This is a genomic window from Thermus arciformis, assembly GCF_900102145.1.
Taxonomy (GTDB): Bacteria; Deinococcota; Deinococci; order Deinococcales; family Thermaceae; genus Thermus; species Thermus arciformis.
Genome location: NZ_FNBC01000016.1, coordinates 1 through 51,592 on the forward strand (window position 1 = coordinate 1; position 51,592 = coordinate 51,592).

The 51,592-nt window shown below is 68.1% G+C and carries 53 protein-coding genes and 4 pseudogenes; 35 read left to right on the top strand and 22 right to left on the bottom strand.

Translation table 11 applies throughout. The features are described 5' to 3' along the window. A partial coding sequence (locus BLP62_RS06875) for an aldehyde dehydrogenase family protein (protein ID WP_244880376.1) occupies positions 1-374 on the bottom strand: 374 nt, incomplete at its 3' end. Positions 375-522: 148 nt separating this feature from the next. Here BLP62_RS06875 and BLP62_RS06880 point away from each other — a divergent pair. Further along, positions 523-1,809, top strand: coding sequence for an NAD(P)/FAD-dependent oxidoreductase (locus tag BLP62_RS06880; RefSeq protein ID WP_093007163.1), 1,287 nt, complete (start codon positions 523-525; stop codon positions 1,807-1,809). 44 nt (positions 1,810-1,853) lie between these two features. Here the strand turns inward: BLP62_RS06880 and BLP62_RS06885 are convergent, their stop codons facing one another. Genes BLP62_RS06885 through BLP62_RS06905 form a run of 5 tightly spaced genes read right to left on the bottom strand, consistent with a single transcriptional unit; the run spans position 1,854 to position 4,331 of the window. Then, positions 1,854-2,951, bottom strand: coding sequence for a YwiC-like family protein (locus BLP62_RS06885; RefSeq protein WP_093007165.1), 1,098 nt, complete (start codon positions 2,949-2,951; stop codon positions 1,854-1,856). 43 nt (positions 2,952-2,994) lie between these two features. Further along, positions 2,995-3,372 carry a hypothetical protein gene (locus BLP62_RS06890; protein WP_060384889.1) on the bottom strand — a complete coding sequence of 126 codons (378 nt, stop codon included), beginning with the start codon at positions 3,370-3,372 and terminating at the stop codon, positions 2,995-2,997. Next, entirely contained in the window at positions 3,369-3,665 is a 297-nt protein-coding gene (locus BLP62_RS06895; protein WP_093007167.1) for a cupin domain-containing protein, read from the bottom strand. The genes BLP62_RS06890 and BLP62_RS06895 overlap by 4 nt, the downstream gene beginning before the upstream one ends. Then, on the bottom strand, positions 3,662-3,859 hold the full coding sequence (locus tag BLP62_RS06900; RefSeq protein WP_093007169.1) for a DUF542 domain-containing protein: 198 nt from the start codon (positions 3,857-3,859) through the stop codon (positions 3,662-3,664). Before BLP62_RS06900 ends, BLP62_RS06895 begins: the two co-directional genes overlap by 4 nt. Positions 3,860-3,905: 46 nt before the next feature. Further along, positions 3,906-4,331, bottom strand: a complete 426-nt coding sequence (locus tag BLP62_RS06905) for an RrF2 family transcriptional regulator (RefSeq protein ID WP_093007171.1) — start codon at positions 4,329-4,331, stop codon at positions 3,906-3,908. A gap of 207 nt (positions 4,332-4,538) precedes the next feature. On the opposite strand from BLP62_RS06905, the gene BLP62_RS06910 reads away from it, so the two are divergent. From BLP62_RS06910 to BLP62_RS06935, 6 genes are all read left to right on the top strand, one after another. Continuing rightward, positions 4,539-5,204, top strand: a complete 666-nt coding sequence (locus BLP62_RS06910) for a c-type cytochrome (protein ID WP_014511214.1) — start codon at positions 4,539-4,541, stop codon at positions 5,202-5,204. Positions 5,205-5,214: 10 nt separating this feature from the next. Continuing rightward, positions 5,215-6,642 carry a cbb3-type cytochrome c oxidase subunit I gene (locus tag BLP62_RS06915; protein WP_093007173.1) on the top strand — a complete coding sequence of 476 codons (1,428 nt, stop codon included), beginning with the start codon at positions 5,215-5,217 and terminating at the stop codon, positions 6,640-6,642. Beyond that, complete coding sequence (locus BLP62_RS06920) at positions 6,639-6,935, top strand: hypothetical protein (RefSeq protein WP_093007175.1); 297 nt, start codon at positions 6,639-6,641, stop codon at positions 6,933-6,935. The genes BLP62_RS06915 and BLP62_RS06920 overlap by 4 nt, the downstream gene beginning before the upstream one ends. 148 nt (positions 6,936-7,083) lie before the next feature. Further along, positions 7,084-8,667, top strand: coding sequence for a nitrite reductase (locus BLP62_RS06925; RefSeq protein ID WP_241374176.1), 1,584 nt, complete (start codon positions 7,084-7,086; stop codon positions 8,665-8,667). Between the two features lie 81 nt (positions 8,668-8,748). Beyond that, positions 8,749-9,876: a TIGR04053 family radical SAM/SPASM domain-containing protein gene (locus BLP62_RS06930; RefSeq protein ID WP_093007179.1), complete on the top strand. Its 1,128-nt coding sequence runs from the start codon at positions 8,749-8,751 to the stop codon at positions 9,874-9,876. A 5-nt stretch (positions 9,877-9,881) separates the two neighbouring features. Beyond that, positions 9,882-10,316, top strand: coding sequence for a c-type cytochrome (locus tag BLP62_RS06935; RefSeq protein WP_176758162.1), 435 nt, complete (start codon positions 9,882-9,884; stop codon positions 10,314-10,316). A gap of 98 nt (positions 10,317-10,414) precedes the next feature. On the opposite strand, the gene BLP62_RS06940 is transcribed toward BLP62_RS06935, so the two are convergent. The 3 genes from BLP62_RS06940 to BLP62_RS06950 all read right to left on the bottom strand — a co-directional run bounded on the left by BLP62_RS06940 (position 10,415) and on the right by BLP62_RS06950 (position 12,102). Then, complete coding sequence (locus BLP62_RS06940; RefSeq protein ID WP_093007181.1) at positions 10,415-10,957, bottom strand: MarR family winged helix-turn-helix transcriptional regulator; 543 nt, start codon at positions 10,955-10,957, stop codon at positions 10,415-10,417. Positions 10,958-10,966: 9 nt separating this feature from the next. Further along, positions 10,967-11,440, bottom strand: coding sequence for a cytochrome P460 family protein (locus tag BLP62_RS06945; protein WP_093007183.1), 474 nt, complete (start codon positions 11,438-11,440; stop codon positions 10,967-10,969). Between the two features lie 74 nt (positions 11,441-11,514). Next, positions 11,515-12,102: a protoglobin domain-containing protein gene (locus BLP62_RS06950; RefSeq protein WP_093007185.1), complete on the bottom strand. Its 588-nt coding sequence runs from the start codon at positions 12,100-12,102 to the stop codon at positions 11,515-11,517. Positions 12,103-12,299: 197 nt separating this feature from the next. On the opposite strand from BLP62_RS06950, the gene msrA reads away from it, so the two are divergent. Then, the gene (gene msrA, locus BLP62_RS06955) at positions 12,300-12,830 is read left to right on the top strand and encodes a peptide-methionine (S)-S-oxide reductase MsrA (RefSeq protein WP_093007187.1); all 531 of its coding nucleotides are present in this window, start codon (positions 12,300-12,302) and stop codon (positions 12,828-12,830) included. Here the strand turns inward: msrA and BLP62_RS06960 are convergent. Further along, positions 12,808-13,086 (bottom strand): DUF488 domain-containing protein, encoded by a 279-nt coding sequence (locus BLP62_RS06960; protein ID WP_093007189.1) that lies wholly within the window; start codon positions 13,084-13,086, stop codon positions 12,808-12,810. The genes msrA and BLP62_RS06960 overlap by 23 nt on opposite strands. A 10-nt stretch (positions 13,087-13,096) precedes the next feature. After that, on the bottom strand, positions 13,097-13,492 hold the full coding sequence (locus BLP62_RS06965; RefSeq protein ID WP_093007191.1) for a hypothetical protein: 396 nt from the start codon (positions 13,490-13,492) through the stop codon (positions 13,097-13,099). Positions 13,493-13,579: 87 nt separating this feature from the next. Between BLP62_RS06965 and BLP62_RS06970 the strand changes: the two genes are divergently transcribed. The 5 genes and pseudogenes from BLP62_RS06970 to BLP62_RS06990 form a co-directional block, all read left to right on the top strand. Further along, positions 13,580-13,822, top strand: coding sequence for a hypothetical protein (locus BLP62_RS06970; RefSeq protein ID WP_014511201.1), 243 nt, complete (start codon positions 13,580-13,582; stop codon positions 13,820-13,822). Further along, positions 13,803-14,219, top strand: a complete 417-nt coding sequence (locus tag BLP62_RS06975) for a TA system VapC family ribonuclease toxin (protein ID WP_093007193.1) — start codon at positions 13,803-13,805, stop codon at positions 14,217-14,219. The genes BLP62_RS06970 and BLP62_RS06975 overlap by 20 nt, the downstream gene beginning before the upstream one ends. Positions 14,220-14,357: 138 nt before the next feature. Next, positions 14,358-14,769 (top strand): annotated as a pseudogene (locus BLP62_RS14500) (hypothetical protein); the annotation flags it as partial. Then, a pseudogene (locus BLP62_RS06985) lies at positions 14,770-15,096 on the top strand (transposase); the annotation flags it as partial. A 126-nt stretch (positions 15,097-15,222) separates the two neighbouring features. Beyond that, positions 15,223-15,698: pseudogene (locus BLP62_RS06990) on the top strand (IS701 family transposase); the annotation flags it as partial. A gap of 11 nt (positions 15,699-15,709) precedes the next feature. On the opposite strand, the gene BLP62_RS06995 reads toward BLP62_RS06990, so the two are convergent. Together BLP62_RS06995 and BLP62_RS07000 are read right to left on the bottom strand one after the other, a co-directional pair. Continuing rightward, positions 15,710-16,156 carry a type II toxin-antitoxin system VapC family toxin gene (locus BLP62_RS06995; protein WP_093007195.1) on the bottom strand — a complete coding sequence of 149 codons (447 nt, stop codon included), beginning with the start codon at positions 16,154-16,156 and terminating at the stop codon, positions 15,710-15,712. After that, entirely contained in the window at positions 16,153-16,443 is a 291-nt protein-coding gene (locus BLP62_RS07000) for a ribbon-helix-helix protein, CopG family (protein WP_093007197.1), read from the bottom strand. The genes BLP62_RS06995 and BLP62_RS07000 overlap by 4 nt, the downstream gene beginning before the upstream one ends. Positions 16,444-16,565: 122 nt before the next feature. On the opposite strand from BLP62_RS07000, the gene BLP62_RS07005 reads away from it, so the two are divergent. Then, complete coding sequence (locus BLP62_RS07005) at positions 16,566-16,829, top strand: ferredoxin family protein (RefSeq protein ID WP_093007199.1); 264 nt, start codon at positions 16,566-16,568, stop codon at positions 16,827-16,829. Between the two features lie 92 nt (positions 16,830-16,921). On the opposite strand, the gene BLP62_RS07010 is transcribed toward BLP62_RS07005, so the two are convergent. Both BLP62_RS07010 and BLP62_RS07015 read right to left on the bottom strand, forming a co-directional pair. Next, positions 16,922-17,578, bottom strand: coding sequence for a Crp/Fnr family transcriptional regulator (locus BLP62_RS07010; protein ID WP_093007201.1), 657 nt, complete (start codon positions 17,576-17,578; stop codon positions 16,922-16,924). 3 nt (positions 17,579-17,581) lie between these two features. Next, complete coding sequence (locus BLP62_RS07015) at positions 17,582-19,381, bottom strand: GAF domain-containing protein (RefSeq protein WP_093007203.1); 1,800 nt, start codon at positions 19,379-19,381, stop codon at positions 17,582-17,584. Positions 19,382-19,476: 95 nt separating this feature from the next. Between BLP62_RS07015 and BLP62_RS07020 the strand changes: the two genes are divergently transcribed. From BLP62_RS07020 to BLP62_RS07080, 13 genes are all read left to right on the top strand, one after another. Further along, positions 19,477-20,268 (top strand): c-type cytochrome, encoded by a 792-nt coding sequence (locus tag BLP62_RS07020; protein WP_093007205.1) that lies wholly within the window; start codon positions 19,477-19,479, stop codon positions 20,266-20,268. A 2-nt stretch (positions 20,269-20,270) separates the two neighbouring features. Continuing rightward, complete coding sequence (locus BLP62_RS07025; RefSeq protein WP_093007207.1) at positions 20,271-23,861, top strand: nitrate reductase subunit alpha; 3,591 nt, start codon at positions 20,271-20,273, stop codon at positions 23,859-23,861. A gap of 11 nt (positions 23,862-23,872) precedes the next feature. Beyond that, a complete protein-coding gene (gene narH / locus BLP62_RS07030) occupies positions 23,873-25,408 on the top strand; it encodes a nitrate reductase subunit beta (RefSeq protein WP_093007209.1) in 1,536 nt (511 codons plus the stop codon). A gap of 9 nt (positions 25,409-25,417) precedes the next feature. Further along, positions 25,418-25,933 (top strand): nitrate reductase molybdenum cofactor assembly chaperone, encoded by a 516-nt coding sequence (locus tag BLP62_RS07035; RefSeq protein WP_093007211.1) that lies wholly within the window; start codon positions 25,418-25,420, stop codon positions 25,931-25,933. Positions 25,934-25,936: 3 nt separating this feature from the next. After that, positions 25,937-26,614 (top strand): respiratory nitrate reductase subunit gamma, encoded by a 678-nt coding sequence (gene narI / locus BLP62_RS07040; RefSeq protein WP_093007213.1) that lies wholly within the window; start codon positions 25,937-25,939, stop codon positions 26,612-26,614. A 3-nt stretch (positions 26,615-26,617) separates the two neighbouring features. Then, complete coding sequence (locus BLP62_RS07045; protein ID WP_093007215.1) at positions 26,618-27,949, top strand: MFS transporter; 1,332 nt, start codon at positions 26,618-26,620, stop codon at positions 27,947-27,949. Further along, positions 27,943-29,274: an MFS transporter gene (locus BLP62_RS07050; protein ID WP_093007217.1), complete on the top strand. Its 1,332-nt coding sequence runs from the start codon at positions 27,943-27,945 to the stop codon at positions 29,272-29,274. The genes BLP62_RS07045 and BLP62_RS07050 overlap by 7 nt, the downstream gene beginning before the upstream one ends. Before the next feature lie 138 nt (positions 29,275-29,412). Then, the gene (locus tag BLP62_RS07055; protein WP_093007219.1) at positions 29,413-29,631 is read left to right on the top strand and encodes a DUF2249 domain-containing protein; all 219 of its coding nucleotides are present in this window, start codon (positions 29,413-29,415) and stop codon (positions 29,629-29,631) included. Beyond that, positions 29,604-30,416, top strand: coding sequence for a DUF2249 domain-containing protein (locus tag BLP62_RS07060; protein WP_093007221.1), 813 nt, complete (start codon positions 29,604-29,606; stop codon positions 30,414-30,416). Before BLP62_RS07055 ends, BLP62_RS07060 begins: the two co-directional genes overlap by 28 nt. Beyond that, complete coding sequence (locus BLP62_RS07065; RefSeq protein ID WP_093007223.1) at positions 30,416-30,850, top strand: hypothetical protein; 435 nt, start codon at positions 30,416-30,418, stop codon at positions 30,848-30,850. The genes BLP62_RS07060 and BLP62_RS07065 overlap by 1 nt, the downstream gene beginning before the upstream one ends. Before the next feature lie 2 nt (positions 30,851-30,852). Beyond that, positions 30,853-31,692 carry a protoglobin domain-containing protein gene (locus BLP62_RS07070; RefSeq protein WP_093007225.1) on the top strand — a complete coding sequence of 280 codons (840 nt, stop codon included), beginning with the start codon at positions 30,853-30,855 and terminating at the stop codon, positions 31,690-31,692. Between the two features lie 50 nt (positions 31,693-31,742). Next, a complete protein-coding gene (locus BLP62_RS07075) occupies positions 31,743-32,894 on the top strand; it encodes a hypothetical protein (RefSeq protein ID WP_093007227.1) in 1,152 nt (383 codons plus the stop codon). Then, positions 32,891-33,202 (top strand): metal-sulfur cluster assembly factor, encoded by a 312-nt coding sequence (locus tag BLP62_RS07080; protein ID WP_093007229.1) that lies wholly within the window; start codon positions 32,891-32,893, stop codon positions 33,200-33,202. The genes BLP62_RS07075 and BLP62_RS07080 overlap by 4 nt, the downstream gene beginning before the upstream one ends. 197 nt (positions 33,203-33,399) lie before the next feature. Here the strand turns inward: BLP62_RS07080 and BLP62_RS07085 are convergent, their stop codons facing one another. Together BLP62_RS07085 and BLP62_RS07090 are read right to left on the bottom strand one after the other, a co-directional pair. After that, positions 33,400-33,804, bottom strand: a complete 405-nt coding sequence (locus tag BLP62_RS07085; protein ID WP_093007231.1) for a type II toxin-antitoxin system VapC family toxin — start codon at positions 33,802-33,804, stop codon at positions 33,400-33,402. Continuing rightward, positions 33,801-34,031, bottom strand: a complete 231-nt coding sequence (locus BLP62_RS07090; RefSeq protein ID WP_093007233.1) for a type II toxin-antitoxin system Phd/YefM family antitoxin — start codon at positions 34,029-34,031, stop codon at positions 33,801-33,803. The genes BLP62_RS07085 and BLP62_RS07090 overlap by 4 nt, the downstream gene beginning before the upstream one ends. A 129-nt stretch (positions 34,032-34,160) precedes the next feature. Here BLP62_RS07090 and BLP62_RS07095 point away from each other — a divergent pair, with 129 nt between their 5' ends. The 8 genes from BLP62_RS07095 to BLP62_RS07130 all read left to right on the top strand — a co-directional run bounded on the left by BLP62_RS07095 (position 34,161) and on the right by BLP62_RS07130 (position 44,690). Continuing rightward, on the top strand, positions 34,161-35,153 hold the full coding sequence (locus BLP62_RS07095; protein WP_093007235.1) for a LacI family DNA-binding transcriptional regulator: 993 nt from the start codon (positions 34,161-34,163) through the stop codon (positions 35,151-35,153). Positions 35,154-35,228: 75 nt separating this feature from the next. Continuing rightward, entirely contained in the window at positions 35,229-36,533 is a 1,305-nt protein-coding gene (locus BLP62_RS07100) for a sugar ABC transporter substrate-binding protein (protein ID WP_093007237.1), read from the top strand. 35 nt (positions 36,534-36,568) lie between these two features. Continuing rightward, positions 36,569-37,489, top strand: a complete 921-nt coding sequence (locus BLP62_RS07105) for a carbohydrate ABC transporter permease (RefSeq protein ID WP_093007260.1) — start codon at positions 36,569-36,571, stop codon at positions 37,487-37,489. A 3-nt stretch (positions 37,490-37,492) separates the two neighbouring features. Further along, positions 37,493-38,350 carry a carbohydrate ABC transporter permease gene (locus BLP62_RS07110; protein ID WP_093007240.1) on the top strand — a complete coding sequence of 286 codons (858 nt, stop codon included), beginning with the start codon at positions 37,493-37,495 and terminating at the stop codon, positions 38,348-38,350. A 21-nt stretch (positions 38,351-38,371) separates the two neighbouring features. Further along, on the top strand, positions 38,372-39,679 hold the full coding sequence (locus BLP62_RS07115; RefSeq protein WP_093007242.1) for a GH1 family beta-glucosidase: 1,308 nt from the start codon (positions 38,372-38,374) through the stop codon (positions 39,677-39,679). 167 nt (positions 39,680-39,846) lie between these two features. After that, complete coding sequence (locus tag BLP62_RS07120; RefSeq protein WP_093007244.1) at positions 39,847-41,511, top strand: ABC transporter permease; 1,665 nt, start codon at positions 39,847-39,849, stop codon at positions 41,509-41,511. A gap of 8 nt (positions 41,512-41,519) precedes the next feature. After that, a complete protein-coding gene (locus tag BLP62_RS07125; protein ID WP_093007246.1) occupies positions 41,520-42,758 on the top strand; it encodes an ABC transporter ATP-binding protein in 1,239 nt (412 codons plus the stop codon). Positions 42,759-42,833: 75 nt separating this feature from the next. Continuing rightward, positions 42,834-44,690 carry an APC family permease gene (locus BLP62_RS07130; protein ID WP_093007248.1) on the top strand — a complete coding sequence of 619 codons (1,857 nt, stop codon included), beginning with the start codon at positions 42,834-42,836 and terminating at the stop codon, positions 44,688-44,690. Here BLP62_RS07130 and BLP62_RS07135 read toward each other — a convergent pair. The 5 genes and pseudogenes from BLP62_RS07135 to BLP62_RS07155 all read right to left on the bottom strand — a co-directional run. Next, positions 44,687-45,592 carry an AI-2E family transporter gene (locus BLP62_RS07135; RefSeq protein WP_176758163.1) on the bottom strand — a complete coding sequence of 302 codons (906 nt, stop codon included), beginning with the start codon at positions 45,590-45,592 and terminating at the stop codon, positions 44,687-44,689. The two genes, BLP62_RS07130 and BLP62_RS07135, sit on opposite strands and share 4 nt — an antisense overlap. A 347-nt stretch (positions 45,593-45,939) precedes the next feature. Further along, positions 45,940-47,982 carry a glycoside hydrolase family 2 TIM barrel-domain containing protein gene (locus tag BLP62_RS07140; RefSeq protein ID WP_241374178.1) on the bottom strand — a complete coding sequence of 681 codons (2,043 nt, stop codon included), beginning with the start codon at positions 47,980-47,982 and terminating at the stop codon, positions 45,940-45,942. A gap of 2 nt (positions 47,983-47,984) precedes the next feature. Then, a complete protein-coding gene (locus BLP62_RS07145) occupies positions 47,985-49,238 on the bottom strand; it encodes an MFS transporter (protein WP_093007254.1) in 1,254 nt (417 codons plus the stop codon). Then, a complete protein-coding gene (locus tag BLP62_RS07150) occupies positions 49,235-50,026 on the bottom strand; it encodes a carbohydrate deacetylase (RefSeq protein WP_093007256.1) in 792 nt (263 codons plus the stop codon). The genes BLP62_RS07145 and BLP62_RS07150 overlap by 4 nt, the downstream gene beginning before the upstream one ends. A gap of 79 nt (positions 50,027-50,105) precedes the next feature. Next, positions 50,106-50,999, bottom strand: a pseudogene (locus BLP62_RS07155) (IS256 family transposase); the annotation flags it as partial. Positions 51,000-51,592 lie beyond the last annotated feature (593 nt).

Below are 51,592 nucleotides of genomic sequence, written 5' to 3' on the forward strand. Positions count from 1 at the left end.
AGGCTCTCCGGCTTCACGTCCAGAAGCACCGTGGGGGCGAAGAAGAGCCCCTTGGCCTCCCCTCCCGCCACGAGCCTCGCTCCCTTGGCGAGGGCGTCCTCCACGTGGGTCTGCACCTTCCGGAGGGCGGCCTCGTTCACCAGGGGGCCGATGTCCGTCTCCTCGGAGAGGGGGTCCCCCACCTTCAGGGCCTGGACCCTTCGGGCGTAGGCCTCGGCGAAGGCCTCGGCCACCTCCGCCTGGATGAAGATCCGGTTCGCGGCCACGCAGGACTCCCCGGCGTTGCGGAACTTGGCCCGAAGCGTTTCCTCCACCGCCCTATCCAGGTCGGCGTCGGCGAAGATCAGGACGGGCGCCCCGCCGCCAAGCTCCAAGACAGACCCTTACACAGAATTCCTTACACGACCTCCCGCTTGAGGCCTTGGCCGCTGGGGTGGGGGATTTTGACCCCCAGGAGGCCCGGTTGCCCGGCCTATCCCCATTGGGGTAGGATGGGCATAGACCCGGAAGGAGGTTAGAGGCGTGGAGCGGCGCGTGGAGGCTTTGGTGGTGGGCGGGGGCCTTGCCGGCCTTTCCGCCGCCTACTTCTTGGGCCGGAGGGGGCTTAGGCCCTGGGTGCTGGAGCGGGAGGCCCCCCTTTCCTGCACCAGCGACAAGTCCACGGAGGCCTACCGCCTCTTCTGGCCGGGGGACGAGGACCTGGCCGCCCTGGTCCGGGAGAGCCTGGACCTCCTTCCGCCCTTCGCCGGGGTGGCCCGCCCTAACCGGCGGGGCTACCTGTACGTGGGCCGCCTCGAGGCCCTGGAGGCCATGGCCCTCGAGGCCCCCCACGCCGGGCCCCTCCGGGTCCACCGGGAGGCGGCCACCTACCCCAAGGAAGCGGCGAGCGGCCTGGACCTCCTCCTCCCCGGCGCCCTGGTGGAGGTCTTCCCCTACCTGGGCCACCTCCGGGGCCTGGGCGGCCTCCACGTGCGCCCCGCGGGGTGGCTTTCCGCCCAGGGGCTCGGCATGGCCCTCTTGGAAGGGCTCAGGGCCCTCGGGGGGCGGCTCGTGTCCGGGGAGTTCCTGGGGGTGGAGCGGGAAGGGGGGCGGGCCCGGTCCGCCCGGGTGCGGCGGGAGGGGCGGGAAGAGGCGTGGTCCTTCGGCCTTTTGGTCCTGGCCCTGGGGCCGGGCCTTCCCCGGGCGCTCCGGGCCTTGGGCCACCCCCTTCCCCTGACGGCGGAGCCCCACTTCAAGGCCTGGTTTCCCGACCCCGAGGGGCGCTTCCCCCGGGAGGCGCCTCTCCTTATCTGGAACGAGCCTCAGGAAATCTTCGCTCCCGAGGAGCGGGCCCTTCTGGAAGGGGAGGTGGAGCTCGCTCCCCTCCTTGGCCCCCTTCCCCCGGGGGCCCACGGCCGGCCTGAGGGGGAGGGCTTCCTCGCCCTCTACAACCCCCTGCCCCGGGAGGAGGCCGCCCCTTCGGGGTGTCTGCCCTCCCCGCCCCTCTTTGCCGGGGAGGTGGCCCTGCGGGGGCTTTTCCCCCTCCTTCCCCGGCTTAGGGCCCTGCTTGGGGTCCGGCCCCGGGTGGACGGGGGGTACTACGTCCGCACCCCCGAGAACCGCCCCCTCCTCGGGCCCCTGGAGGAGGGGGTGTGGGTCCTCGGGGCCTTGTCGGGGTACGGGGTGATGGCCGCCCTCGGGGCGGGGAATGCCCTGGCGGCCTGGGCCCTGGGGGAAGGGGTTCCCGCCTGGGCCCGGGCCTTCGCCCCCGGGCGCTTCCTGGACCCTGCTTACCGCCCGAAGGCGGAGGCGGCCCGGTTCCAGCTCTAGGGGGCGGATTCCCGCCCTAGGCCCGGGCGAGGCGCCTGGCCCCCCTAGTGCCAAAGGAGGAGAAGGCCGAGGAGGAGAAAGCCGATCCCGGGCCAGGGGTAAGGCCGCTTGATCAGGGCGTGGAGAAGGACCACGCCGAGGAGGGCGAGGAGGGGGTGGGGGAGGAGCTTCCCCCCGAAGGCCAGGTAGAGGAGGCCGAGGAGGGCGTTCAAGTCGTAGAGGCCGAGGAGGGCCCGGACAAAGCGGGGCACCTCTTGCTTCACGAGAAGATAGGCGCCCACGAGGAAGGCGAGGGCCACGAGGGCGAACCCTAAGAGCCGGTGCAAGGAGGGCACCCCGAGGAGGGCCGTGGGGAGGCCCTGGAGGGTATAGCCCAGGGCGGCGGACAGGACCACAAGGAGGCCGAAGCCCATCTGGGTCCAGCCCACCACCCGGGCGGGCACCGGGGGGCGGAAAAGGGTGAGGCTCCCGTAGAGGGCGAGGAGGAGGAGGGCGAGGAAGACGGGGTAGGGGAGGAGGCGGCCTTGGGCGAGGAGGAAGGCCAGGAGGGCACTCCCCCAGAGGGCGAGGAGAGCGGGGTAGCGCTTGGGCTTAAGGCCCCGCGCCCGAAGGACCTGGCTACGGGCATAGTAGAGGGCGGCCACGTCCCTTAGGGCCAGGGCGAGGAAGCTCCCAAGGGCCATCTCCCCGGGAAGCCCCCCGGCGAGGACCCCGGCGGGGGCGAAGGCGGCCATGAAGAGGGCGGCCCCGATCTCGGGGAAGAGGTCCCGGGCGCGGTTTTGGGCGTCGGCCCAGGCCACATAGGCCCCCAAGGGCAGGACGAGGAGGAGGGGCAGGAGGAAGGGCCCCCGGGCGGTGAGGAGGGTGAGGAGGAACCCCAAGAGGGCCAGGACCAGGTAGACCCCCGCCACCTTCAGGGCGAGCTCCGTCCGGGGATAGCGCTTGCCCCGGGCGAGGTCCTGGTAAAGGAGCTTCAGGGGGTGCCGGGCGAGGAAGCCGAAGAGGCCGAGGAGGAAAAGCCCCAGGGTGGGGAGGCCGGGGGAGAGGAGGAGGCCTAAGAGGAGGGGCTCGAGGGTGAACCCCCAGCCCCCGTGCTCCGTGGGGAGGGCCACCGACTTGAGGGGAACGCTTGCCGCGCGCATACCTTGCTCCAGGGTAGGGGAGAGGGCCCGGGACGGAGGTCCCTTAGGCCCAGAGCACCTCCAACATCAGGAGGGCGAAGAGGGCTCCCGCCAGGAAGGAGACCCCGGCGAAGAAGCCCCAGACGCTGGGCCCTAGGTTGAGGCCCCAAGCGAGGGCCATGCCCAAAAGCCCAAGATTGGCCAAGGCCACCTGGAGGAGGGCCACCCCGGCCCTGCGGAAGACCACCCCTCGGAAGCGGGGCAGGGCGTGGTAGGCCACTCCGTAGATCATAAGGCTAACGAAGCCCAGAAGTTGCATGTGGGCGTGGGCGGGCCGCCAGGTATAGGGAAGGAGGCCCAGGCCTAGGAGCAGGCCCACCAGGCTACCGGTCAGGAACCAGAGGAGGGCCGTGGTGAGGGCCAGCCGACTTGCTGGGATCATGGCCTAGGGGTGATGATGCCAAGCACCAAAAAGGTTCCTTCCCCAGCCTTGGCCCCGTGGGCTTCCCCGGGCTCTGCGGCCAGGAGGGTACCGGGGGTGGCGGGGATGCTCCTTTCCCCGGCCCATAGGGTGCCCTCCCCCTCGAGGCAAAGGAGGTGCACCCTTGGCTCCCCCTTGCCCCGCACCTCCTGCCCTGCTTGCAAGCTGAAGAGGACCAGGCGCACCTCCGGGTGGTCGGCGAGGAGCTCCACCCCCCGCACCGCCCCGTAGCGGGCCTTTTCCAAGAGGTTCATACCCTTCCCTCCAGAAAGGCCTCCAGGGCGCGAAGCACCGCCTCGGGCTCCTGCCCTGCGGCCTTGGCCGCCTCCTCCAGGGGCTCGGCCCCGCCGCAGCAGGTGTCCAGGCCGAGCCCATTGAGGAGCCTCACCGCCTCGGGGAAGCGCTTGAGGATCTCGTTCACCGAGGTCTTCAGGGTGATCCCTTCCATGCCCCTAAGCCTCGCCGTCAGAGGGGTTTCCCGGCCATGACCTGGGTCATGCCCCCTCTGGGGCCTGGGGCAGGAGGTCCTTCAGGGTGAGGGAGGCGAAGGCTTTGCGGATCTCCTGGTTCAGCCGCACCAGGTTCGGCTTCAGGTGGCAAAACCCCCGCCTCTCCTCCGTGGGGCAGCGCTTCAGCGTGGCGCAGGGGTCCAGGACCACGGGGCCGGAGAGGGTTTCCATCACCTTGAGGAGGGTGATCTCCTCTGGGGGAAGTTTCAGCCACACCCCTCCTGCCCGGCCCATGCGGCTCTCCACGAGGCCTGCCTTAGCCAGTTTGGAGAGCACCTTGGCCATGAAGGCGGGAGGGGCTTTGAGCTTCTGGGCGATCTCCTGGGCCGAGAGGCCGGATTCCTCCGCCAGGAGGAGAAGGGCGTGGAGGGCGTAAGACTCTTCCCGTTTGAGGAGGCTGCGCAGGGCCATGACCCCATGGTAACCGGGCAAAAGGCCTCCTCCCTGGCCTTCCCGTGGGGCGGACCCGCTTCCAAAGCGTAGGCGAGGAGGAGCACCGCGGCCTGGCTCAAATGTTCCCAAGGAAGCACTTGGGGACATTTGCCCTTGACTTGAGTCATGGAAACCAAGCCCCCGAGGTCCGAGTTTATGAGCTGGAGGTGAAAGGAGGGTAAGGTTATGGAGATCGGCTGGATAGAGACCACCATCGGGGCCCTCTTCGCCACCGTGGTCCTCACCCTGTGGCTCTCCCGAGGGTCGGGCTGGCTGGAGCCCCGCTTCTGGCGGAACGCCGCGGTGGTGAGCTCCCTCATCATGTCGGGCATCCTCGTCTACCTGACGGTGGACTCCGTGAACCAGATCCGCGAGGGCTCAGCGCGGGTGCCTGCCTACACGGTCATCAACCACGAGATCGGCCTCAAGCGGGACTACGAGAAGCGCCGGGACGTTCCCGTGATCGGCGAGGAGGTGGGCTTCTTCGGCAAGGTCTGGAGCGAGGCGGAGGCCTACGCCCTGGTCAACAAGGGCAAGATGACCTTGCAGAGCCGCAACTGCATGGACTGCCACACCCTCCTCGGCAACGGGGCTTACTTCGCTCCGGACCTCACCCGGGCCTGGCTTGACCCCAAGTGGGAGGCCATGGTCATGCCCATGACCGGGAAGGCCACCCGGGAGGAGGCCATGGCCGAGTGGCTGCAGCACCCGGACCGCTACCCCACCTTCGCTCGGCGCATGCCCAACCTCCGCCTCACGGAGGAGGAGGCCAAGGCCCTGGTGGCCTTCCTGAAGTGGATGTCGGCCATAGACACGAACGGCTTCCCCGACCGCTTTGCGGCGGCGGAGTAGGAGGTGAAGCATGACCCAGGCTTTACCGCAGGGAAAGCTTTACGAGTCCCAGAAGCTCGCCCTCTGGTACTTCTGGGTGGCCCTCGCCCTCTTCGGGGCGCAGGTCCTCTTCGGCCTTCTGGCCGCCTGGCAGTACCTGGACCCTGGCTTCCTCTACGGCAAGCTCAACTTCATGACCAACCGGATGCTCCACGTGAACGCCATGATCGTCTGGCTCCTTTTGGGCTTCATGGGTGGGGTCTACTGGTTCCTGCCCATGGAGCTCGGGCGCGAGGTGGTGGGCATCCGGCTCGCCAAGGCCGCCTTCTTCACCCTGGTGGGCGCCGTGGCGGTGGTGGTCCTGGTCTACCTCCTGGTCCAGTACGGACCTGGCAACGCCTTCACCCTTTGGTTCATCACCGAGGGAAGGGAGTACATCGAGGCTCCCCGCTGGGCGGACATCGGCATCGTGGCGGTGATGGCCATCTTCCTCTACAACGTGGTGGCCACCGCCCTGAAGGCGCAGCGGATCACCGGGGTGGTGGCCGTGCTCATGTTTGACCTCGTGGCCCTGGCGGGGCTCTACACGGCGGGGATGCACTACACCCCCAACATCTCCATGGACCAGTACTTCTGGTGGTGGGTGGTGCACCTCTGGGTGGAGGCCACTTGGGAGGTGCTGGTGGGCTCCATCATGGCCATGGCCCTCATGCACCTTTTGGGGACGCCGAGGCGCATCGTGGAGACCTGGCTTTACCTCGAGGTCGCCTTGGTCTTCGGCACCGGGATCCTGGGCCTCGGCCACCACTACTTCTGGATCGGCACCCCCGAGTACTGGCTCGGCCTCGGCGGCTTCTTCAGCGCCCTCGAGCCCATCCCCCTCGTGGCCATGGTGGTCCACGCCGTCTACGACGCCGGGGTCCACCGCATGCAGACCGTGAACCAGCCCGCCCTCTTCTGGGCCATCGCCCAGGCCTTCGGCAACTTCATCGGGGCGGGGGTGTGGGGCTTCATGCAGACCCTGCCCCAGATCAACCTCTACTCCCACGGCACCCAGCTCGCCCCGGCCCACGGGCACCTGGCCTTCTTCGGGGCCTACGTGACCGCCATCCTCACCGTCATCTATATGGCCTTGCACCAGGTGCGCAGGCCGGACCTGCCCCGGTTTGACTCCAAGCTCTGGAAGTGGGCCTTCGTCCTGATGGTGGTGGGGATCTTCGGCATGTCCGCGGCCATGACCGTGGCGGGCTTCACCCAGACCATGGTGGAGCGGGCCATCGGGGGGAGCACCTGGCAGGCCTACATTGATGCCCAGCAGCACCCCTGGTTCCAGAACGGCATGGTCTGGCGGTTTGTGTTTGGCGTCTTCTTCTTCGTAAGCTACCTGGTCCTCCTCTGGGACCTCGCCACCATCGGCAAAGGCGAGGCCAGGGCCGTGAAGGAGGTGGGGGCCCCATGACTAGCGAGGCGGTGCGCGACCTCATGCTCTACGGCATGCTCATGGTCTCCGCCGCCGGGTTCTACGCCATGTTCTACGCCCTGGGGCGCATGTGGGGAAGGCCCTCCGTGGTGGCCTTCTCCTATGTCTTCGCCCTGCTCCAGGCGGTGGGGGCCTTGGGCATGATCCTGCCTCCCTACCTGGACCCCTTCTGGAGGTACCTCATCGGCTTCAGCTCCCTGGTGTACCTCTTCGTCCCCCAGGGCATGTGGTGGGTGGTGACCACCTTCCACGAGCGGGAGCACGCCCACTAGGCTTGGCCTAGGCCCCCGGGGTCCCAAAGGACCTCGGGGGCTTCTTTACCTGTAGGGACTTTTGCCTTAGGACATCTGTCCTACTTGGACACCTATATCTTAGTTCGTGGAGGTGAAGTCCATGAAACGAGGGTTAGGTCTATTAGGCATGTTGGTGTTGGGGGCCCTGGCCTTGGCCCAGGCTCCCGCTCCCCTGAGCCCGGCGGAGAAGGAGCGGGCTTCGCAGATCTACTTTGACCGTTGCGCCGGGTGCCACGGGGTCTTGCGCAAGGGGGCCACGGGCCCGGCCCTGGACCCCAAGAAGATGGCGGAGCGGGGGGTTGAGTACCTGAAGGCGGTCATCTTTGGCGGGCTTCCCGGGGGCATGCCCGACTGGGGGCGGCAGGGCATCCTGAGCGAGAAGGACACCGAGCTTATGGCCCGCTTCCTCCTGGAAGAGCCGCCCACGCCTCCCATCCCCTCCTACGAGGAGATCCGCAAGACCTGGAAGGTCTACGTGCCCCCGGAGAAGCGGCCCAAGAAGCCCGAGCATAGCCGCAACTGGCAAAACTTCTTCGGACAGGTGCTCCGGGACACGGGCCAGGTGGCCATCATCGACGGGGACAAGAAGGAGCTGGTGACCATCGTGCCCACGGGCTTCGCCACCCACATCCTGCGTTCCAGCGCCACCGGGCGCTACTTCATGGCCATCGGCCGGGACGGGAAGGCGAGCCTCATAGACCTTTGGATGAACCCGCCCCAGGTGGTGGCGGAGTCCAAGCCTTGCGTGGACGCCCGCTCCATTGAGTCCAGCAAGTTCAAGGGGTTTGAGGACAAGTACGCGGTGGTGGGGTGCTACTGGCCGCCCACCATGGTCATCCTGGACGGCCAAACCCTCGAGCCCCTGAAGATGGTCTCCACCATGTCCTACACCAAGGGGGCGGGGGAGTTCGTGCAGGAGGCCCGGGTGGCCGCCATCGTGGCCAGCCAGTTCAACCCCGAGTGGATCGTAAACCTGAAGGAGTCGGGCCAGACCTGGCTCGTGGACTACTCCCAGCTCTCCAAGCAGGGCCGGCCCCTTCCCATCACCATGATCGACACCGAGCGCTTCCTCCACGACGGGGGCTGGGCTTTGAAGCGCTACTTCATCGTGGCGGCCAACGCGGTGAACAAGCTCATCGTCATCGACACCAAGACCCGGGAGTTCGTGGCCGAGGTGGAGGCCGGGGTGCGTCCTCACCCGGGCCGGGGGTCCAACTGGACCCACCCCACCTACGGGCCGGTCTGGGCCACGGGGAACATCGGTAGTCCCGAGGTGACGGTGGTGGGCGTGGACCCCGAGAAGCACCCCCAGTACGCCTGGAAAGTGGTGAAAAGGATCCAGCTTCCCTACGCGGGTACCCTCTTCATCAAGACCCACCCCAACAGCCCCTGGGTGATCGTGGACTTCCCCATGAGCCCAAGCCCCCAGGCTGCCGCCAGCCTCTGCGCCATTGACAAGCGGAAGCTTGAGGTCACCAAGTGCTGGGAGGTACCGGGGGCCCAGGAGCTCAAGGCCCGCATGGTCCACCCCGAGTTCAACAAGGGAGGCACGGAGATCTGGGTCTCCGCCTGGGGGAGTAAGGACACGCCCACCTTCATCGTGGTCTACGACGCCCTGACCCTCAAGGAAAAGGCCCGGATCACCGGGGACTGGGTGCGTACCCCCACGGGCAAGTTCAACGTCTACAACACCGCCTACGACATCTACTGAAGCCCTTGGGGCCGGGGTTCGTCCCCGGCCCCTTGACCCCGGTCATAGAAACGCGCCCTCACCCGCTTGGAGGATAACTCCATGGAACGCCCCGACTTCGCCCAATACCCCTACCTGGTGGCCTGGGAGGTGACGAACGCCTGCCTCCTCGCCTGCCGCCACTGCCGGGCCTCGGCCATGCCCCACCCCCTGCCGGGGGAGCTTTCCACCCAGGAGGGCTTAAGGCTCATAGAGGAGGTCGCCACCTATCGCCCGAAGCCCCTCCTCCTCCTCACCGGGGGGGACCCCTTGGCCCGGAAAGACCTTTTTCTCCTCGTTGAACGCGCCCGGGCCCTGGGCCTCAAGGTGGGCCTCACCCCGGCGGCCACGCCTCTCCTCACCCGGGAGATGGTCTTCCGCCTGAAGGAGGCCGGGGTCACCCGGCTCGCCCTCTCCCTGGACGGGGCGAGCGCCCAAACCCACGACGCCTTCCGGGGGGAAGAGGGCACCTTCCAGAGGACCCTCGAGGCCCTCTCCTGGGCCAAGGAGGCCGGGCTTCCCACCCAGGTGAACACCACCGTCACCCGGGAGAACTGGCCGGAGATCCGGGCCCTCCCCGACCTCCTGGCGGAAAAGGGGGTGGTCCTCTGGAGCCTCTTCTTCCTGGTGCCGGTGGGCCGGGGGGCGCTTCTTAGGCAGCTTTCCGCCAGGGGGTTTGAGGAGGTCCTCCACTGGCTTTACCAGGTCTCCAAGGCGTATCCCTTCCACGTCAAGACCACGGAGGCCCACCACTTCCGCCGGGTGGTGCTGCAAAGGCGCAAGGAGGAGGGTGGGGGAGACCGGGCCCTGGCGGCAGGGGAGAGCCTCCACCGGGAGTACTTCCAAGACGGCATGGAGCACTCCCGCCTGGGGGTCACGGACGGGAACGGCTTCGTCTTCGTCTCCGCCACCGGGGACGTGGCCCCTTCGGGGTTTTTGCCGATCTACGCCGGGAACGTCCGGGAGAAGCCCCTTCTGGAGATCTACCGGAATAGCTCCCTCTTCCAGGAGCTCAGGAACAAGGACCTCCTCAAGGGGAAATGCGGGGTGTGCGAGTACCGCTACGCCTGCGGGGGCAGCCGGGCCCGGGCCTGGGCGGAGACCGGGGACTACTTGCAAAGCGAGCCCCGGTGCGCCTACGTGCCCCCGGCTTGGCTGGAGAAGGTGGGAAAGAAGGCGATCGGGAGGTGAAGGGTATGGTGAGGAAAAGGCTGATGGTGGGTGCACTTTTGGCCTTGGGCTTTTGGGGTCTGGCCTTGGCCCAGGACGGGGCCAAGCTTTACGCCCAGTACTGCTCAAGCTGCCACCAGTCCACGGGGCTGGGGATCCCGAACGCCTTCCCCGCCCTCAAGGGCCTGGACCAGCTGGCCCAGACGGACGAGGGGCGCGTCTACCTGATCCACGCGGTGCTCTTCGGCCTGCAGGGACCCTTGAAGGTGGGGAGCGCCACGTACAACGGCCTCATGCCGGGGTTCGGCGGGCAGCTCTCCGACGAGCAGGTGGCCGCCCTTCTCAACCACGCCCTTTCCTCCTTCGGCAACAAGAACCCGAAGCCGATCACGCCCGAGGAGGTCAAGAAGGTCCGGGCTAAGCCCGTGAAGCCCCAGGACGTGGCCAAGGGCCGCCCCTAAGTGTCCGCACCTTGATTTCGCCACATGGGACGCCGGGGGTAGGGCTTTGCGAAGGCTCTTTTGGGGCCCCCGCTCTGGCGCAAGCCAGAGCGGGGTACTTAGGCCGGGGCGTGGTCCGGGCAGGCGAGGCGGAGGTCTAGGGGGGCCAGGGGGATCTGGAGGAGGGCGCAGAAAAATCCCTCTTCCTGCCGCAGGTGGCGGCAGGTGAGGCAGAGGCCGGTCTCCGCCATCACCCCCTGGCGCACTAGGGCGGCGAGGAGGTGCATGAGGCCGAGGAGGAGGCCTTCGGGGTCTTCCACCTCCCGCAGGGCCTGGCTCAGGGGGGCGGCGTAGCCCTTCAGGGCCTGGGCCAGGGCCTGGCCCTCCTCCGTGGGCTTAAGGCGCCAGCGCCGCCCGTCCTTCTCGTCCTTTTCCCTTCGGAGAAGCCCTTTGCGCTCCAAAGCGGCCAGGGCTTCGCTCACCGTGGCCGGCGTGAGGGCGAAGAGGGCGGCCAGGTCCACCACCCCTTGGGGCCTTTCCGCCAGGTGGAGGAGAAGGTGCGCCTGGGTAGGGGTGAGGCCCAGGCGGTGGGCTTCCCGGGTGAGGAGGGCCCTTTCCGCCTGGGCCAGGCGTTCCAGGAGGGCGAGGAGCTTCTCCTCCACCCCTCTAGCTTAGGGCTGGAAGGCGCTGAAGACGTAGTCGGTGTTCGCCGCCCCCTGGTGGCAGGCGTGGCAGGCCTTGGGGTCTATGGCGAGGGGCTTCTTGTCGGGGCCGAAGGCGTAGTAGCCCCACCCGCCCGTCTCCCGGTAGCGCTCCGGGTCCTTGACCATGACCCCGATGAGCTTCCTTGGGCCCTCTATGAGGGCGTTCCCCTCCACCTTGGCCTCGAGGAGGTCAAAGACGATGACCGTACGCCTAGGGAAGGGGGCCTTCTTGCCCTCCAGGTAGGTCTTGAGGCCCACGGGGTTCACGTAGACGTGGTGGAGCCCCCCGAAGCTCTCGTAGAGGGGATGGCCGGGCTTGAGCTCCATGCTTTTCACGTGGGTCCAGAGCCGGTAGCCCTCGGGGTAGGGGAAGCCCGTTTCCCCGTACTGCCCCAAGGCTATGAGGGCCAACACGGCCAACCAAGGTCCGTACCGCTTCATCCTCCACCTCCTTGGCGTTTCTTTCATGGCGCCTTTTTGGGCCCTCCGCTGAGGCTTCCGCCTCGGCGGGGTATTTAAAAGTCGCCTTCCTTGGCGTAGGGGTAGCTCCAGAGGGCCACCTGCAGGACCACGGCCTTGAACCAGGCCTGGTGCATTCGCTCCACCGCCTCCGGGGGGTGACCTTTCTTGGCCAGGAAAGGCCGGATTGTGGCCGTGATAGGGTAGATAAAGGCGATAAGGTAGCGCAAGGGGATGTGGGGTACGGAGGCTACCCCGTCGGTCTGGTTCTTCTTGGTCCGGTGGTGGCGCAGGCCGATCTCGTGCTGATAGGCCAGCCAGGCCTCGTCGTGGGGCCGGAAGCAGGTGTCCAAAACCCACTGGCCAAAGCGCTTCCTCACCCGCTCCAGGTACTCCGGGATGGGGTTGCCCTGGCCGTCGGTGAAGTAGTGGAGGAGATGAGGGTGGCTGCCCACAAAGCTGTACCAGAGGTCCAAAACCTCCTCCACCTGGTCTTTGAGGACCTCGCCCGCCTCTTTTAGGGCCTTTTCGTCCTCCTCTGACCAGAGAAGGGCGGCCTTGAGCTGGTGGAGAGCCTCGAGGGAAACCGGTGAGGGTGGAAGGCCGGGGTCGCCGTAGGTATAACCGGGTAGGACCACGGTCACCTCCTTTAGGACTCCTAAATATTACCTTTCAGTCCCTCCGCCTGTCAACCCCGGAAGGCCTGGCCACCTCGTACCGGCCTAGGCCAGCGTGGGATGGCAAAAGGCATCGGGCCTCTCTTCCCCGAAGATTAGCCCTCGAGGTGGCCTTTGTGGCGTTGGCCGGCCTCCTGGCCCTCTCCGCCAGGTAACCTGAGGCTATGCCTGAAGAGATCGCCACCTTGGCGGGCGGGTGCTTCTGGTGCACGGAGGCGGCCTTCAAACTCCTCAAAGGGGTGTTGGAGGTGGTGCCGGGCTACGCCGGGGGGCACGTGCCCCACCCCACCTATGAGGAGGTCTCTACCGGGGCCACGGGGCACCGGGAGGCGGTGCAGGTGCGCTTTGACCCCGAGGTCCTCCCCTACGCCGACCTCCTGCGCTACTTCTTCGCCGTGCACGACCCCACGAGCGAGGACCGGCAGGGGCCCGACGTGGGGCCTCAGTATAGCCCCGCCATCTTCTACCACTCGGAAGCGCAAAAGCGGGTGGCGGAGGCGGTGATGCGGGAGCTCGCCCCCCTCTACCCGAAGCCCATCGCCACCAAGCTTCTCCCTTTTACCAACTTCTACCCCGCCGAGGAGTACCACCGGGACTACTTTGCCCGCCACCCCGAGGCCCCCTACTGCCGCCTGGTCATCGCCCCCAAGCTGGAGAAGGCCCGGAAGGCGTTCAAGCCCCTTCTCCGCCCATGAGGCCCCCTTCCTCCAGGATGGCCTGGGCGTTGTTGTAGCGCGCCTCCTTGGCGCCGAAGCGGACAAACTCCGGGTACTTTCCGGGGTCGTGGGCAAACCAGCGCCTGAGGCCGTCCGAGGGGGCGAGCTCCCTGGCCCACCAGTCCACCCGGGCCTTTTCCTTGGGGAGCCCCCGGGGCCAGATCCGGTCCACCAGGACCCGGAGGCCGTCCTCGGGGGAAGGGGGATCGTAGACCCGCTTGGCGCGGAAGGGCATGCCCACCTCCTCAAAGCCAGTCCGCCTCCGGTAGGACGCACTCCGGGCACTGGGCCTCCACGAAGCGGAGCCAGTCCAGGACCTCTTCCTCGCCCCCCACGGGGCCCAGGTGGTAGACCTCGAGGAAGGCGTCCGCCACCAGGGCGCCCCCTTCGGGGATGGCGGAGAGGAGGGCGCCTTCCGGGTCCAGAAGGAGGGGGAGGGGGCTTGGCCTTGGGGCTTGGGCCAGGAGGTAGGCCTGGGCCCCCAGAGCCTTGAGCTCCGCCTCCCGCGCCGCGAGGCCTTGGGCCAGGGCCTCGCTCCTCAGGAGGACGAGGGGCTTCCCCTTGAGGTCTGGGAGGTAGACCCTGCCCCCCTCCGGGATCTTAAGGGTGTACGGAGGAAGGGGCTTACGCAGGCGGACCACGCCTCACCCTAGGCGGCGTGGGGCCTGGGCGTCAACAGCCGTTCTCACCTTCGCCGGTCTAGGGGCTCCGAATGCTAATATGGCTGTATGCGCACCACCCTGGACCTGCCGGACCCCCTGTACCGGCGGCTGAAGCTCCAGGCCGCCAGGGAGGGGAAGACCCTCCGGGAGCTGGTGATCCGCTACCTGGAGGAGGGGTTGAGGCGGGGGGGATCTCCCGGGCCTAGGCCCCTGCCGCGGGTCCCCGAGGCTGGGCGGCGCATCCCCGTTCGCACCCACGAGGAGCTTTGGGCCCTTCTGGAGGACGAGGGTGGACCTGCTGGACCTTAACGTCTGGTTTGCCCTCTTGGTGCCCGAGCACCCCTTCCACCCCCGGGCCCGGGCTTACTGGGAGAGGGCCTCCGATCCCTTTCTGGTCCGGGTCACGGCCTTGGGCCTCCTCCGCCTCCTGACGAACGCCAAGGCCATGGACGGCAAGCCCTTGGGGGTAGGGGAGGCCTGGAAGGTCTATTGGGAGCTCCGCTTGAGCTCGGGGGTTCCGCTTTTGGAAGAGCCCGGGGGCCTGGACGAGGCCCTGGCCGACCTGGTCCGCGGGGGGCTTTCTCCCCGGCTTTGGACGGACGCCTACCTGGCGGCCTTCGCCCTGGCGGGGGGCCACCGCCTGGTGACCTTTGACCAGGACTTTCTGCGCTTTCCCGGGCTGGAGGTCCTTCACCTTTCCCCTTGACCCTGGTCAGGGACCGCCCCCGGCCTCGCCCCCACCCTGGGAGGTGGAGGATGCCGCATGCCCTCGTCTGCTACTTGATCTGGACCCCCGGGGTGGTATGCTTTCAAACCGTGAGCACCCCCAGAACATAACCTTCGGCTGACTTACCATCTTGACGCAGAAACCCGCAAGATAGCTCCTTCGGAGCTGACCCTCGTGGCTATCTACGTCTGGGTAGATGATGAGCTGAAAGCCTTGCAGGTCCAGGGCCTCAAGCCCCCCCAAAGCAAAAGCACCAGAAGGCTACCCTGGCCGCCAAGACCACCCTCAAGGCCTACTTCCCCTCCCTCCCCCACCCCAAGATGTTCCCCTGCGGGGAAGCAGTTCCCGCTTCTATCGGGTCCTCAAGGTGTTTCCCTAAGGGGGAAGCAGCCAGAAGGCCCAGGGGTTGTTGGCTCACCTGGCCATAAGGCTCTCCGGGGGGCAAGGTCTTCTGCAAGTGGTGGACCCCAAGTTACGGGCCTCGCCCGTGACCAAGCCCATCCCCCTGGCCCACGGTCACCGAATCCACATCCTGGACGACGTGCTCATCGGGCGCTACCGCTCAGGCAAGCTGAGCCCCAAGATACGGGCTTCGCCCGTGACGAAGAAGGCCCGGGACACCTCCACGGGGGCTTGGGTGTTTGGGCTGTCCCTGGTGGTCCTAGCCTGGACGGACGGGAAGCGGCGGATTCCCCTGGCCTTCCTGCCCTACTTCGGGGAGGAGAGCAAGCTGGACCTGGCCCTGGCCCTGCTGGAGTAGGCCAAGGAGGCGGGCTTTCGTCCGAAGGGGGTGCTCTTTGACGCCTGGTACGCGGCGCGGCAGGTCCTGGAGTGGCTCCATGCCCACGGCTGGCCCCAAGCTACGCCTACGGCGTGACTTTGTCATACCACCCCATGCTGGCTTGCGCCAGCATGGGGGCCCCGGCAAAAGGCTCCTAGGGGACTTCCCCGGGTCAGCCAAGCGAAGGAAACAGGGAGAAGGGGTATCACAAGGCTCAGGTCTAACCGTGTGCTGGACGGTGTCCAGCTCAGGAGGCATGGGGGTACCCGTTGGGTCAAGACGGGGAGGCTTAGGGGCCTGGCCTTTGCCGTGGGGGTCCTCAAGCGCGGGGGGAAGTTTTACGGGACGGACCGGGGGGGTGGTGGGACTCGGGGATGCGGGAGGTTTACCGGTTACGGCAGGCCATAGATGCTTGGCCCTTCGGGCCAACACATTTGCGTAAGCAAGAGGAGATCTTCCGGGGGCTATAGCAGGAGCTTGGGTGGAGGGGGCACCGGCACTGGCGGAGGGGGAAGCTACTGGCGCACTTGGCGCTGGGGCTGGTGGCCTACGGGCTGATAGAGCGGCAGCGGGAGAGGCTGGGGTTGAGCTTCTACGGGTGCCGAAGAAGACTCATCGCAGGCAAGCTGCGGCTAGATTTGAGCCCACTATTATCGGTAAATGTGGACGCCGCGTAAGTCCAGAGGCATCACACCCGCTTCACCGCCAGCCCCTCGGCTTCCGCCGCCCTCGCCTGTTCCTCGTCTGCCGTCCAGAAAGGTAGCTCCCAAGGTGCCACCCCTCCCACCCGGGCCACCACCAAGGCCGTGGCCAGGTGCAAGGCGTCGTAGGCCCGGAGCTTGTGGCGGAGGAGGAGGCGCTTGGCCTCCCGGAGAACGGGGGGCTTGGGAGGCACCAGGCGGTACTGCAAGGCGGCGTGGGCCTCCAGGGCTTCTACGGCCAAGCGCACCTCCTCCGGGGTAAGAACGCCTTGCCGCTCCTTGATGCGGAAGGCGGACACCGCCTCCACCACGGCCAGGGAGCTGGTGAGCACCGCCCTAACCTCCGCGAAGAGGGTCCTCACCTCCTCCGCTCCCGGCTCCTTCGGGTCGTAGCGCTTCACCAAGGCGGAGGTGTCCAGGTAGGGGAGGATCACCGCCCCTCCCGGTCCGCCAAGACCGCCCCGGAGAGGCCGAGCCCGCGCCCGGCCACCTTCCCCAGGTAGCGGCGGTAGGCCTCCTCCATCCGGGCCGGGGTCACGGCCCGCTCGGGGACCTCCAAGAGCCCCTCCTCCGCCAGGGCCAGAAGCAAGGGGGCCTCCTCCTCCGGGAGGAGGTCCAAGGCCAGGCGGAGGATCTCCGCCTCGGTGCGCCCCGTGGCGCGGGCCAGGCGTTTCAGCTTGGCCTCCTCCTCAGGGGTGAGGTAGACCTGCTTGCGTAACATACAGCGCAATTATACATCACGTCGGCGAGTCCCCCAGGTGTGCCGGTCCCTTGCCTTACCCCTTGACCCCGGTCATGGACCGCCCCCGGCCTCGCCCCCACCCTGGGAGGTGGAGGTGAAGGATGCCGCACGTGATCTGCGAGCCCTGCATCGGCGTGAAGGACAGGAGTTGCCAGGAAGTCTGCCCGGTAGAGTGCATCTACGATGCCGGGGAGCAGCTTTACATCCACCCCGACGAGTGCATTGACTGCGGGGCCTGCGTGCCCGCCTGCCCGGTGAACGCCATCTACCCTGAGGAGGACGTCCCCGAGGAGTGGAGGGTCTACATAGAGAAGAACCGGGAGTGGGCGAGGACCCTGCCCAACGTGCACGTCCTGGAAGGTTAGGATGCCCGCGCCGAGGGGACTTTGGCCTGGTCTGCGGGCTGCCAGAGGGTGTGGGGCCGCAAAAGGCCCTGCCCGGGAGAGGGGCGGCTTCCTCAGCGCTTGATCAGGCCCTCGAGGGCCCCGGGGTCCGGCACCTCCACCCGCCTTCCCGCAAGGCGGATGAGCCCCCGGCGGTAAAGCTCCCCCAGGTTGCGGGAGACCGCCTCGGGCACCGTGCCCAGAAGGGCGGCGAGCTCGGGGTTCGTGGGGAGGCGGAAGCCCTGCCCCTCCTCCCGAAGCCTTTCCAGCAGGAACTCGCAGAGCCTCTCCCGCACCTCGTGGAAGACCAGGCGGTCCAGGAGGTGGAGGAGTTGCCCCTGACGGCGGGCCAGGTAGCGGATCAAGGCCCGGGCCAGGGGGGGCCTTTCCTCCAGGAGCTGGAAGAAGCGGTCCTTGGGGATGGCCAGGACCTCGCTTTCCTCCAGGGCCTCGGCGCTCGCCGGGTAGGTGGGGCGGTCCAGGAAAAGGGCCACCTCGGCCAGCACCTTTCCCGGGCCCTCCACGTGGAGCACCACCTGCTTGCGCCCCTCGGGGTCCAGCTTGTAGACCTTGATGAGCCCCCTTCTCACCACAAAGAGGGCCCGCACGGGCTCCCCTTCCAGGAAGAGAAGCTCCCCTTTCCTCAGGCGCAGGGCCCTGGCCTCCCTTTCCAGGGCCTCGGCGTCCTCCGAGGGCAACTCGCGGAACAGGGCCACCTGGGTGAGCTCCACGCCTCACCCCCTCAGGGCGGAAAGCCGCTCCCGGGCCTCTTCCAGGAGGGGCTCCAGGCGCAGGGCGCGGGCGTAGGCCTCCTTCGCCACCTCTTTGTAGCCCAAGGCCTCCGCCAGCTCCCCAAGCCGTAAAAGCCCGGAGAGGGCCCTCTCCTGCAGGTAGGCCCTTTCCGCCTCGGCCCACTCCCCGTAGGGGTCGTCCCCGAAGAGGGGGCCCTTGTAGAGCTCCAGGGCTTGGCGCAGGGTCTTGAAGGCGGAGAGGCCCTCCTCGAGGTCCGCCTTGCGCATGAGCTCCTCAAAGCGCTCAAAGTCCAGGAAACGCTTTTCCGGCAACCGCAGGTGGTAGTACTCCCCCTCCCGCTCCACCACCCCGGGAAGGGTCTTGCGCAGGTGGTAGACCAGGGCGTAGAGCTCCTGACGGGCCTTCTCCGGGGGGAGGTCGGGAAAGAAGGTCTCCAGAAGCTCGTCCACGTAGAGGGCCCGGTCCTTGTTGGCCAGCAGGAACTTGAAGAGGCGGTAGGCCCCGCTCCGGCCAAAGCTCTTGGGGGAGAGTTCCTCCCCCCGGTGGCGCACCCGGAAGCCCCCCAAGGCGTAGACCTCCAGCTCGGGCGGGGCCTCCTTGGCCGCGGTGAAGAGCAGAGGGGTGGCCAGGCGGGCGAACCACAGGGCGGGGGCGGCGGGGCCGGTGGGGGGCTTGGGGGGGCGGGCGTGGAACAGGGTGCCCACCGCCACCACCTCCCCGCCCGCCCAGAGGGGGAGGCACACCCTGGGCCGGCCCTCGGCCTCGGGGCAAGGGGGAAGGCCGTTTTTGAACCCCACCACCTCCCCCCGCCAGGCGGGGCAGTCTTGCATGGCGCAGGGGGGGACCAGGCCCACCTCCAGCCGCTCCCCGGAGCGTCCCACCACCCGGACCCCGGTGGCCTCGGTGAAGCGCCGGAGCTGGTGCAAGAAGGTGTGCCGGGCTTCGGAGACCTCTCCCCGCCCGAGGTGCGCCCCCAGGGCGAAAAGCCCCGTCTCCCCCAGGCGGGTGAGGAGGGTGTAGAGGGTGCTGGCGAAGAGGGGACCGATGCGGGAGAGGGCCTCGAGGACCTCCTCGTGGTCCGCCTGGGGGTTGCGGGAGGCCAGGTTCAGGACCCCGATGAGGCCTTGGGGAAGCTCTAGGGGAACACAGATGTAGGTCTGGTAGCCCAGCTGCTTCACCTTCTGCCGCAGGTAGCGGGGGTCTTCCCGGAGGGTGTGGGTGACGAGGGGTTCGCGCCTCAAGGCCACGATGCCCGGGTAGCCTTCCCCCAGCTGGAACCAGGGCTTTTCCAGGAAGGCTTCCCGGTGCAGGCCCTCGTAGACGGTGAGGATCAGGTGGTGCCCCTCGGGGTCCGCCAGGAAGAGCTCCGCGGCCTCCATGGAAAGGGCCTGGCGCAGGGTCTTGAGGAAGCCCTCCAGGGCCTGGGGAAACCCCTCGGGGTGGCGGAGGAGGTGCTGGGTCAGGCGGGAGAGCTCCAGGAGGAGGTCCGGGGGTTCGGCCCGCTCGGGGTAAAGCTCCACCCGAAAGCCCTCCCCCTCCCGGTAGCCCTGGCACCGGAGGCGCCTCCCCTTGAGGAGGAGGGGGGTGCTGGCCCGGTAGGCGCCCCGCCTTAGCTCCCGCTGGACCGGGCAGCGGGCGCAGAGGGGGCGGCCAAAGGGGTCCTGCCCTTGGACGAGGGCGGCGCAGGGGAGGTTTGTCCCTTCCAGCCCCAAGGCGGGGTCAGCCTCCACAGAGGTCACCCGCCCCTCCCGGTCCAGACGCAGGCGGGCCAGGGGTTTCATCGCTTCCCAGGGTAAGCCCATCTCTTAGGACAGATGTCCCAAGAAGGGAAAGTGGCCGCCAGGACCCGCCCCCACACTGGGAGCCGGAGGTGAGGATGAAGGGTGCAAGGCTGATTCCCCTAGCCCTGGTCCTGGGGCTGGCCCTGGCCCTGGCCCAGGACGGGAAGGCCCTTTACGGCCAGCACTGCGCCAGCTGCCACGGGGCAGAGGGCCAGGGGATTCCCGGGGCCATCCCGCCCCTGGCGGGGAACCCCAGGGTCCAGGACGAGGCCTACGTGGTGAAGGCGGTGCGGGAAGGCCTTTCCGGGCCGCTGGAGGTGGGAGGGGTGACCTACCAGGGCGTCATGCCCCCCCTGCCCCAGGTCTCCGAGGCGGAGGCCCGGGCCATCGCCCGGTACCTGCAGGGGTTGGGCGGGGCCCCGGCCCAGGCGGCCCCGGCCCCCCAGGTCCAGGGGGACCCCGCCTTGGGACGGGCCCTCTACCTGGGGCAGAAGGCCCTCCAGAACGGCGGCGCCCCCTGCCAGGCCTGCCACACCGTGGCCGGGGTGGGCTTCTTCGGGGGCGGCGCTTTGGGCAAGGACCTGACCGACGCCGCCAAGCGCCTGGGCGGGGAGGCGGGCCTCGCCGCCCTCCTGGAGAACCCCGCCTTCCCCGTGATGCGGGAGGCCTACAAGGGGAAGCCCCTGACCAAGGAGGAGGCGAGCGCCATCGCCGCCTTCCTGGCCCAGGTCTCCCAGGAGGCCCCGAGGCCTGCCTCCCTCTACCTGGGGCGCTTCCTGGTGGCGGGGCTTTTGGTTTTGGCGCTCCTGCTCCTTTACCAAGCGATCCTCTGGCAGCTTCGGCCGAGAAGCCTGGCGGAAAGGATCCGCGCCCAGCTTAGGAGGTGAACATGAGGGACTGGATCAAGGAAGTGGAAAACCCGGCGGAGAGGAAGTGGGAGGAGTTCTACCGCAACCGCTTCCAGCACGACAAGCGGGTGCGCACCACCCACGGGGTGAACTGCACGGGGTCTTGCTCCTGGGAGGTCTTCGTCAAGGACGGGATCGTCACCTGGGAGCTCCAGGCCACGGACTACCCGAGCCTCGAGGCGGGCCTCCCCCCCTACGAGCCCCGGGGGTGCCAGCGGGGCATCAGCTTCAGCTGGTACCTCTACAGCCCCATCCGGGTGAAGTACCCCTACGCCAAGGGGGCCCTGCTGGACCTCTGGCGGGAGGCCAAGAAGCAGCATCCCGACCCCGTGGCTGCCTGGGAGGCCATCCAGAGCGATCCTCATAAGCGCAAGCGCTACCAGAAGGCCCGCGGAAAGGGAGGCTTCAGGCGGGCGAGCTGGGACGAGGTATTGGAGCTCATCGCCGCCGCCGTGGTTTCCACGGTGAAGCGCTACGGGCCGGACCGGGTCATCGGCTTTTCCCCCATCCCCGCCATGAGCCAGATCTCCTACGCCGCCGGAAGCCGCTTCCTCTCCCTTTTGGGCGGGGTGCCCATGAGCTTCTACGACTGGTACTGCGACCTGCCCAACGCCTCGCCGGAGATCTGGGGGGAGCAGACCGACGTCCACGAGTCCGCCGACTGGTACAACGCCCGCTTCATCGCTGTCATGGGCTCCAACCTCAACATGACCCGCACCCCCGACACCCACTTCATCTCCGAGGTGCGGCACGCTGGGGCCAAGCTCACCGTCTTCAGCCCCGATTTCTCCCAGGTGTCCAAGTACGCCGACTGGTGGATCCCCGTCCACCCCGGCCAGGACGGGGCCTTCTGGATGGCGGTGAACCACGTCCTCCTCAAGGAGTTCTACGCCGAGCGGGAGGTGCCCTACTTCCAGGACTACCTGAAGCGCTACACGGATAGCCCCTTCCTGGTGGAGATCAAGGACGGCCGCCCGGGGCGCTACCTGAGGGCGAACCGCCTCGCCGAGTACGCCGAGGAGGAAAACGGCGACTTCAAGCTCCTCGTCTTTGACGAGGCCAAGGGCCCGAGGATGCCCATGGGGACCCTGGGCTTCCGCTGGCAGAAGGAGAAGGGGAAGTGGAACCTGAAGCTGGAGGACCCCAAAACGGGCGAGCCCTTGAACCCCCGGCTGAGCCTCTTCGGCGTGGAGGACGAGGTCGTCCTGGTGGAGTTTGACGACTTCGCCGCAGACCGCAGGCTCAAGCGGGGGGTGCCGGTCAAGTACGTGGCCACCAAGGACGGGGAAAGGGTGGCGGTGGCCACGGTCTTTGACCTCCTCATGGCCCAGTTCGGCGTGGGCCGGGGCCTCCCGGGGGACTACCCCGCCTCTTACGAGGACGACCTCCCCTATACCCCCGCCTGGCAGGAGAAGTGGACGGGGATCCACCGGGACACCCTCCTCGCCTACGCCCGGGCCTGGGGGGAGAACGGCCTCAAGACCAAGGGGAAGAACCTCATCATCATCGGGGCGGGCATCAACCACTGGTACCACAACAACCTCATGTACCGGGCGGGGATCGTGGCCCTCATGCTCACGGGGAGCGTGGGGGTGAACGGGGGCGGCCTCGCCCACTACGTGGGCCAGGAGAAGCTGGCCAACCAGGCCTCCTGGGGGCCCATCGCCTTCGCCACCGACTGGGGTTACCCGCCCAGGCAGCAGAACACCCCGAGCTTCCACTACGTCCACTCCGACCAGTGGCGCTACGAGCGGGGCTTCGCCGCCTACGACAAGACGGCCAAGGGGCTTTCCGACCACACCATAGACCACCAGGTGCGGGCGGTGCGCAAGGGGTGGCTTCCCTTCTTCCCCCAGTTCAACAAGAGCCCCCTGGAGGTGGTGGCCGAGGCCGAGGCCAAGGGGGCGAAGACCGAGGCCGAGATCGTCCAGCACGTGGTGGAGGCCCTGAAGCGGGGAGAGCTCCGTTTCGCCGTGGAGGACCCCGACGCCCCGGAGAACTGGCCCAGGGTCTGGTTCATCTGGCGGGGGAACGCCATCGGCACCAGCGCCAAGGGGCACGAGTACTTCCTCAAGCACTACCTGGGAACCCACACCAACACCGTGGCCGAGGAGGCGGCCGAGGGGCACGTGACGGAGGTGGTCTACAGGAAGCCCGCCCCTGAAGGGAAGCTGGACCTTGTGGTGGACCTCAACTTCCGCATGGACACCAGCGCCCTCTACTCGGACATCGTCCTCCCCGCCGCCACCTGGTACGAGAAAGACGACCTGAACACCACCGACCTCCACACCTTCATCAACCCCCTCCAGGCCGCCGTGCCCCCCGCCTGGGAGTCCAAGCCCGACTGGGAGATCTTCAAGGCCATCGCCAAGAAGGTCTCCGAGCTCGCCCGGGTCCACCTGCCGAGGCCTGTGAAGGACCTGGTCATGATCCCCCTCCAGCACGACACCCCTGACGAGCTCGCCCAGCCGGAGGACCGGGACTGGAAGCGGGGCGAGGTGGAGGCCATCCCCGGCAAGACCATGCCCAAGTTCCGGGTGGTGGAGCGGGACTACACCAAGCTCTACGAGAAGTTCGTCACCCTGGGCCCCACGGTGGAGAAGGTGGGCGTGGGGATGCACGGCCTCACCATCCCCGTGGAGGACTTCTACAAGGAGCTCACCGAGCGCCAGCCCCGCCTTTACGAGGGGGAGAAGCGGCCCTCCCTGGAGGAGGCCCGCCAGGTGGCCGAGGCCATCCTCTTCCTGGATCCCGTGTCCAACGGGGAGCTCGCCTACCGGGCCTTCCTGGACGAGGAGAAGAAGACCGGGGTGAAGCTTACCGACCTCGCCGAGGGCAACCGCCACGTGCGCATCTCCTTCAAGGACATCGTGGCCCAGCCCCGCCGCCAGCTCACCACCCCCACTTGGAGCGCCATCATCAACCACGGCCGCGCCTACAGCCCCTATACCCTAAACGTGGAGCGCTTCATCCCCTGGCGCACCCTCACGGGGAGGCAGCACTTCTACCTGGACCACCCGAACTACCTGGCCTGGGGCGAGCACCTGCCCGCCTACAAGCCCCGCCCCGAGGTCCACATGCTCCAGGAGACGGAAAGGTCGGCTAAGGAGGCCCAGGGGAAGCTCATGAACTACATCACCCCCCACGGGAAGTGGTCCATCCACTCCACTTACTCGGAGAACCACCGCATGATGACCCTCTCCCGGGGGGGCTACCCCGTGTGGCTGAACGACAAGGACGCGGCAGAACTGGGCATCCGGGACAACGACTGGGTGGAGCTTTTCAACGACAACGGGGTCTTCGTGCAAAGGGCCATCGTCTCCGCCCGAATCCCCAGGGGCACGGTCTTCGTCTACCACGCCACCGAGCGCACCGTGGGCATCCCCAAGAGCCCCCTTAGGGGCAAGCGGGCGGGGATGAACAACTCCATCACCCGCGCCCGGCTCAAGCCCGTGCTCATGTCGGGCGGCTACGCCCAGTTCACCTACGCCTTCAACTACTGGGGGCCCGTGGGGGTGAACCGGGACACCTGGGTCTACGTGCGCAAGCTGGAGGCCCCGCCGGAGTGGTAAGGAGGGAACCCATGAAGGTTAGAGCCCACATGTCCATGCTCTTCCACCTGGACAAGTGCATCGGCTGCCACACGTGCTCCATCGCCTGCAAGAACCTCTGGACCGACCGCAAGGGCGCGGAGTACATGTGGTGGAACAACGTGGAGACCCGGCCCGGGGCCGGCTACCCCACGGGCTGGGAGGACCAGGAGCGCTTTAGAGGCGGCTGGGAGTACAAGGACGGCCACCTGGACCTGCGCCTCCACTCCCGGACCCAGGGGCTTTTCCGCCTCTTCTTCAACCCCGCCCTGCCCTCCCTGGACGACTACTACGAGCCCTTCACCTTCCGTTACTCCGACCTTTTCACCGCCCCTGAGGGCGAGGACCAGCCCACGGCCATCCCCGTGTCCATGATCACCGGGGAGCCCATGACCCCGGAGGCGGGCCCCAACTGGGACGACGACCTCTCGGGCAGCCCCCTCTACGCCAAAAACGACCCCAACCTGAAGGCCCTGGACCCCGAGGTGCGGGCCCAGCTTGAGGAGATCGAGGGGGTGGTCTTCCAGTACCTCCCCCGGATCTGCAACCACTGCCTGAACCCCGCCTGCGTGGCCGCCTGCCCCTCGGGGGCCATCTACAAGCGGGCGGAGGACGGGGTGGTGCTGGTCAACGAAAACAAGTGCAAGGCCTGGCGCATGTGCGTGGCCGCCTGCCCCTACAAGAAGGTCTACTACAACTGGGCCACGGGGAAGAGCGAGAAGTGCATCCTCTGCTTCCCCCGGTTGGAGACGGGCCAGGCCCCGGCCTGCGCCCACTCCTGCGTGGGGCGCATCCGCTACATGGGGGTTTTGCTCTACGACGCCGACCGCATCCCCGAGGCGGCCATGGTGCCGGACGAGGAGCTCGTAGAGTCCCAGCTCTCCCTCATCCTGGACCCCTTTGACCCCGAGGTGATCGCCGCCGCCAAGGCCGAGGGGATTGACGAGGGGTGGATCCAGGCCGCCCAGAAGTCCCCCATCTACAAGTTCGTGAAGGTCTGGCGGCTGGCCCTGCCCCTCCACCCCGAGTACCGCACCCTGGCCATGATGTTCTACGTCCCACCCCTCTCCCCGGTGGTCTCCACGGTGGAGAAGGCCTTCAGGGCCAGCCAGGGGAACGGGGGCCTGGTGCGCCTGGACCTTCCGGAGACCGACCTGGACTTTGAGGTCTACGCGGCCCTGGAGAAGGCCCGCATGCCCGTAAAGTACCTCGCCAACCTCTTCGCCGCGGGCAACGAGGCGCACATCGTCCCCGTGCTCAAGAAGATGCTGGCGGTGCGCATCCTTAAGCGGCAGGAGAGCCTCGAGGGCCGCCCCACCGAGAAGGCCCTGAAGGTCCTGGCGGACGCGGGCCTCACCCTGGAGGAGGCCGAGGCCATCTACCGGCTCACCACCTTGCCCACCTTAGAGGAGCGCTTCGTGCTTCCCCCCTACCACCGGGAGATGGCCGCCGAGGTCTGGAAGGACCCCCTGGCCCACAAGGGCGAGGCGGGCCTGGGCTACATCCAGCCCCCCTTGCGGGGCGAGTAGGAGGGCGCCATGCCGGGAAACCCTAACCTCCTGGAAACCCTGGCCCTGGCCCTGGACTACCCCATGCCGGGCCGCTTAGAGGAGCTCTGGCGGCGCTGGATTGGGTGCCCGAGGGGCCCCGCCAAGCAGAAGCTGGAGCGCTTCTTGCGCCAGGTGGAGGACCTCTCCTTAGGGGAGTGGGAGGAGCTCTACACCCGCACCCTGGACCTCACCCCCACCACCGCCCCCTACGTGGGCTTCGCGGTGTACGGGGAGAGCTACCAGCGGGGGGAGCTCCTCGCCGCTTTGGTGCGGGCCTTCCGGGAGCTTGAGCTTGACCCGGGGAGCGAGCTTCCCGACCACCTGGCGAACGTCCTCCGCTACCTGGCCCGGGTGGAGGAGCCCCTGCCGGAGCTTGCGGAGATCCTTCCCCGGGCCCTTTCCGAGATGCACAAGACCCTCAAGACCCTGGACGCCAAGAACCCCTACCTCCTGATTTTGGAAGCCGTCCAGGAGGCCTTGCAGGGGGACTTGGCAAGGAGGTGAAGGATGAACTGGAACGCCCTTCTCTTCGCCGTCTTCCCCTACATCGCCCTCACCCTGGCGGTGGCGGTGACCGCCTACCGCATGGTCTACAGGCCCTTCTCCGTCTCGGCCCAGTCCAGCCAGCTCTTGGAGCAGAAGCGCCTCTTCTTCGGCTCCACCGCCATGCACTGGGGCCTGGTGATTGTCCTCCTTGGGCACCTTTTGGCGCTGCTTCTGCCCAAGGGGCTCCTCCTCTGGAACGCCGTGCCCCTCAGGCTTTACCTCTTGGAGATCACCGGGCTTGGCCTCGGGCTTTGGGCCCTCTTCGGCACCTACGTCCTCCTCGCCCGGCGCATCTCCGTGGCCCGGGTGCGGGCGGCCTCCACCCCCATGGACTACCTGGTCCTGGTGGTGGTCTTTGTCTCCGCCCTCACCGGGGTTCTCACCGCGGTCCTCTACCGCTACGGCTCCTTCTGGTTCCCCGCGGTGATGACCCCCTACCTCTGGTCCGTCCTCACCCTGAACCCCAGGCCCGAGCTTCTCCAGGACCTCCCCTTCTGGACTAAGCTCCACGTCTTCAACTTCTGGCTCTTCCTGGCCCTCTTCCCCTTCTCCCGCCTGGTCCACATCGTCACCGTGCCCCTGGGGTACGTGGTGCGGCCCTGGCAGATTGTCGTCTGGGTGCGCAAGCTGGCGAGGTGAGCCATGGTCCACGATCCTGCCCAACTGGACAAGGAGCGTCCCGACCGCTTAAGGGTGCTCTGGCTTTCCACCTTGGCCTTCACCCTCATGTTCGCCGCTTGGCTCATGTTCGGCGTGCTGGGGGTGCCCATCCGCAAGGAGTTCGGCCTCTCCGACGTGCAGCTTTCCTGGATTTCCGCCCTGGCCATCCTCAATGGCTCCCTTTGGCGCCTTCTGGCGGGCGTTCTCGCCGACCGCTACGGGGGGCGGCTGGTCTTCACCCTCATGCTCTTCTTCACCGCCATTCCCGCCTACCTGGTTTCCCGGGCGGGGAGCTACGAGGAACTCCTCCTCTACGCCTTCCTGGTGGGCTTTGCCGGGAACAGCTTCAGCGTGGGCATCGCCTGGAACTCCGCCTGGTTCCCCAAGGACCAGCAGGGCTTTGCCCTGGGGGTCTTCGGGGCGGGCAACGTGGGGGCCAGCGTCACCAAGTTCATCGGCCCGGCCCTCATCGCCAGCGTTCCCGCCTCGGGGTATTTGGGGGGGCTCATTCCCGGGGGGTGGCGCTTCATCCCCTTCCTCTACGCGGTGCTCCTGGTGCTGATGGGCTTCGTCCTGTGGTTCGGCACCCCCCAGAAGGACAAGCGCCCGGGGCAGGGAAGGCCCTTCCTGGACATGCTAAGGCCCCTCCGCCACATACGGGTGTGGCGCTTCAGCCTCTACTACGTGGTGGTCTTTGGGGCCTACGTGGCCCTTAGCGCCTGGCTTCCTAAATACTACGTGGACGTCTTCGGCCTGCCCCTGCACGAGGCGGCCCTGCTCACCGCCCTTTTCATCTTCCCCGCGAGCCTCCTTAGGCCGGTGGGGGGCTACCTCTCTGACCGCTTCGGGGCGCGGCGCATCATGTACTGGACCTTCGGCATCATCCTCCTGGCCTCGGGGGTGCTGATGATGCCCGAAGGGCACATCGTCCTCTACACCAAGCAAGGGGCCAAGGAGGTGATGCAGTTCACCATGAGCGTGGGGCTCTTCACCCTCCTGGTCTTCCTCATCGGCGTGGGGATGGGGATCGGCAAGGCCGCGGTCTACAAGCACATCCCTACCTACTTCCCCCAGGACGTGGGGGCGGTGGGCGGCCTCGTGGGGATGCTGGGGGCCTTGGGGGGCTTCTTCCTCCCGCCCCTTTTCGCCTACGCCCAGGCCTGGACCGGCCTGCCCCAGATGACCTTCTTCGTCCTCTTCCTCCTCACCGCCATCAGCTTCCTCTGGATGCACCTCACCGTCCTAAAGCTCTTGCAGCAGGAGGCCCAGCACCTCAAGAACGACTTTGAGCTGAAAGGAGACCGTCCATGCTGAAGTCCGCCAAGGGGACCTGGATTACGGATTGGAACCCCGAGGACCCCAAGCGCTGGGACCCCGCCCTGGCCTGGCGCACCCTCTGGATCACCACCTTCAACCTCACCCTGGCCTTCATCACCTGGTTTGTGGTGAGCGCCCTGGTGGTGCGCCTGCCCAAGGTGGGGTTTGAGCTCTCCACCACCCAGCTCTTCTGGCTCACGGCCATGCCGGGACTGGCCGGGGGCACCCTGCGCATCATCTGGACCTTCTTGCCCCCCATCTTGGGCACCCGCCACCTGGTCACCTTTTCCACCCTCCTCCTTCTCATCCCGCTTCTGGGCTGGGGCTTCGCCGTGCAGAACACCGGGACCCCTTACTGGGTTCTCCTGCTCCTGGCCTTCTTGGCGGGCATCGGGGGAGGGAACTTCTCGGGGTTCATGCCCTCCACCAGCTACTTCTTCCCCAAGCGCCTCCAGGGGACGGCCTTGGGCCTGCAGGCGGGGATCGGCAACTTCGGGGTTTCCATCGTCCAGTTCGTGACCCCCTGGGTCATCGGCTTCGCCCTCTTCGGCTCCCTTTTGGGCGGGCCCCAGACCTTTACCCCCAAGCCTGGGGTGTCCCAGCCCATCTGGCTCCAGAACGCCACCTTCCTCTGGGTGCCCTTGGTCCTCTTGGGGGCGCTTGTGGCCTGGGTCTACCTGAGGAGCGTGCCCATCCGGGCCAACTTCCGGGAGCAGTTTGACATCTTCCGCGACAAACACACCTGGATCATGACCAGCCTTTACATCATGACCTTCGGGTCCTTTTCCGGGTTCTCCGCCATCTTCCCCCTCCTCATCCGCGAGGTCTACGGGAAGTTTGAGGGGGCTCCCGATCCCTTGCGGTACGCCTTCCTGGGGCCTTTGGTGGGTTCCTTGGCCCGGGTGATCGCGGGGCCCATCTCCGACCGCCTGGGCGGGGCCATCGTCACCCAGGTTTCCGCCATCGGCATCTTCCTCTCCGCCCTTCTGGTCACCCTCTACACCCGGCCCACCTCCTTGGACCAGTTCCCCATGTTCGTGGTGGCCATGCTCCTGGTCTTCTTCTTCAGCGGGGTGGGGAACGCCAGCACCTTCAAGCAGATGCCCATGATCTTCCCGCCCCGCCAGGCGGGGGGGGTCATCGGCTGGACCGCGGCCATCGCCGCCTACGGGCCCTTCCTCTTCTCCACCCTGGCCGCCTACACCCAGCGGGCCACGGGGGGCTTCACCGCTTTCTTCTATGGGCTCATGGTCTTCTACGCCCTCAACCTCTTCCTGAACTGGTACTACTACGCCCGTAAGGGAGCGGAGAAGCCCTGCTAAATGCCCTGCTGAGGCTTTCGCCTCGGCAGGGGCCCCAAAAGGAGGTGCCCATGCCCCGGGTGGGGAAGCCCCGCCCGGGGCTCTCCTTGACCCAGGTCATGGCCCAAGGCCCCCGGGCTTAGGGAGACTGAGGGCGCTATGGAGCTGGACGTGCGCGCGATCCCCCCTAGGGAAAGGCACCCCAAGATCTTCGGCGTCTTTGACGCCCTGGCCCCCGGCGAGAGCTTCGTCCTCGTCAACGACCACGACCCCAAGCCCCTCTACTACCAGCTTTTGGCCGAGCGCCCGGGCCAGGTGGACTGGACCTATTTGGAGGAGGGCCCGGAGGTATGGCGGGTGCGGATCGGGAAGAAGTAGTCCGCCCCGAGATGAAGGTGGCGGAGGTCCTAAAGCGCTGGCCGCACCTCCTCGAGGTCCTGGTGGCGGCGAGCCCCGCCTTCCAAAAGCTCAAAAACCCCCTCCTCCGCCGCACCATGCCCAACTTGGTCACCGTGGCCCAGGCGGCGAGGATCGGGGGGCTTACGCCGGAAGAACTCGTGGCAAGGCTCAACCGGGCCCTGGGGGTGGAGGCCAGGCTCCCCGTGGCGGGGGCGGAGGAGAGCCTCCTCGGTGCCCCGCCCCCTCCCTGGCTTTCCGCCCCCGTGGGCTTCCACCTGGACGTGCGGCCCATCCTGGAAGGAGGCGGGGAGCCCTTCCCGAACATCATGGCCGCCGCCAAGGAGGTGGCTCCAGGAGAGCGGCTCGTGCTGGAGGTGCTCTTTGAGCCCGTCCCCCTCTACCGGGTCCTGGCCAAGCAGGGCTTTCTCGCCTGGTGCGAGAAGGTGGGGGAGCGGCACTACCGGGCCCACTTCTACCGCCAGGGGGCGGGGGAAGGGGGGAGGGGTCCTGCGGTCCCCCTCACCGAGGCGGACTGGGAGGACTATCAGGCCGAGGTCTTCATTGAGGAGAACCTGGAGCCTCCTTTACCCATGATGCGGGTCCTCGAGGCCCTGGCCGCCCTCAAACCGGGGGAGAGGCTTCTCGTCCACCACGTGCGCAGGCCCATCCACCTCCTCGCCCGCCTGGAGGAGGAGGGGCACGCCTACGCCCTCAAGGACCTCGGCCCCGGGAGGGTGGAGATCCTCATCCGCAAGGGGGGCTAGTGGGCTTCTGGCACTACCTCTTCGTGCGGGCGGCCCTCCTTTACCTGGTCTACACCGCCCTCCTCGGTACCCTCTTCCACCTCTTCCCCTCCCTGGTGGGGCCTTTCCGCCCAAGCCACGTCCACGCCGGGCTCGTGGGCTTCTTCCTGCAGATGGTCATGGGGGTGGCCTACTGGATGATGCCGAGGCCCGGGGGGCTCCGGCAGGACCGGCTGGAAGGGCTCACCTTCGTCCTCCTGAACGCCGGGCTCCTCCTGCGGCTTTTCCTGGAGCCCTGGGTGCTCTCGGGTCACGCCGGCCTTCGCCCCTGGCTTGGGCTTTCCGGGGGGCTTCAGCTCGCCGCCACCCTGGTCTTCGCCTACGCCATGACGAAGCGGGTGGTCACGGCGGATATGCTGAGGAAAATGCGCGAGGAGCGGGAAAGGAGGGGTTAGCGGTGGAAGCGCTTTTGGCCGAGGAGACCCTGGTGCTGGACCTGCCCCCTTTGCCCGAGGAGGTCTTCCGGGACCTCCTCGCCTTCGGGGGCCTGCGGGAAGAGGACAAGCGGGCCATGCGCCTGGACGCGGAGCGGCTCCTGGAGGGGGCGGCTTCCTTCGTGGCCGGGGTCTACGACCACCTGAGCCGCCACCCGGGGACGGCCAAGGCCCTGGGCTGGGAGGGGCGGGTGCCCGAGGAGGAGCTTTACCTGAGGCGGGCCTTTTTCTCCGCCTGGCTCGCCCGCACCCTCGGCGTGGACACCTCGGCGGAGTTCGCCCGGGAGGTCTACCGGGCGGGGCTCTGGCACGGGGGGCTCGGGCCCAAGCGGGCCCACATCCCCCCGGAGTACGTGGGCCTTTCCTTCGCCATGGTGGGGCGGTACGTGGCGGAACGGGTGCGGGACGCCCGCCCCTGGCTCGTCTACCTCTCGGCCCAGGAGGAGGTGATGCGGAAGGGGTTTGACGCCGCCCTGGCCCTGAAGGAGGGAGGGGCCGAGGTGCGCTTCCAGGCCTTGGGCCTCGCCTACTCGGCCCAGCCCGAGCCCCTCCTCTTGCGGGCAAAGACCGTGGGGGAGGCCTTGAGGAAGACTTTCGCCGTGAACCCGGCCCTGCGGGACCTGGCCCTGGAGGCCGTCCCTTCCGAGGAGGAGGTGGGGCTCTGGCTTGAGCCCAAAACCCTCTACCGCCTGAGGCCCCGCTGGGCCGTGCTCCTCGAGGGCCGGGACGTCCGCTACCTTCAGGGCCTCGCCACCCCCCTCAAGTCCAGGGAGCGCCTCACCCTCCTCCCCCCGGGGCGCTAGCCATGACCCAGGTCATGGCGATTCCCGATCGGTTTCCTCAGGATTAGGCCGTGATCGTCACGGCCCAGAACCGCGCGATCCCCTTAAGCCTCCCCGCAGGCTTCTTCTTCCTGGGGGAGGCCTTCTTCTTAGCCTTCGCCCTCCTCTTCGCCCTCCACCCGGAGGCCCTCGCCTCTCCCCGGCACCCCCTGGGCCTGGCCCTGGCCCACCTCTTCCTCCTGGGCTTCGGGGTGGGGGTCCTCCTAGGGGCCATGCACCAGCTCGTGCCCGTGGTCCTCGAGGCGCCCCTTTACCGGCAGGAGCTCGGCTACCCCGTGATGCTCCTCTGGGCCCTGGGGGTGGGGCTCCTCGCCCTGGGCTTCGCCTGGGCTCCGGCCCTCGTCCCCTGGGGCGGGGCTTTGGCCCTTGCGGCCCTTTTCCTCTTCGCCCTTCACATGCTCCTCACCTTCCTAAAGGCCCCCCGCTGGAACCGGGTGGCCACGGCCTTGGCCTGGGTGGTCTTCTACCTCGCCCTCACCCCCCTCCTCGGCCTCTTCCAGGCCCTTTCCCAGCGCTATGGCTTCTACGACCCGGAAAGGCTCACCTGGCACCTCCTTGCCGGGCTCGGCGGGGTCTTCCTCCTTTCCATCGTGGGGGTGGGGTACAAGCTGGTCTCCATGTTCACCCTCACCCACGGGGTGGACGAGAGCGCCCTGGGGCTTTTCCTCTGGGCCGCCAACCTGGGGCTTTGGGGGCTCGCCTTTGGGGAGGGGCTCGGCTACCTCCTGCTCCTCCTCGCCGCTGGCCTCGCCCTCTACGACGCCTACCGCATCCTGAAAAACCGCATGAAGCGGGCTTTGGACATCGGGGTGCGGCACTACCTGGCGGGGCTTTTCTTCCTCGGCCTCGCCCTCCTTGCCCTGCCCTTACGCCCCGTGGCCGCCGCCCTCTGGTTCGCCCTGGGCTTCGTGGGCCTGGTGGTCACGGGGATGCTCTACAAGGTCCTGCCCTTCCTGGTCTGGACCCACCGCTACGCCAAGCGGGCGGGCAAGGAGAAGGTGCCCCTCCTCAAGGAGATGCTCCCCGAGGGGGCGAGCTACCTGGCGGGGGGGCTTTTGGCCTTCGGGGCGCTTCTTTCCCCCTGGTTTCCCTGGGCGGCCTGGGCCTACGCCTTGGGCGCCCTTCCCCACCTTTACGCCCTTTGGGAGGTGATGCGGCGATGACGGCGAAAAACCCGCTGGAAGCGCAGGCTTGGGCGCTTTTGGAGTCGGTCTACGACCCGGAGCTGGGCCTGGACGTGGTCAACCTGGGCCTGGTCTACGAGCTGGTGGTGGAGCCGCCCCGGGCCTACGTGCGCATGACCCTCACCACCCCGGGCTGCCCCCTGCACGACAGCATGGGGGACGCGGTGCGCCAGGCCCTCTCCCGGCTTCCCGGGGTGGAGGAGGTGGAGGTGGAGGTCACCTTTGAGCCCCCCTGGACCCCGGCGCGGCTTTCCGAGAAGGCCCGGAGGCTTCTCGGGTGGGGGTGAGCCTCCTGCGGGCTTGCGTCCGCGTGGGGTGGTCATCCCCGGGTTCAGCTCCTTCAAGAGGAGGTCCGGGTGGGGGAGGGGGGAGGCCCGGGCCTTACAGAGGTGGGCCTTCCTCGAGGCCTCCACCCGGGTCCCTTCCGCCAAGAGCCTCCTTCCCCCGGCTGCGCCCCCACCCCCTTTTCCCGGAAGCCCAGCTTTCAACCCCAGAGGCTCCTGGCCCTGGCGTAGCGCCTCAGGCGCTCGTCCTTGGTCACCAGCACCGCCCCGAGCCTCAGGGCCGTGGCCAGGATGAACCGGTCCGCCGGGTCCGGGTGGGGCAGGTCCAGGTAGGCCGCCTCCAGGGCGACCCCCGCGTCCAGGGGAACCACCCCGATCCCCCGCACCCGCAAGGCCTCCTCCAGCCAACGCCGGGGCTCCAGGGAAAAGGCGACCCGACCCTTTTGGGCGAGGACCGCCACCTCCCAGGGGGTGATGGCCGAGATGTAGAGGGCTTCCCTCGCCCGGGCCTCGTCCAGGGTCCGCACCAGCCCCTTGGGGAGGACTTCCGGGCTCGCCAGGTACCAGACCCAGGCGTGGGTGTCCAGGACCAGGGGCCCCTTCACCCTAGGGCCTCCCAGGCCTCCCCGGTGGGCTCCGTGGGGTCCTCGTAGCGGAGGAGGGTGCCCAAAAGTTTCTCCCTGGGGTCCTCCTCCCGGTAGGGGCGCACCTCCAGGACGGGGCGGCCCCGGTGGGTGAGGAGGAGGGGTTCCCCCGTGGCTTCCACCCGGCGGAGGAGTTCCAGAGCGTGGGCCTTGAAGTAGGACTTGGAGACCTTCATGACCAGGGTCATTGTATCTGGTCATGAAGGAATCCGGCAAGAAGCTCCGGGAGGTGCAAAAGAGGGCGCTCAGGCCTCAGGTCTGGGGGCCAGGACCCCTCTTGCAAGCGCTTTCAACGGATGCTATACTCCCGGGCAAAGATGACCAAGGCGCATCCCACCATCGCCGAAGTGGCCCGCCGCGCGGGCGTCTCCCCGGCCACGGTTTCCCGGGTGCTCAACGGCACCGCCCGGGTCTCCCAGGAGAAGGTGCGGGCGGTGCTCCAGGCGGTGGAGGAGCTGGGCTACGCCCCGAGCCCCCTGGCCCAGGGCCTGGCCACGGGGCGCTCCTACGCCGTGGGCATCCTCCTTTCGGACTTCGCCAGCCCCTTCTTCGGCCCCATCCTCGAGGCCCTCACCCTGGAGCTGGAGGCCACCCCCTACCGCCCCATCGCCGTGCCCGGCCACTGGAGCCTGGTGCGGGAGCTGGAGGCCCTGGAGTTTTTGAAGGCCCACCGGGTGGAGGCCCTGGTCCTCCTCGGCACTGCCCTGGACGGGGAGGCCTTGGGGGAGTTGGGCATCCCCGTCCTCGCCTTCGGCCAGCGGGTAGAGGGGCCGAAGGCCTGGTCCCTTTGCCTAGACAACCAAAAGGCGGCCTACGAGGCCACGCGCTACCTCATGGACCGGGGGCACACCCGCATCGTCCACGTCTCCAGCCACCGGGGAGGGATGGACGTCCGGGAGCGGCTTCTCGGGTACCGCAAGGCCATGCGGGAGGCGGGCCTCGAGGCCCGGGTGGTCTACGGCGACCTGGAGGAGGAGGGGGGCTACCGCGCGGCGGCGGAGGCCTTTCGCCGCTACCCCGACACCACCGCCCTCTTCGCCGCCAATGACCAGACGGCCTTCGGCGCCCGGCTTTACCTTTACGAGCAAGGGCTTCGCGTGCCCGAGGACGTCTCCCTCGTGGGGTTTGACGACATCGCCTTAAGCGCCTACCAGATCCCCCCGCTCACCACCGTGCGCCAGCCCATCCAGGAGATCGGCATAGCCCTGGGCCGCGCTCTCCGGGCGGTCCTCGCAGGGGAGGTGCCCACCCCGCCCCGCCTGGAGCTGACGCTGGTGGAAAGGGCCTCGGTAAGGGAGGTGGGAGCCTGAGAAAAACGGCGGCCCTTAGGCCTTAGGCCCTTGGCCCACTCCGAAAAGGGGTGGAGGACGCGAAAGGAGGTTCTCATGGTTAAGAAAGCGCTTTCAAGCCTTCTCGTCCTGGCCTCCCTGGCCTTCGCCCAGAAGACCCTCGAGGTCTGGATCATGCCCAACAGCCCCCAGCCCGCCGAGGACTTCAAGGCCCTGGTGGCCCCCTTTGAGAAGGCCCACGGCGTGGAGGTGAAGGTCACCGTCCTGGACTGGGGCGTGGCCTGGACCAAGATCACCACCGCCGCCACGAGCGGGGTGGGGCCGGACCTCACCCAGCTCGGCACCACCTGGGTGGGGGCGATCAGCGCCATGGGCGTCCTGGAGCCGGTGGACGACGTGCTGAAGGCGTTGGGCGGGGAGAAGGCCTACCTTCCCGCCGTCTGGCGCACCACCCGCTTAGAGGGCGCCCGCCAGGCCACCGCCGTGCCCTGGTTCTCGGAGCTTCGGGCCTTCTACTACCGCACCGACGCCCTCAAGGCCGCGGGGGTCAACCCGGCGGAGATGTTCGCCAGCTGGCAGGGCTTTGAGGCCGGCCTGGCCAAGCTCAAGGCCTCGAGCTTCCGCGACCCCGAGACCAAGGCCCCCTTAGCCCCCCTCTGCACCCCGGGAAAGAACTCCTGGGACGTGCTCCACAACGCCGCCCCGTGGATCTGGGGCGCGGGCGGGGAGATCGTCCGCCAGGCGGGCGGGCGCTGGCAGAGCGCCCTCAATGGCCCGGAGAGCCTGGAAGGGCTTTACTTCTTCCTCTCCCTGGCCCAGAAGGGCTACGTCCCGGCGGAAAGCCTGGAGAAGAACACCGCCCAGATCGAGGCCGACTTCCAGGCCGGGAAGTGCGCCGTCTTCGCCAGCGGCCCCTGGATGGTCCAGCGGGCCCAGGTCCCCGAGGCCAAGGGCGGCTTCGCCGAGCGCCCCGCCGCCAAGAACCTGGGGGTGGCGCCGTACCCCGCCGGGCCCAAGGGGCGGTACACCTTCTTCGGCGGCTCCAACCTCGCCCTCTTCAACTTCTCCAAGAACAAGCCCCTGGCCAAGGAGCTCCTCAAGTACCTGGGAAGCCCCGAGGCCCAGGTCCGCTACGCCCAGATGGCGGGGATGCTCCCCGGCCTGCGCTCCGCCTGGGGCGAGCCCAGCTTCCAGCAGAACCCCTTGCTCCGCACCTTCATCCAGGCCGCCCAGTTCGGCCGCACCTACCCCTCCTTGGCGGGCTGGGGCGGGGTGGAGAACCTGGCGGTGCAGCACATCGGCATGGCTTGGGACCTGGTGGCCCAGGGCAGGCTCACCCGTGAGGCCCTTAAGGACCTCATGGACAAGGCCTCCGTGGCCATCAACCAGGCCCTGAGGTGAGGCGTATGGGGGGCCTCGAGGCCCCCCTTCTTCTCATGAGGACCTTCTGGCGTAAATACGGCCTCGCCTACCTCTTCATCGCCCCCGCTTTTCTGGGGATGCTCCTCGTCCACTACGGCCCCATGGTCCAGGGCGTTTACATGGGGTTCCTGGACCTCAGGCTCCAGACCCTCAGGCTCTACCTCCAGGCTCCCTTCGTGGGGTTGGAGAACTACCGGGAAATCCTGCTGAACCCCGAGTCCACCTTCCGCGCCGGGTTCCTCTACGCCGTGCGCACCACCCTCCTCTACGCCCTGGTGGTCAACACCTTGAACCTCTCCCTGGGCCTCCTGGTGGCCCACCTCCTGAACCGCCCCCTCTTCCTCCGGGGGCTTTGGCGGAGCCTCATCCTCCTCCCCTGGGTGGTGCCGAGCTACGTGGTGGGGCTCCTTTGGGGGTTCATGTGGCTCAAGGAAGGGGTCATCAACCATCTCCTCGTGGACGTCCTCGGCCTCCTTCCGCAAAAGCCCCACTGGCTCATTGGCCCCCTCACCTTTGTGGCCATCGTGCTGCCCACGGTGTGGCGGAGCTGGCCCTTCGTCATGGTCACCTACCTGGCCGCCTTGCAGACCGTCCCCCAGGAGCTCTACGAGGCGGCCAAGGTGGACGGGGCCACGCCCTGGCAGCGCTTCCGCTTCGTGACCTGGCCCATGCTCCGCCCGGTGACGGCGGTCCTCCTGCTCTACGGGCTCCTGGGAACGATGTACAGCTTCAACATCGTCTACATGATGTTCGGCCACGGGGCGGGCTACCCCGGGGAGTGGGGGGACCTCCTCATGACCAACCTCTTCCGCAACACCTTCGGCATGTGGAACTTCGGCCTGGGGGCGGCGGCGAGCACCCTTTACATGCTCCTCTCCCTCGGGCTCATCCTCTTCTGGTACCGGGTCTTCCGGGAGGACCTGCGCGCGAGGTGAACGATGCGTGAGGAAAGATGGCTCAAGTGGGGCGCGGGCTTTCTCCTCTTCTTCGTGCTCGCCTTCCACCTTTTCCCCATCTTCTGGATGGTGAACACCTCCCTCATGACCCAGCTGGAGGCGGCCACGGGAAGCCTTTTCCCCAAGGCGCCCCAGTGGGGCAACTACCTGGACATCTGGCGCGTCCTGCCCTTCTTCCACTACCTGAAGAACTCCTTCCTGGTCTGCTCCCTGACCACGGCCTTCGCCCTCGCCGTGGCCACCTTCGCCGGGTACGCCCTCGCCCGGTTCCGCTTCCCGGGAGCGGAGCTTTTCGCGGGAAGCGTCCTCGTGACCCAGGTGATCCCCGGGATCCTCTTCCTGATCCCCATCTACATCATGTACATCTACGTGCAGAACTGGGCCCGCTCCGCTTTGGGCCTCGAGGTGCGCCTCGTGGGCAGCTACGGGGGGCTCGTCTTCACCTACACCGCCTTCTTCGTTCCCCTGAGCATCTGGATCCTCAGGGGCTTCTTCGCCTCCATTCCCAAGGAGCTGGAGGAGGCGGCCATGGTGGACGGGGCCACGCCCTTCCAGGCCTTTTACCGGGTGATCCTGCCCCTGGCCCTCCCGGGCCTCGCGGCCACGGCCGTCTACATCTTCCTCACCGCCTGGGACGAGCTCCTCTTCGCCCAGGTCCTCACCACCGAGGCCACGGCCACCGTTCCCGTGGGCATCCGCAACTTCGTGGGCAACTACCAAAACCGCTACGACCTGGTCATGGCCGCCGCCACGGTGGCCACGCTGCCCGTCCTCGTCCTCTTCTTCTTCGTGCAGCGCCAGCTCATCCAAGGCCTCACCGCCGGGGCGGTGAAGGGCTAGGTGCTTGGAGGAGAAACGCCTATGACCGAGAACGCGGAAACGTTCCTGTGGGGGGTGGCCACCAGCGCCCACCAGATTGAGGGGGCCACGCGGGAAGACGGGCGGGGGCCTTCCATCTGGGACACCTTTGCCCGCCGCCCGGGGGCCATCCGGGACGGAAGCACAGGGGAGCCCGCCTGCGACCACTACCGCCGCTACGAGGAGGACATCGCCCTGATGCAATCCCTCGGGGTGGGGGCCTACCGCTTCTCCGTGGCCTGGCCCCGGATCCTCCCCGAGGGCCGAGGGCGGATCAACCCCAAGGGCCTCGCCTTCTACGACCGCCTGGTGGACCGGCTGCTCGCTTCGGGGATCACGCCCTTCCTCACCCTCTACCACTGGGACCTGCCCCAGGCCCTGGAGGACCGGGGAGGCTGGCGGAGCCGGGAGACGGCCTTCGCCTTCGCCGAGTACGCCGAGGCGGTGGCCCGGGCCCTCGCCGACCGGGTGCCCTTCTTCGCCACCCTGAACGAGCCCTGGTGCTCGGCCTTCCTGGGGCACTGGACGGGGGAACACGCCCCCGGCCTGAGGAACCTGGAAGCGGCCCTCCGGGCCGCCCACCACCTCCTCCTGGGGCACGGCCTCGCCGTGGAGGCCCTGAGGACGGCGGGAGCGAAGCGGGTGGGGATCGTCCTCAACTTCGCCCCGGTGTACGGGGAGGACCCCGAGGCGGTGGACGTGGCCGACCGCTACCACAACCGCTACTTCCTGGACCCCATCCTGGGCAGGGGGTATCCCGAAAGCCCCTTCCAAGACCCCCCGCCCGCCCCCATCCTCTCCCGTGACCTGGAGGCGATCGCCAGGCCCCTGGACTTCCTGGGGGTGAACTACTACGCCCCCGTCCGCGTGGCCCCGGGGACGGGGCCCTTGCCCGTGCGCTACCTTCCCCCGGAGGGGCCGGTCACGGCCATGGGGTGGGAGGTCTACCCCGAGGGGCTTTACCACCTCTTGAAGCGCCTCGGACGGGAGGTGCCTTGGCCCCTTTACCTCACGGAAAACGGGGCCGCCTACCCCGACCTTTGGACGGGGGAGGCCGTGGTGGAGGACCCCGAGCGGGTGGCCTACCTCGAGGCCCACGTGGAGGCCGCCCTCCGGGCCCGGGAAGAGGGGGTGGACCTCCGGGGCTACTTCGTCTGGAGCCTCATGGATAACTTTGAGTGGGCCTTCGGCTACACCCGGCGCTTCGGCCTCTACTACGTGGACTTCCCCAGCCAGAGGCGTATCCCCAAAAGGAGCGCCCTCTGGTTCCGGGATAGGCTCTCGGGAGCCCGCGCCCAAGCGGGTTCTTAAAGGTCTTCGCCTCGCCTCCTGAAGGAGGGCCTGGGTGCTTGGCCCCGGGCCCCAGGATTCTCCCTGGGCTCCCTTGCCAACCCGTGGAGGAGCGCCTAGGATTTTGGGGGGCGTTGGGCACGCTCTCCCAAGGGGCGGCCCAGGGCTTTTCCCGATAAGGAGGGGCGATGCCTTTCCCGGAAAAACCCAACCGCTACGACCTCCTGGCCCTGGCTTTCCTCCTCATCCTCCTGGCGCTCTTTCTGGAGGCCTCCCGGGAGGCCGTGGCCCCCTTTGCCCCCGCGGAGCTCTCCTTAGACCCCCGCCACCTCCCGGAGTACGCCCTCAGGACCGCCTTCCGCATGGGGGTGGCCTTTCTCCTCTCCCTCGCCTTCACCCTGGTCTACGCCCCCCTGGCGGCCAAGACCCGTTTGGAGCCCTTTCTGGTCTCCCTCCTGGACATCCTCCAGTCGGTGCCCGTGCTGGGGTTTTTGGCCGCCACCGCCGGGGCCTTCGCCGCCTTGTTCCCCGGAAGGGCCTTGGGCTTTGAGCTTTCGGCCATCTTCGCGGTCTTCACCTCTCAGGCCTGGAACATGGCCTTCAGCTTCTACCAGTCCCTGAAGACCCTCCCCAAGGACCTCCTCGAGGTGGCGGCCCTCTACCGCCTCACCCCCTGGCAGAGGTTCTTGCGCCTGGAACTCCCCTTCGCCCTGCCCGGCCTGGTGTGGAACGGCATGATGTCCATGTCGGGGGGATGGTTTTTCGTGGTGGCCTCGGAGGCCATCGCCGTGGGCAGGACCCAGGTGGAGCTCCCGGGCATCGGCTCCTACCTGGCCACGGCCATCGCCAAGCAGGACGGCCAGGCCATCCTCCTGGCCGCAGGGAGCATGCTCCTCGTCATCCTCCTCTACGACCAGTTCCTCTTCCGCCCCCTGGTGGCCTGGAGCCAGCGCTTCAAGTACGAGGAGCGCCCCGGTCCCCCTCCCCCCAGGAGCTGGGTCCTGGACCTCTTAAGCCGGAGCCAGGTGGTCCGCAAGGCCCTGGGCACTCTCTTTTCCCTGGCCCTCGAGGCCCTCCTCGCCCGCGAGCGCCGCCTTGCCCCGAGGCCCCGCGCCTTCCCCTTGTGGCCCCTGGCCCTTCCCCTCCTCCTCCTGGGAGGCATGGGGGCTTGGGCCCTCTGGAGGCAGGTGGCGCCCTTGGGCCTTGCGGAGGTGGCCAAGGTCTTCCTCCTGGGCTTCTTCACCCTCCTCCGGGTGCTGGGGGTGCTGGCCCTGGCCGCCTTGGTCTGGGTCCCGGTGGGGATCCTCCTGGGCTCAAGGCCAAGCCTTGCCCAAAGGGTGCAGGCCTTTTTGCAGGTCCTGGCCGCCTTCCCCGCCAACCTCCTCTACCCGCCCCTGGCCTACGCCATCGTCCACCACCACCTCTCCCTGGAGGTCTTCTCCGCCTTCCTCATGGTCCTGGGCACCCAGTGGTACATCCTCTTCAACGCCGTGGCGGGGAGCCTGGCCCTGCCCGAGGACCTGAAGGAGGCCGCGAGGAGCTTTCGGCTCCGGGGCCTTCCCCTTTGGCGAAGGCTTCTCCTCCCGGGGACCTTCCCCTACCTGGTGACCGGCCTCATCACCGCGAGCGGAGGCACCTGGAACGCGGCCATCGTGGCCGAGGTGGTGCAGTGGGGGGACACCACCTGGCAGGCCACGGGCCTGGGGAGCTACATCGCCTCCTGGACCCTGAAGGAGGGTCAGGGCCCCCACCTCCTCTTGGGCATCGCGGCGATGAGCCTGTACGTGGTGGTCCTGAACCGCCTCCTTTGGCGGAGGCTCTACCGCCTGGCCGAGGAGCGGTTCCGGCTTTAGGAGGAAGGATGCTGCTCACCGCTCGGAACGTGGCCAAAAGCTTCCAGGGCTACCCGGTGTTGCGCGGGGTGGACCTGGCCCTGAGAGAAGGGGAGATCGTGGCCCTCCTGGGGCGCTCGGGGGGCGGGAAGAGCACCCTCTTGCGCATCCTGGCGGGGCTCATCCCCCCGGACGAGGGAGAGGTGCGCTTCAAGGGGAGGCGGGTGGAAGGGCCCGTGGAGGGGATGGCCATGGTCTTCCAGACCTTCGCCCTCTTCCCGTGGCTCACCGTGCTGGAGAACGTGGCCTTGGGCCTCGAGGCTTTAGGGGTGCGGCGGGAGGCGCGCCTCAGCCGGGCCCGGGAGGCCATCGCCCTCATCGGGCTCAGGGGTTTTGAGGAGGCCCTGCCCAAGGAGCTTTCCGGGGGGATGCGGCAGCGGGTGGGGTTCGCCCGGGCCCTGGTGGTGGAACCCGAACTCCTCCTGTTGGACGAGGCCTTTTCCGCCCTGGACCCCCTCACCGCCGAGGGGCTCCGGGGGGACTTCCTGGACCTCTGGCTGGCGGGCCACCTCTCCACCCGGGCGGTCCTCATGGTGACCCACAACATCGAGGAGGCCGTGGCCATGGCGGACCGGGCCCTCGTCCTCCAGGGAAGCCCCGCCCGCATCGCCCAGGAGATCCCCATCCCCCTGGCCCACCCCCGGGACCCCGGCGACCCCCGGTTCCGGGACCTGGTGGACCGGATCTACGAGGCCCTGACCCTCAAGGAGGCGGTGGAGCGCCGCCTGGAAGAGGAGGTCCTCCGCCTGCCCGAGGCCCGGGTGGGGGCCCTCGCCAGTCTGGCCGAGGCCATTGCCAGGCTGGGGGGGCGGGCGGACCTCCCCGTCCTGGCCGAGGAGGAGGGCCTGGAGGTGGACGAGCTCTTCCCCCTCTTGGAGGCCCTGGAGCTTTTGGGCTTCGCCCGGGTGGAGCGGGGCGACGTGGAGCTCACCCCCGCGGGTCGGGCCTGGGCCGAGGCGGACCCCGAGGAACGCAAGGTGATGTTCGCCGAGCACCTCCTGCGCCGGATTCCCCTCATGGCCCGGCTGCACCGCCTTCTCCTGGAGCGGAGGAGGCTCCCGGAAGAGCGGGTTCTGGCCTGGCTCAAGGACCACCTGCCGGAGCCCGAGGCCAGGAGGGTCCTGGCGGTGATCCTGGAGTGGGGCCGGTACGCGGGCCTCCTCGGCTACGACAAGCGGGGCCGGATCTTTTTACCCTCGAGGCCCTAGCCGGTCCCCCTTGCCCCCCGGATCGGGTGTAGTATATTCTCCCATCGTGGCGCCGCAAGCCCTGGCCCTCGCCCCATGAAGCCCCCAAGCCATCACGAGGAAGGACATTACGCCTGGTGGCAGGTCCTCTGCCTGACGGGGGTGGACCTCTTCTCCTCTTTGGGCTACCAGCCGGGGATCGCCCTCCTGGCGGCGGGAGCCCTCTCCCCCTTGGCCAACCTGGCCCTGGTCCTCTTCGCCTTCTTCGCCGTCTACCCCGTCTACCGCCGCGTGGCGGAGGAAAGCCCCCACGGGGAAGGGTCCATCGGCCTCCTCACGCGCCTGCTCCCCGGCTGGCGGGGCAAGGTCTTGGTGCTGGTGGTCCTGGGCTTCATGGCCACGGACTTCGTGATCACCATCACCCTGTCCGCCGCCGACGCCGCCGTCCACTTCCTGGGCAACCCCCTGGCCCCGGACTGGCTTCAGGGGCACCAGGTGGGCCTCACCCTAGTTCTCATCGGGCTTTTGGGCTTTGTCTTCTACCTGGGCTTCCGCGAGGCCATCGGCCTGGCGGTGCCCATCACCCTGGGCTACCTCGGCCTCAACGCGGCGGTCCTCCTCGCCTCCTTGCCCCACGTGCGCCCGGAGCACCTCCAGGACTGGTGGGCGAAGGTGGCCGCGAGCCAGCCCGACCCCCTAGGCCTGGCCCTGGCGGTGTTTCTCGCCTTTCCCAAGCTGGCCCTGGGGCTTTCCGGCTACGAGACGGGGGTGGCGGTGATGCCCCTGATCCGGGGCCGGCCTGGGGATACGCCGGAGCGGCCCCTGGGCCGCATCCGGGGTACCCACAAGCTCCTCCTCGCCGCGGCCCTCATCATGGGGGCCTTCCTGATGGGGGCCGGGTTCGCCACCACGCTCCTGATCCCCTCGGAGGTCTGGGGAAGCGAGGAGGTTTCGGGCCGGGCCATCAGCTACCTGGCCCACCGCTACCTGGGCGAGGCCTTCGGGAGCGTTTACGACCTCTTTTCCATCGTCATCCTCTGGTTCGCGGGGGCCAGCGCCATGGCCGGGTTGCTCAGCATCGTCCCCAGGTACCTTCCCCGCTTCGGTATGGCCCCCGAGTGGGCCAGGGAGAGGCGGCCTCTGGTCCTCTTCTTCACCGCGGTGGCCTTCGCCGTCACCCTCACCTTCCGCGCCCGGGTGGAGGCCCAGGCCGCGGCCTACGCCACGGGCGTCCTGGTGGTCATGACCTCCGCCGCCCTGGCGGTGGCCCTCCTTTCCGAGCGGGAGAGGCGGCCTGAAGCCGTCCGCTACCGCCTTCTCCTCCCCGTCTTCGGCTACGTGCTCGTGGCCAACGTGCTGGAGCGTCCGGATGGGGTGAAGATCGCCTCCTTCTTCATCGCCGCCACCCTCTTCATCTCCCTGCTTTCCCGGGCCCTCCGCTCCTTTGAGCTTCGGGTGGAGGGGTTCCGGCTGGACGAGATGGCCGAGCGTTTCGTGGAGGAACTCAAGGCCCAGGAGGCGCCCGTCCGCCTCGTGGCCCACCATCCGGGGCGGGGGGGGCCCGCCGTCTACTGGGAGAAGGAGGCCCGCATCCGCGAGGCCACCCACATCCCCCCCAAAGACCCCGTCTACTTCGTGGAGGTCTTCGTGCAAGATCCCTCGGAGTTCTCCGCCATCGCCCGGGTCTGGGGCGTGGATCACCCCCAGGCCCGGGTCTTTCGCATCCTGGGGGCCGCCACCCCCAACACCCTGGCCGCCTTCCTCCTGTACCTGAGGGACCGCACCGGGAAACGGCCCCACATCTACTTTGAGTGGCCGGAGGAAGGCCCCCTCCAGCTGGCCCTGGACTTCCTCCTCTCCGGGGAGGGGGATGTCCCCTCCCTCACCCACGAGATCCTGAGGCGGGCGGAGCCCAACCGGAGCCGGCGGCCCTTCGTCCACGTGGGCGGCTAGCGCCGCCAGTGCTTGAGAATCCCCGCCCCCAGGATGGTCATGGGCACCGCCAGGAAGATGCCCAGGAAGCCGAAGAGCTTGCCGAAGGCGAAGATGGCCAAAAGGACCAGGGCGGGGTGGAAGCCCACGGTGCGGCCGTAGATGTAAGGGATGAGGACCTTTCCCTCCAGGAGGGCGATGCCCCCGTACCCCGCCAAGACCAGAAGGGCCACCAGGGGCCCATGGGCGGTGAGGGCCACCAGGGCCGCCAGGGTGGCGGTGGCGATGCCCCCCACGAAGGGAACCACCTCCAGCACCCCTCCCAGGACGCCGAGGGCGAAGGGGCTCGGGACCCCCAGGAAGAGGAGCCAGCCCCCGAAGAGGAGGGCGAAGGAGAGGGCGATGAGGAACTGGGCCCGGGCCCAGTACCCCATGCGCCGCCAGGTGTCCTCCAGCACCTCGGCCCACCCGCTCCCCGGAAGGTAAGGGGCCACGCGGGCCACCAGGTGGGGCTCGAGGCTGATCATCACCGCCAGGACCAGGGCCAAGGTGAGCTCGGAGGCGGTGGCCGCCATCCGGAGGAGCAAATCCCCCGCCACCCGGGCCGAGGAGGCCAGGGAGGGGGCCAGCCCCGCCACCGATAGCCCGAGGTTGCCCTCCAGCCAGTTCAGGACCTGGGGTACCAGCTCGCTTAGGTGATGGAACTGGGCCAGGAGGAGAGGGGCCGCCAGGTACAACCCCAGGCCCACGGTGCCGAAAACCAAGAGGTAGGCCACGAGGACCGCCGAAGGATGGGGCAAGCCCCGCCGGAAAAACCGCACCAGGGGGTCCAGGGCCGCCGCCAGGGTGAAGGCCAGAAAGACCCAGAGGAGCAAGGGGTAAAGGCGGCCCAAGGCCCAAAGCCCAAGCAGGAAGAGCGCCAAGCTGAGAAAGAAGCGGCCCGTAGGTGGCATACACACCGTCCCCAGACCATCCTAGAGGAAAGGGGCGGGGCCACCCGCCCCTTGGGCAGGGGCTTGACTATGCGGCCTCCAAGCGCTTCCGCCGTCCCCTCTACCGAAGGCCCTCCGGGGGAGTGCCTGGAAGGCCTCACCCCCACCCGGGAAGGCCACACGAGGGCGGCCCGCTTATGCGAAGTCCTCAAGGGGCTCCGCCCGGACACCACGGGGTCTTGGTGCGGTCCGAGAGGTGGCCGAAAAGGGGGCGTTCACCGCGTTCCGCCGTGGGCATCCCCAGGCGGTCCAGGCATAAAAGGCCAGGTGGGGTGGCCTCACCAGGCCACCTCCAGGGGCAGGAGGGGCTCCAGGTACTCCACGCTGAGGATGTGGCGGGACCAGAGCCTTTCCCCCTCATGGGCCTCGCCCACCAGGCGGTAGGCCCCGGGGGGGATGCGGGCCAAGGCCTCCTGCAAGGGCAGGAAGCGAGCCTGGACCTCGAGGGGGCTTTCCCAAAGCTCCCCCAGGCTGAAAAACCGCCGCACCTCCCCCGCTTCCAGGGCCACCTCCTCCTCCACGAGGAGGAGGGTGGTGGGGCCCTCGAGGCGGAGGCGCACCCGAAGGCTTAGGGGCCGGTCCAGGTCGCTGATGAGCCAGGCCTCCTGCAACGGGGGCCCGCCCACCTCCACCCTTTCCCTGTAGGGCACCAGGGAGAGGAGGACGGGGCTGCTGGCCTCCTTGAGGGCGAAGTAGCCCTTCTTGGGCACCCGTTCCACGTCCACCACCGCCCAGGTGATCCCCTCCCAGGGCTCCACCAGCATGAACTGGAAGTAGCCCACCACCTTCCCCTTGGCCCTCCGGTAGGCGTGGACGGCGAAGTCCAATAGCCTCGCCTGGTAGTCCTGGGAGTTCTCCACGAACTCCTCCAGGCTCCCCCCCATCTCCACCCCCGCCACCCGGAAGGTCTCGTGGGGCTGGAAGTTGTGGTGGGCCCAGACCTCCCACCTGGGGGGCCAGGCCGCCTCCCCCAGGACCCGCCTTAAGAGCTCCGCCCGGGGCAGGGCCTGGGCTCCGAACTCCGAGGGGAGGGGAGCCCCGGGGAGGGCGAGGAAGTCCCGGTAGTGCCCCCAGTACCAGCCGGGGTAGGGGTGCTCCCGGAAGTCCGAGGCCTCCTTCACGGGCCGGGTGGGGTCGGCCGCCCTTAGCGCCGCTCCCAGGAGGGGGCCCAGGGTGTGGCGGTTGTGGGTGGGCTCGTTCTGGGCGCACCAGAGGTAGACGCTGGGGTGGGCCCCCAGGACCTCCACCATGGCTCGGGCCTGGCGCAGGGCCTCCTGGGCGAAGGCCTCGTCCGGGGCGTAGCCCCACTGCAGGGGGAAGTCCTGCCAGACCAGGACCCCTTCCCGGTCGCAGCCTTCGTAGAAGGCGGGGTGGGTCACGTGGGCGTGGACCCGCACGGCGTTCAGGTTCGCCTCCTTGAGGAGGGCCACGTCCTTTTGCGCCATCTCCTCGGAGTAGCCCGCGAGCCACTGGGTGGGGATGGCGTTGGTGCCCCGCAGGAAAAGCCGCCTCCCGTTCAGAAGAAGCCAGCCCTCCCCGTCCACCGCCACGGTGCGGAAGCCTAAGGGGACGCCAAGCCGCGCCCCGAGGAGGTCCGCCTCGAGGCGGAAGAGGTGGGGAAAGCCCCGCTCCCACACCTCCCAAAGGGGCATCTCCGGCAGGTCCCAGACCGCCTCCCGCCAACCCCGCCCCGCCTCCCCCTCCAGGGGGGCCTCCCGCTCCAGGACCTCCCCGGGGAAGTTGACCGGGCTCAGGGCGAGGCGCACCCGCTCGCGGAAGGGCCTTGTGGCGTCCACCAGGAGGCGCACCCAAAGCCGCCACCCCCCGGGCCGGGGGAAGAGGTGGTGGGTGAGGCCTAGGAGGGCCACCTCCTCCCGCACCAGGACCTCCACCCCGCCCCAAAGCCCCCCGGTCCCCCGCTCCTGGCCCCTCGCCGTGGTCCCCCCGGGGCGGCAGTCGTGCTGGCCGAAGACCCCCTTGATCTGCCGCTTGAACCGGGGCCAGACCCCAAGGGGCTCCTTGGGGGCGGAGACCCTTAGGAGGAGCTCTTCCCCTCTGGGAAGCTCCAAAAGCCAGGGGAAGAAGTAGCCCTCGTGCCGCCCCAGGTGGACCCCGTCCAGCCAGGCCTCCTGGTAGTAGTCCCCGAAGGAGCGGAGGAAGCGCCGGGGGCCTCCCTCGGGCAGGGCGAGCCTGTACCAGCCCACCTCCGCCTCAATCCCTTCCAGGCTCCACTGGTGGGGGAGGGCCACTTCCCGCCACCCCTCCCCGGGAAGCTCCTCCGGACCCTCCGCAGGATGGGCGAGGAAGCGAGCTTTTTCCATCCTCATTCCCGCACCTCATGGGGAAAGAAGGCGGTGAGGAGGTAGGCGAGGAGAATGGCCACCCCTGGCACCACGGAGATGAGGAAGCGGAAGGCGAGCCCCGGGTTCGGCCCTGGGTTCTCCCCGCTCACGTAGCCGAAGAGGGGCCCGAGGAGGGCGAAGGAAAGCCCCACCAGGGCCCCCGAGGCCCGGCCCAAGAGCCCCACCAGGCTGTAGTAAGCCCCCTCTCTCCGCGTGCCGGTCCTCTCCGCGTCCAGGTCTATGACCTTGGCCATCACCACCTCCCCCGTGACCCGAACCCCTGCAAACCCCACCCCCACCAAGGCCCCGGCGAGGAGGGCCGCGGGGAGGCTTTGGGGCAGGAAGAGGAGGAGGGCGGCGAGGCCCATGAGGAGGTGGGCGTACCGCCAGGCCCGCTTGCCCCCCAGAACCTGGGCCAGCCACCCCCAGAGGAAGACCGAGGGCAGGGCCACCAGGAAGACCGCGGCGAAGAGGAAGGTGGTGGCCGCCTCGGGCAGGCCCAGGCTGTGCTTGGCGTAGAAGGCCATCCCCGTCTGGATCACCATGCGCCCGAACTCAAAGAGGAGGCCCACCAGGGCCACCACCCAGAAGGCCCGGTTGGCCAGGACCAGGCGGAAGGACTCCCGGAGGCCCAGACCGCTTTGGGCCTGGGGGTCCTCCTCCACCCCCCTCAGGAAGAAGAGGAAGGCCCCGAGGGCTAGGGCGGCGAAGAGGAGGGCCATGCCCAAAAACCCCAGCCGGGCGTAGACCATGGGGGCCAGGGCGATGCCCAGGATAAGGCCGAAAAGCTCCGTGCCCCGCTTCAGGGCTGCGGTCTGGGCCCTTTCGGGAAGGGTGCGGAACATCTCGGGGAAAAGGGCCCCGTAGTTGGTCCAGACCACGGTGGCCAGGGTCTCGTAGAGGACGATGGCCGCCGCAAAGTAGTAGGGAAGCACCCCGGGGCTCCTCGCCCAGTCCGGCACCCAGAAGACCAGGACGTAGGCCACCAGGAAGAGGGGGATGCCCAGAAGAAGCCAAGGACGCCTCCGCCCCAAGGGGGTCTTGGTGCGGTCTGAGAGGTGGCCGAAGAGGGGGTCGTTCACCGCGTCCCAGAGGGCGTAGACCGTCCGGGCCAGGGCGTAGAAGGCGGCGGAAAGCCCCAGCCTCTCCAGGTAGAAGAAGGCGAGGTAGGTGCCGAAGCTTTCGGAAACCAGGGTCAAGCCGAGCTGGCCGGAGGCGTAGCGCCAGGCCTTCATAGCGCCTCCTTGACCTGCCGCCAGGTGAGGGGGTGGAACTCGGCGAGGACCCGGCGCACCTCGGGGTGGGAGAGGGCGAAGTAGTCCGCTTCCCGCGTCGGCCAGTCGGGGAGGGCCCGGCCCTCGGGGGTGGGGAGGGCGCTGTGGTGGACCAGGTAGTAGAGGCCAGGCCCCAGGCGGCTCAGGTCCAGGTAGAAGCCGAGCCGCCCCTCCGGGGGAAGGCCGTAAGGGTCCAGGAAGCGCACCCGGGGAAAGGGGGCTTCCTCCATGAGGCGCAGGAGGTCGGGGAGAAACGCGGGGGGCACGCCGAGGTCCTCGAGGCTCTCCGGCACCAGGGCGGGAAGCCGGTACTCCCGGGCCAGGCGCAGGTACACCTTGGCGAGGTCGGGCCTTAGGACCGCCCCCTGGTGGGTGTCCAGGTGGGTGGGGGAAAAGAGCCTTCTCGCGGCCTCTATCTGGGCGCGAAGTTCCCGCTCCACCTCTTCGCTCCTGGCCCTTCGCCAGAGGACCTCCAGGGAGGAGGGGAAGTACCCCGCCTCGTCCCTAAGGCTTTCACCTCCCGTGAGGGGGCGCATCCTGGGCGCAGGCCACTCGCTGGTGAGGACGAGGTGCACCCCGAGGTCCTTCCCCCGCACCCCGCTCGCCCAGGCCCCGGGGACCATCACGCTCCCCGTGGGAAACCCCAAGGCCTGGTAGGCCGCGTTTTGGGCGTGGGTCAGGCCGAGGTCGTCGTGGTGGAGGATGAGGACCCGCCGCCCTCCAAGTCCAAGCCGCTCCAAAAGGTCCACGGAAAACCTCCTTTCCCCGCCTGGCTTCCATTCTAGCCCAGGCCCGCAGCGGGGGCATTGGACATTGAGGGGCGACCTCACTCCGCAAGTACGGCCAAAGCACCTTGGGGTACCCGTAGAACCGCAGGAAGGCCCCCGAATCCTGTACCCAAAGCCCCACCACCCCCGGGTACCGCGAACCCCAGGCGGCCTTCACCTCCTCCAAGGCCCCAAGAGCTTCTTCCCGGCTCTCCGCCCCGTACACCCGCCTCAGGTCCTCCGCCAGCAGGGCCCGGTCCCGGGAGCGCACCTGAAACAGGCTCCACCGCACCCCGTGCACCACGCACCGCGGCCACTCCGCCTGAGGGTAGACCCTGCGGATCGCCTTTCGGGGTTCGCCTGACGGCGAAGCAGCAGGAAGCCCGGGCAGCCCGTCGGTGACAAAGAGCAAAACCCGCCGCAGGCCCCGCTGCCAAAGCTCCCCCAGGACCCCCTCCCATCCCAGGGCGCTCTCCGTGGGCAAAAGCCAAAACCCCAGGACCCGCTCTCCCCGCTAGGGGTGACCCCCAGGGCCACGTACACGGTTTCCCGCACAATCCCCTCACCGTCCCTAAGAACCTTGAGGGAGAGCCCGTCCAGGTAAGGGAGAGCCCGTCCAGGTAGACGAAGGCCATCTCCTCGGGCAAAGACCGGGTGCGGAAGGCTTCAAGATACGCCCTTCGGGCGTGACCTGCCGCCTCCAGGACCTCGTCCGTCAGGGCGCTCAGGGTCTCGTGGGAGTAGCGGTGGCCCAGGAGCAGGCTCGGTATCTCGGCCGCCTTGCGCTGACGGACCCCGGCAGCATAAAGAGCCACCGCCACTGGAACGTAGCCTTCGGCTGACCCCCCACGTCCACCAGACGGCGGGTGTAGGGCCTGAGGAAGGTGGGGTAATACCGGCCTTCCCTGTCCCTGGGGACCCTCAGGTCCACCTGGCCGAAGGTGGTCTCCAGCCTCCCGCAAGGTATCCTGGTCCACGGGGCACCTCCTCGCGCTAAGGTGTGTCCCCCTATTAAACACAGACCCTTACACATAAATCCTTACACGACCGGTAGCAACTTAGGTTAGCTTATATGCGTTATTTTTCAACTGTTTGCACCTTCCCCTTGAGCGTCCACCCCTCTGGGCTCATTGCGTATATACTTGGGTAGATATCAAAGGGAGCTTTTCTCATCTTGGACGGCATTGGCCCTGCTTCCCCTCTCGCTGAGGGGGCAGGAATGGCCTTTCTTATCGATGCGAGCCAATCGACATTTGCGGGGATTTTCCCGTCCTAGACAAGGCTAACGCTTCCTGGGTGATCAAAAACTCGACCTGACGGATTCGATTCTCGTGCGGTCAGAGGCCATAAGCGCCCTTCTGGACGAGAGATTCTGCCTCTTTTAACTTTTCTCATCTTTGCCCGCCCCCGCCCTAAAAAATCCAGGAGGCCGCCTTTCGTATTTACAAGAAGCACCCCCTTTTCGGATATTCACCTGCGTACTCACCTCACGCCACCACCCGCAACACCCGGGTGATGGGCAGACCCGCCTGCCCAAGAAGCTGGGCC

Excerpts from the sequence above, each read along its gene's own strand:
- BLP62_RS07005 (WP_093007199.1), top strand. The coding sequence starts at position 16,566 with ATGCCGCACGTGATCTGCGAGCCCTGCATCGGCGTGAAGGACAGGAGT.
- BLP62_RS07105 (WP_093007260.1), top strand. The coding sequence starts at position 36,569 with ATGAGGACCTTCTGGCGTAAATACGGCCTCGCCTACCTCTTCATCGCC.
- BLP62_RS06895 (WP_093007167.1), bottom strand. The coding sequence starts at position 3,665 with ATGAACCTCTTGGAAAAGGCCCGCTACGGGGCGGTGCGGGGGGTGGAG.
- BLP62_RS07115 (WP_093007242.1), top strand. The coding sequence starts at position 38,372 with ATGACCGAGAACGCGGAAACGTTCCTGTGGGGGGTGGCCACCAGCGCC.
- BLP62_RS06890 (WP_060384889.1), bottom strand. The coding sequence starts at position 3,372 with ATGATCCCAGCAAGTCGGCTGGCCCTCACCACGGCCCTCCTCTGGTTC.
- BLP62_RS07090 (WP_093007233.1), bottom strand. The coding sequence starts at position 34,031 with ATGACCCTGGTCATGAAGGTCTCCAAGTCCTACTTCAAGGCCCACGCT.
- BLP62_RS07125 (WP_093007246.1), top strand. The coding sequence starts at position 41,520 with ATGCTGCTCACCGCTCGGAACGTGGCCAAAAGCTTCCAGGGCTACCCG.
- BLP62_RS07045 (WP_093007215.1), top strand. The coding sequence starts at position 26,618 with ATGGTCCACGATCCTGCCCAACTGGACAAGGAGCGTCCCGACCGCTTA.
- BLP62_RS07060 (WP_093007221.1), top strand. The coding sequence starts at position 29,604 with ATGGCGGGTGCGGATCGGGAAGAAGTAGTCCGCCCCGAGATGAAGGTG.
- BLP62_RS06910 (WP_014511214.1), top strand. The coding sequence starts at position 4,539 with ATGGAGATCGGCTGGATAGAGACCACCATCGGGGCCCTCTTCGCCACC.
- BLP62_RS06900 (WP_093007169.1), bottom strand. The coding sequence starts at position 3,859 with ATGGAAGGGATCACCCTGAAGACCTCGGTGAACGAGATCCTCAAGCGC.
- BLP62_RS07025 (WP_093007207.1), top strand. The coding sequence starts at position 20,271 with ATGAGGGACTGGATCAAGGAAGTGGAAAACCCGGCGGAGAGGAAGTGG.
- BLP62_RS07120 (WP_093007244.1), top strand. The coding sequence starts at position 39,847 with ATGCCTTTCCCGGAAAAACCCAACCGCTACGACCTCCTGGCCCTGGCT.
- BLP62_RS06930 (WP_093007179.1), top strand. The coding sequence starts at position 8,749 with ATGGAACGCCCCGACTTCGCCCAATACCCCTACCTGGTGGCCTGGGAG.
- BLP62_RS06885 (WP_093007165.1), bottom strand. The coding sequence starts at position 2,951 with ATGCGCGCGGCAAGCGTTCCCCTCAAGTCGGTGGCCCTCCCCACGGAG.
- BLP62_RS07055 (WP_093007219.1), top strand. The coding sequence starts at position 29,413 with ATGGAGCTGGACGTGCGCGCGATCCCCCCTAGGGAAAGGCACCCCAAG.
- BLP62_RS07050 (WP_093007217.1), top strand. The coding sequence starts at position 27,943 with ATGCTGAAGTCCGCCAAGGGGACCTGGATTACGGATTGGAACCCCGAG.
- BLP62_RS07110 (WP_093007240.1), top strand. The coding sequence starts at position 37,493 with ATGCGTGAGGAAAGATGGCTCAAGTGGGGCGCGGGCTTTCTCCTCTTC.
- BLP62_RS06970 (WP_014511201.1), top strand. The coding sequence starts at position 13,580 with ATGCGCACCACCCTGGACCTGCCGGACCCCCTGTACCGGCGGCTGAAG.
- BLP62_RS06920 (WP_093007175.1), top strand. The coding sequence starts at position 6,639 with ATGACTAGCGAGGCGGTGCGCGACCTCATGCTCTACGGCATGCTCATG.
- BLP62_RS07035 (WP_093007211.1), top strand. The coding sequence starts at position 25,418 with ATGCCGGGAAACCCTAACCTCCTGGAAACCCTGGCCCTGGCCCTGGAC.
- BLP62_RS07100 (WP_093007237.1), top strand. The coding sequence starts at position 35,229 with ATGGTTAAGAAAGCGCTTTCAAGCCTTCTCGTCCTGGCCTCCCTGGCC.
- BLP62_RS06915 (WP_093007173.1), top strand. The coding sequence starts at position 5,215 with ATGACCCAGGCTTTACCGCAGGGAAAGCTTTACGAGTCCCAGAAGCTC.
- BLP62_RS07020 (WP_093007205.1), top strand. The coding sequence starts at position 19,477 with ATGAAGGGTGCAAGGCTGATTCCCCTAGCCCTGGTCCTGGGGCTGGCC.
- BLP62_RS07015 (WP_093007203.1), bottom strand. The coding sequence starts at position 19,381 with ATGAAACCCCTGGCCCGCCTGCGTCTGGACCGGGAGGGGCGGGTGACC.
- BLP62_RS06935 (WP_176758162.1), top strand. The coding sequence starts at position 9,882 with ATGGTGAGGAAAAGGCTGATGGTGGGTGCACTTTTGGCCTTGGGCTTT.
- narI (WP_093007213.1), top strand. The coding sequence starts at position 25,937 with ATGAACTGGAACGCCCTTCTCTTCGCCGTCTTCCCCTACATCGCCCTC.
- BLP62_RS07145 (WP_093007254.1), bottom strand. The coding sequence starts at position 49,238 with ATGAAGGCCTGGCGCTACGCCTCCGGCCAGCTCGGCTTGACCCTGGTT.
- BLP62_RS07140 (WP_241374178.1), bottom strand. The coding sequence starts at position 47,982 with ATGGAAAAAGCTCGCTTCCTCGCCCATCCTGCGGAGGGTCCGGAGGAG.
- BLP62_RS07000 (WP_093007197.1), bottom strand. The coding sequence starts at position 16,443 with ATGTTACGCAAGCAGGTCTACCTCACCCCTGAGGAGGAGGCCAAGCTG.
- BLP62_RS06925 (WP_241374176.1), top strand. The coding sequence starts at position 7,084 with ATGTTGGTGTTGGGGGCCCTGGCCTTGGCCCAGGCTCCCGCTCCCCTG.
- BLP62_RS07080 (WP_093007229.1), top strand. The coding sequence starts at position 32,891 with ATGACGGCGAAAAACCCGCTGGAAGCGCAGGCTTGGGCGCTTTTGGAG.
- BLP62_RS06945 (WP_093007183.1), bottom strand. The coding sequence starts at position 11,440 with ATGAAGCGGTACGGACCTTGGTTGGCCGTGTTGGCCCTCATAGCCTTG.
- narH (WP_093007209.1), top strand. The coding sequence starts at position 23,873 with ATGAAGGTTAGAGCCCACATGTCCATGCTCTTCCACCTGGACAAGTGC.
- BLP62_RS06960 (WP_093007189.1), bottom strand. The coding sequence starts at position 13,086 with ATGCCCTTCCGCGCCAAGCGGGTCTACGATCCCCCTTCCCCCGAGGAC.
- BLP62_RS07095 (WP_093007235.1), top strand. The coding sequence starts at position 34,161 with ATGACCAAGGCGCATCCCACCATCGCCGAAGTGGCCCGCCGCGCGGGC.
- msrA (WP_093007187.1), top strand. The coding sequence starts at position 12,300 with ATGCCTGAAGAGATCGCCACCTTGGCGGGCGGGTGCTTCTGGTGCACG.
- BLP62_RS07130 (WP_093007248.1), top strand. The coding sequence starts at position 42,834 with ATGAAGCCCCCAAGCCATCACGAGGAAGGACATTACGCCTGGTGGCAG.
- BLP62_RS06905 (WP_093007171.1), bottom strand. The coding sequence starts at position 4,331 with ATGGCCCTGCGCAGCCTCCTCAAACGGGAAGAGTCTTACGCCCTCCAC.